General features: G+C 61.7%; 55 protein-coding genes, 1 tRNA gene and 1 pseudogene (1 of these 57 running past the window's edge). 34 read left to right on the forward strand and 23 right to left on the reverse strand.

Annotation, left to right across the window (positions count from 1 at the left end; all coding sequences use genetic code 11):
- Positions 1–48 precede the first annotated feature (48 nt).
- Both IB265_RS03295 and IB265_RS03300 read right to left on the reverse strand, forming a co-directional pair.
- Positions 49–282 (reverse strand): hypothetical protein, encoded by a 234-nt coding sequence (locus IB265_RS03295; protein WP_057250973.1) that lies wholly within the window; start codon positions 280–282, stop codon positions 49–51.
- A gap of 236 nt (positions 283–518) precedes the next feature.
- Positions 519–806 carry a hypothetical protein gene (locus IB265_RS03300; protein ID WP_057251109.1) on the reverse strand — a complete coding sequence of 96 codons (288 nt, stop codon included), beginning with the start codon at positions 804–806 and terminating at the stop codon, positions 519–521.
- A gap of 476 nt (positions 807–1,282) precedes the next feature.
- Between IB265_RS03300 and IB265_RS03305 the strand changes: the two genes are divergently transcribed.
- Together IB265_RS03305 and IB265_RS03310 are read left to right on the forward strand one after the other, a co-directional pair.
- A complete protein-coding gene (locus tag IB265_RS03305; RefSeq protein WP_057251108.1) occupies positions 1,283–1,624 on the forward strand; it encodes a hypothetical protein in 342 nt (113 codons plus the stop codon).
- A gap of 659 nt (positions 1,625–2,283) precedes the next feature.
- Entirely contained in the window at positions 2,284–4,674 is a 2,391-nt protein-coding gene (locus tag IB265_RS03310; protein WP_057250971.1) for an arylsulfatase, read from the forward strand.
- Between the two features lie 285 nt (positions 4,675–4,959).
- On the opposite strand, the gene IB265_RS03315 is transcribed toward IB265_RS03310, so the two are convergent.
- Entirely contained in the window at positions 4,960–5,841 is an 882-nt protein-coding gene (locus tag IB265_RS03315) for a LysR family transcriptional regulator (RefSeq protein ID WP_057250969.1), read from the reverse strand.
- 127 nt (positions 5,842–5,968) lie between these two features.
- On the opposite strand from IB265_RS03315, the gene IB265_RS03320 reads away from it, so the two are divergent.
- From IB265_RS03320 to IB265_RS03330, 3 genes are all read left to right on the forward strand, one after another.
- The gene (locus tag IB265_RS03320) at positions 5,969–7,465 is read left to right on the forward strand and encodes a CoA-acylating methylmalonate-semialdehyde dehydrogenase (RefSeq protein ID WP_057250967.1); all 1,497 of its coding nucleotides are present in this window, start codon (positions 5,969–5,971) and stop codon (positions 7,463–7,465) included.
- A 322-nt stretch (positions 7,466–7,787) separates the two neighbouring features.
- Positions 7,788–8,894: a YjgN family protein gene (locus tag IB265_RS03325; protein WP_082615835.1), complete on the forward strand. Its 1,107-nt coding sequence runs from the start codon at positions 7,788–7,790 to the stop codon at positions 8,892–8,894.
- Positions 8,884–9,939 carry a M48 family metallopeptidase gene (locus IB265_RS03330; RefSeq protein ID WP_057250964.1) on the forward strand — a complete coding sequence of 352 codons (1,056 nt, stop codon included), beginning with the start codon at positions 8,884–8,886 and terminating at the stop codon, positions 9,937–9,939. The genes IB265_RS03325 and IB265_RS03330 overlap by 11 nt, the downstream gene beginning before the upstream one ends.
- Positions 9,940–10,022: 83 nt before the next feature.
- Here the strand turns inward: IB265_RS03330 and IB265_RS03335 are convergent, their stop codons facing one another.
- Positions 10,023–11,042: a Fe(3+) ABC transporter substrate-binding protein gene (locus IB265_RS03335; RefSeq protein ID WP_057250963.1), complete on the reverse strand. Its 1,020-nt coding sequence runs from the start codon at positions 11,040–11,042 to the stop codon at positions 10,023–10,025.
- 215 nt (positions 11,043–11,257) lie between these two features.
- On the opposite strand from IB265_RS03335, the gene rirA reads away from it, so the two are divergent.
- Complete coding sequence (gene rirA, locus IB265_RS03340) at positions 11,258–11,722, forward strand: iron-responsive transcriptional regulator RirA (RefSeq protein ID WP_057251106.1); 465 nt, start codon at positions 11,258–11,260, stop codon at positions 11,720–11,722.
- Between the two features lie 134 nt (positions 11,723–11,856).
- On the opposite strand, the gene IB265_RS03345 is transcribed toward rirA, so the two are convergent.
- The gene (locus tag IB265_RS03345) at positions 11,857–12,246 is read right to left on the reverse strand and encodes a response regulator (protein WP_057250960.1); all 390 of its coding nucleotides are present in this window, start codon (positions 12,244–12,246) and stop codon (positions 11,857–11,859) included.
- Positions 12,247–12,319: 73 nt separating this feature from the next.
- A complete protein-coding gene (locus IB265_RS03350; RefSeq protein ID WP_057250959.1) occupies positions 12,320–13,033 on the reverse strand; it encodes a helix-turn-helix transcriptional regulator in 714 nt (237 codons plus the stop codon).
- 649 nt (positions 13,034–13,682) lie between these two features.
- Between IB265_RS03350 and IB265_RS03355 the strand changes: the two genes are divergently transcribed.
- The 8 genes from IB265_RS03355 to IB265_RS03390 all read left to right on the forward strand — a co-directional run bounded on the left by IB265_RS03355 (position 13,683) and on the right by IB265_RS03390 (position 21,234).
- Positions 13,683–15,278: an ABC transporter substrate-binding protein gene (locus IB265_RS03355; protein ID WP_057250957.1), complete on the forward strand. Its 1,596-nt coding sequence runs from the start codon at positions 13,683–13,685 to the stop codon at positions 15,276–15,278.
- Between the two features lie 203 nt (positions 15,279–15,481).
- A complete protein-coding gene (locus IB265_RS03360; RefSeq protein ID WP_057250955.1) occupies positions 15,482–16,486 on the forward strand; it encodes an ABC transporter permease subunit in 1,005 nt (334 codons plus the stop codon).
- Positions 16,487–16,496: 10 nt separating this feature from the next.
- Positions 16,497–17,405 carry an ABC transporter permease subunit gene (locus IB265_RS03365; protein ID WP_057250954.1) on the forward strand — a complete coding sequence of 303 codons (909 nt, stop codon included), beginning with the start codon at positions 16,497–16,499 and terminating at the stop codon, positions 17,403–17,405.
- Positions 17,406–17,407: 2 nt separating this feature from the next.
- On the forward strand, positions 17,408–18,250 hold the full coding sequence (locus tag IB265_RS03370) for an ABC transporter ATP-binding protein (protein WP_082615831.1): 843 nt from the start codon (positions 17,408–17,410) through the stop codon (positions 18,248–18,250).
- Complete coding sequence (locus IB265_RS03375) at positions 18,247–19,077, forward strand: ABC transporter ATP-binding protein (protein WP_057250951.1); 831 nt, start codon at positions 18,247–18,249, stop codon at positions 19,075–19,077. The genes IB265_RS03370 and IB265_RS03375 overlap by 4 nt, the downstream gene beginning before the upstream one ends.
- A 179-nt stretch (positions 19,078–19,256) precedes the next feature.
- On the forward strand, positions 19,257–19,601 hold the full coding sequence (locus IB265_RS03380) for a RidA family protein (RefSeq protein ID WP_057250950.1): 345 nt from the start codon (positions 19,257–19,259) through the stop codon (positions 19,599–19,601).
- Positions 19,602–19,777: 176 nt separating this feature from the next.
- Complete coding sequence (locus IB265_RS03385; protein ID WP_093231984.1) at positions 19,778–19,948, forward strand: hypothetical protein; 171 nt, start codon at positions 19,778–19,780, stop codon at positions 19,946–19,948.
- 155 nt (positions 19,949–20,103) lie between these two features.
- Entirely contained in the window at positions 20,104–21,234 is a 1,131-nt protein-coding gene (locus IB265_RS03390; protein ID WP_373419808.1) for an AI-2E family transporter, read from the forward strand.
- 10 nt (positions 21,235–21,244) lie between these two features.
- On the opposite strand, the gene IB265_RS03395 is transcribed toward IB265_RS03390, so the two are convergent.
- Positions 21,245–22,042 carry a response regulator gene (locus tag IB265_RS03395; RefSeq protein ID WP_057250945.1) on the reverse strand — a complete coding sequence of 266 codons (798 nt, stop codon included), beginning with the start codon at positions 22,040–22,042 and terminating at the stop codon, positions 21,245–21,247.
- A gap of 234 nt (positions 22,043–22,276) precedes the next feature.
- Here IB265_RS03395 and IB265_RS03400 point away from each other — a divergent pair, with 234 nt between their 5' ends.
- On the forward strand, positions 22,277–22,432 hold the full coding sequence (locus tag IB265_RS03400) for a NepR family anti-sigma factor (RefSeq protein ID WP_244495600.1): 156 nt from the start codon (positions 22,277–22,279) through the stop codon (positions 22,430–22,432).
- 60 nt (positions 22,433–22,492) lie between these two features.
- Here the strand turns inward: IB265_RS03400 and IB265_RS03405 are convergent, their stop codons facing one another.
- Positions 22,493–22,741: a glycine zipper domain-containing protein gene (locus IB265_RS03405; protein ID WP_034800856.1), complete on the reverse strand. Its 249-nt coding sequence runs from the start codon at positions 22,739–22,741 to the stop codon at positions 22,493–22,495.
- 461 nt (positions 22,742–23,202) lie between these two features.
- On the opposite strand from IB265_RS03405, the gene IB265_RS03410 reads away from it, so the two are divergent.
- Entirely contained in the window at positions 23,203–23,526 is a 324-nt protein-coding gene (locus IB265_RS03410; protein ID WP_057250943.1) for a hypothetical protein, read from the forward strand.
- Between the two features lie 48 nt (positions 23,527–23,574).
- Positions 23,575–23,772 carry a CsbD family protein gene (locus IB265_RS03415; protein ID WP_057250941.1) on the forward strand — a complete coding sequence of 66 codons (198 nt, stop codon included), beginning with the start codon at positions 23,575–23,577 and terminating at the stop codon, positions 23,770–23,772.
- A gap of 130 nt (positions 23,773–23,902) precedes the next feature.
- Here the strand turns inward: IB265_RS03415 and IB265_RS03420 are convergent, their stop codons facing one another.
- Positions 23,903–24,100: a hypothetical protein gene (locus IB265_RS03420; protein ID WP_057250939.1), complete on the reverse strand. Its 198-nt coding sequence runs from the start codon at positions 24,098–24,100 to the stop codon at positions 23,903–23,905.
- Positions 24,101–24,326: 226 nt separating this feature from the next.
- Between IB265_RS03420 and IB265_RS03425 the strand changes: the two genes are divergently transcribed.
- Both IB265_RS03425 and IB265_RS03430 read left to right on the forward strand, forming a co-directional pair.
- Positions 24,327–24,491: a DUF1328 domain-containing protein gene (locus IB265_RS03425; protein ID WP_065372751.1), complete on the forward strand. Its 165-nt coding sequence runs from the start codon at positions 24,327–24,329 to the stop codon at positions 24,489–24,491.
- A gap of 291 nt (positions 24,492–24,782) precedes the next feature.
- Positions 24,783–26,036 (forward strand): FAD-binding oxidoreductase, encoded by a 1,254-nt coding sequence (locus tag IB265_RS03430; RefSeq protein WP_192494626.1) that lies wholly within the window; start codon positions 24,783–24,785, stop codon positions 26,034–26,036.
- 146 nt (positions 26,037–26,182) lie between these two features.
- Here the strand turns inward: IB265_RS03430 and IB265_RS03435 are convergent, their stop codons facing one another.
- Positions 26,183–26,935, reverse strand: a complete 753-nt coding sequence (locus IB265_RS03435; protein WP_057251689.1) for an SDR family NAD(P)-dependent oxidoreductase — start codon at positions 26,933–26,935, stop codon at positions 26,183–26,185.
- Positions 26,936–27,027: 92 nt separating this feature from the next.
- Between IB265_RS03435 and IB265_RS03440 the strand changes: the two genes are divergently transcribed.
- Positions 27,028–27,648, forward strand: a complete 621-nt coding sequence (locus tag IB265_RS03440) for a TetR/AcrR family transcriptional regulator (RefSeq protein WP_057251688.1) — start codon at positions 27,028–27,030, stop codon at positions 27,646–27,648.
- A gap of 77 nt (positions 27,649–27,725) precedes the next feature.
- Here IB265_RS03440 and IB265_RS03445 read toward each other — a convergent pair whose 3' ends face one another.
- Positions 27,726–28,196 (reverse strand): hypothetical protein, encoded by a 471-nt coding sequence (locus IB265_RS03445; protein WP_057251687.1) that lies wholly within the window; start codon positions 28,194–28,196, stop codon positions 27,726–27,728.
- A 254-nt stretch (positions 28,197–28,450) separates the two neighbouring features.
- Between IB265_RS03445 and IB265_RS03450 the strand changes: the two genes are divergently transcribed.
- A complete protein-coding gene (locus IB265_RS03450) occupies positions 28,451–29,590 on the forward strand; it encodes a fumarylacetoacetate hydrolase family protein (protein ID WP_058325424.1) in 1,140 nt (379 codons plus the stop codon).
- Positions 29,591–29,636: 46 nt separating this feature from the next.
- Here IB265_RS03450 and IB265_RS03455 read toward each other — a convergent pair whose 3' ends face one another.
- Entirely contained in the window at positions 29,637–29,885 is a 249-nt protein-coding gene (locus IB265_RS03455; protein ID WP_057250937.1) for a hypothetical protein, read from the reverse strand.
- 204 nt (positions 29,886–30,089) lie between these two features.
- Between IB265_RS03455 and ggt the strand changes: the two genes are divergently transcribed.
- Positions 30,090–31,694, forward strand: coding sequence for a gamma-glutamyltransferase (gene ggt / locus IB265_RS03460; protein WP_057250935.1), 1,605 nt, complete (start codon positions 30,090–30,092; stop codon positions 31,692–31,694).
- A 104-nt stretch (positions 31,695–31,798) separates the two neighbouring features.
- Here the strand turns inward: ggt and IB265_RS03465 are convergent.
- Positions 31,799–31,872 (reverse strand) — tRNA-Gln (locus IB265_RS03465).
- Between the two features lie 372 nt (positions 31,873–32,244).
- Between IB265_RS03465 and IB265_RS03470 the strand changes: the two genes are divergently transcribed.
- Genes IB265_RS03470 through IB265_RS03480 form a run of 3 tightly spaced genes read left to right on the forward strand, consistent with a single transcriptional unit; the run spans position 32,245 to position 34,944 of the window.
- A complete protein-coding gene (locus IB265_RS03470; protein ID WP_057250933.1) occupies positions 32,245–33,828 on the forward strand; it encodes a Ppx/GppA phosphatase family protein in 1,584 nt (527 codons plus the stop codon).
- On the forward strand, positions 33,825–34,562 hold the full coding sequence (locus tag IB265_RS03475) for an RlmE family RNA methyltransferase (RefSeq protein WP_057250931.1): 738 nt from the start codon (positions 33,825–33,827) through the stop codon (positions 34,560–34,562). Before IB265_RS03470 ends, IB265_RS03475 begins: the two co-directional genes overlap by 4 nt.
- A gap of 1 nt (position 34,563) precedes the next feature.
- A complete protein-coding gene (locus tag IB265_RS03480; protein ID WP_057250929.1) occupies positions 34,564–34,944 on the forward strand; it encodes a VOC family protein in 381 nt (126 codons plus the stop codon).
- A gap of 59 nt (positions 34,945–35,003) precedes the next feature.
- On the opposite strand, the gene IB265_RS03485 is transcribed toward IB265_RS03480, so the two are convergent.
- Positions 35,004–36,413 (reverse strand): DHA2 family efflux MFS transporter permease subunit, encoded by a 1,410-nt coding sequence (locus tag IB265_RS03485; protein WP_192494627.1) that lies wholly within the window; start codon positions 36,411–36,413, stop codon positions 35,004–35,006.
- Positions 36,414–36,602: 189 nt separating this feature from the next.
- Between IB265_RS03485 and IB265_RS03490 the strand changes: the two are divergent.
- The 5 genes and pseudogenes from IB265_RS03490 to IB265_RS03510 all read left to right on the forward strand — a co-directional run.
- Positions 36,603–37,462: pseudogene (locus IB265_RS03490) on the forward strand (MBL fold metallo-hydrolase); the annotation flags it as partial.
- Between the two features lie 224 nt (positions 37,463–37,686).
- On the forward strand, positions 37,687–39,189 hold the full coding sequence (guaB, locus tag IB265_RS03495) for an IMP dehydrogenase (protein ID WP_057250925.1): 1,503 nt from the start codon (positions 37,687–37,689) through the stop codon (positions 39,187–39,189).
- Positions 39,190–39,287: 98 nt separating this feature from the next.
- Positions 39,288–39,704 carry an MAPEG family protein gene (locus tag IB265_RS03500; protein ID WP_057250923.1) on the forward strand — a complete coding sequence of 139 codons (417 nt, stop codon included), beginning with the start codon at positions 39,288–39,290 and terminating at the stop codon, positions 39,702–39,704.
- Between the two features lie 147 nt (positions 39,705–39,851).
- The gene (gene adhP / locus IB265_RS03505) at positions 39,852–40,880 is read left to right on the forward strand and encodes an alcohol dehydrogenase AdhP (RefSeq protein ID WP_057251104.1); all 1,029 of its coding nucleotides are present in this window, start codon (positions 39,852–39,854) and stop codon (positions 40,878–40,880) included.
- A 121-nt stretch (positions 40,881–41,001) separates the two neighbouring features.
- Positions 41,002–41,877, forward strand: coding sequence for a dienelactone hydrolase family protein (locus IB265_RS03510; protein WP_057250921.1), 876 nt, complete (start codon positions 41,002–41,004; stop codon positions 41,875–41,877).
- Between the two features lie 12 nt (positions 41,878–41,889).
- Here the strand turns inward: IB265_RS03510 and IB265_RS03515 are convergent, their stop codons facing one another.
- Positions 41,890–42,801, reverse strand: coding sequence for a hydrogen peroxide-inducible genes activator (locus tag IB265_RS03515; protein WP_057250919.1), 912 nt, complete (start codon positions 42,799–42,801; stop codon positions 41,890–41,892).
- Between the two features lie 189 nt (positions 42,802–42,990).
- Here IB265_RS03515 and katA point away from each other — a divergent pair, with 189 nt between their 5' ends.
- The gene (katA, locus tag IB265_RS03520) at positions 42,991–44,475 is read left to right on the forward strand and encodes a catalase KatA (RefSeq protein WP_192494628.1); all 1,485 of its coding nucleotides are present in this window, start codon (positions 42,991–42,993) and stop codon (positions 44,473–44,475) included.
- A gap of 91 nt (positions 44,476–44,566) precedes the next feature.
- Here katA and IB265_RS03525 read toward each other — a convergent pair whose 3' ends face one another.
- Positions 44,567–45,517: a LysR substrate-binding domain-containing protein gene (locus tag IB265_RS03525; RefSeq protein WP_034800917.1), complete on the reverse strand. Its 951-nt coding sequence runs from the start codon at positions 45,515–45,517 to the stop codon at positions 44,567–44,569.
- A 207-nt stretch (positions 45,518–45,724) separates the two neighbouring features.
- Between IB265_RS03525 and IB265_RS03530 the strand changes: the two genes are divergently transcribed.
- Positions 45,725–46,012 carry a DUF1127 domain-containing protein gene (locus IB265_RS03530; RefSeq protein WP_057250915.1) on the forward strand — a complete coding sequence of 96 codons (288 nt, stop codon included), beginning with the start codon at positions 45,725–45,727 and terminating at the stop codon, positions 46,010–46,012.
- A gap of 343 nt (positions 46,013–46,355) precedes the next feature.
- Here IB265_RS03530 and IB265_RS03535 read toward each other — a convergent pair whose 3' ends face one another.
- The 6 genes from IB265_RS03535 to IB265_RS03560 all read right to left on the reverse strand — a co-directional run bounded on the left by IB265_RS03535 (position 46,356) and on the right by IB265_RS03560 (position 52,821).
- Positions 46,356–47,183 carry a DUF937 domain-containing protein gene (locus IB265_RS03535; protein ID WP_057250913.1) on the reverse strand — a complete coding sequence of 276 codons (828 nt, stop codon included), beginning with the start codon at positions 47,181–47,183 and terminating at the stop codon, positions 46,356–46,358.
- 113 nt (positions 47,184–47,296) lie between these two features.
- Positions 47,297–48,670 carry a glutamate--cysteine ligase gene (locus tag IB265_RS03540; protein WP_057250911.1) on the reverse strand — a complete coding sequence of 458 codons (1,374 nt, stop codon included), beginning with the start codon at positions 48,668–48,670 and terminating at the stop codon, positions 47,297–47,299.
- 258 nt (positions 48,671–48,928) lie between these two features.
- Complete coding sequence (locus tag IB265_RS03545; protein WP_057250909.1) at positions 48,929–49,666, reverse strand: 16S rRNA (uracil(1498)-N(3))-methyltransferase; 738 nt, start codon at positions 49,664–49,666, stop codon at positions 48,929–48,931.
- Positions 49,667–49,676: 10 nt separating this feature from the next.
- Positions 49,677–51,182: an inorganic phosphate transporter gene (locus IB265_RS03550; RefSeq protein WP_057251103.1), complete on the reverse strand. Its 1,506-nt coding sequence runs from the start codon at positions 51,180–51,182 to the stop codon at positions 49,677–49,679.
- 137 nt (positions 51,183–51,319) lie between these two features.
- On the reverse strand, positions 51,320–51,826 hold the full coding sequence (locus IB265_RS03555; RefSeq protein ID WP_057251102.1) for an NUDIX hydrolase: 507 nt from the start codon (positions 51,824–51,826) through the stop codon (positions 51,320–51,322).
- 206 nt (positions 51,827–52,032) lie between these two features.
- Entirely contained in the window at positions 52,033–52,821 is a 789-nt protein-coding gene (locus tag IB265_RS03560) for a FadR/GntR family transcriptional regulator (protein ID WP_082615829.1), read from the reverse strand.
- 273 nt (positions 52,822–53,094) lie between these two features.
- On the opposite strand from IB265_RS03560, the gene IB265_RS03565 reads away from it, so the two are divergent.
- Complete coding sequence (locus IB265_RS03565; protein ID WP_057250905.1) at positions 53,095–54,369, forward strand: DUF3422 family protein; 1,275 nt, start codon at positions 53,095–53,097, stop codon at positions 54,367–54,369.
- Between the two features lie 160 nt (positions 54,370–54,529).
- On the opposite strand, the gene IB265_RS03570 is transcribed toward IB265_RS03565, so the two are convergent.
- Positions 54,530–55,426 carry a LysR family transcriptional regulator gene (locus IB265_RS03570; RefSeq protein ID WP_057250904.1) on the reverse strand — a complete coding sequence of 299 codons (897 nt, stop codon included), beginning with the start codon at positions 55,424–55,426 and terminating at the stop codon, positions 54,530–54,532.
- A 106-nt stretch (positions 55,427–55,532) separates the two neighbouring features.
- Here IB265_RS03570 and IB265_RS03575 point away from each other — a divergent pair, with 106 nt between their 5' ends.
- Positions 55,533–55,848: the 5' portion of an FAD-linked oxidase C-terminal domain-containing protein gene (locus tag IB265_RS03575; protein ID WP_057250902.1), read on the forward strand. The gene runs 1,124 nt beyond the window's last position; the window shows 316 of its 1,440 coding nt (coding positions 1–316); the start codon lies at positions 55,533–55,535; its stop codon lies beyond the right edge, outside the window.

Genomic DNA, 55,848 nt, shown 5'->3' on the forward strand with positions numbered 1-55,848 from the left:
CGCGTGTCGCTATCGCCAAACCGCTGCGCACTTTTTGCGCGACAAGCTTTAGGGCGTGTTGAGAGTACGCAGAGCCCGCGCCGCATTCTTTTGGCTGAGCCCCGTCATCGTCCATGAACCGATCTTTGCCGGCACGCCCGTGAACACATGGTAGATCGTGTACGACCTGTCGCATTCGACGCGGCGTCCGTATTGATAGAGCCTCATGGATCTGTTGGGCGCCCCGCCTTCCGATTCCCAGACACTAATGGCGAGTGCGTGTTCTTCGTCGCTATTTTTCATATCGCGTCCCTAACCTCGGTTTCGGTGTGTGTTCCAATGTTCAAAGCCGTCTGTCTCTCTGGATGGCTTCCTGAAGAAAATCGTCTGAACAGCACCGATGCATCCTTACTTCAGTGATGAGGGCGATAGGTTTGAGGGCGATAGGTTTCGGCCGCATAGGCCGACATCTTCGTTCGACTTTTGGGGCTAACTGACAAGCCAAGCGGCAAACGCCGTTACCCATCGAATTGCTGTCTCTACGATTTGGCCGAGAGGGAGATTGCGTGCCTGTCGCGATCCACTGCGATGAGGCCTTCAAGCTCCTCAGGCTCGATGGCAACAAGTCGCATTTGGTATTTGTTCTCGAGCGTCGCCGGCAGCTTGATGAAGGTCGCCACGCGGCGATAAGCCAGCCAGGAGATGCCTTCAATCGACTCCTCGTCCTCATCAACTTCGTAGTCGCCCGGGGCCACCATCTCGCAGAGGCCTGGCATCCAGAACGGTTCATCGAAATGGACGGTTCGGTATTTCGTACGGGTAAACATACTGCCCCCTTTCTTATGGCGAACGCCGTTCGCAAGGTTCAGCCAAATCGGGCTGGTCTGGCGCCAATGCAGCGCGAACAACTGCCGTCAAGGATCGATGATTGGTGAGTTTGGCGGTCTGGAGCCTCTGACGAAGCAAAAAGCCAAGCTGGCCTAAGAACGACGTTTAATCTGTATCCGATGATTGAGGCTTTACCAAGATATTTTGGGAGTATTAGACGGACTCATGAAAAAATTCTGGAGAATTCGACGTCAGTTGATATATATAAATCCAGAGAAAGATCAAGAATTATGTATTTCTATAAATATTAGTATCAATAATTAAATATCGAATATTTCACATTAACATCGATTCTTGATTGTTTACATTGACGTTTTTAAAGCGCAAACTGGAAAATCTGGATTGCCATTGGCTCATGGTCCGAGCGCGGGCCTGTAACGATCCCGATAATCACCTGATTAGAGGGAGCAAAGTCATGACACTCGATCGAATTTTTGAATGGACAAGACCCTACGCCATTGGTTTAGGCATTGGGCTTTTCGCGGCGCCGATTGTCGGTTTCAATGCTGGATGGCTTACGACCACGACTGCCAGCACGCGGGCGGCGGAAACCGCTCAGGTGGATGCATTTGCGGGCATCTGTTCAAGCGCAGCAGGACGAATGGCTACTGCCAGAAGCACGGACCTCGCTGCAATCAAAGGCTTCGACAATCGTGCGAAACGCGATGAATTCGTAGCCGCAATCATGACCGATATCCAAGTTCCGGCAGGTCTCGTAGGCAAGGTCGGTACGAATTGCAGTCGCTCATTGTCCTGAGTTGCTGTGGACGCCGTGCACTGGCATCGCAACCAAAATGAAAATTAGGAGGTCGCCGTGAGGAACTTTACTCTCGCTCGATTCTATACGTACGATTTCACCCGACTGTTCGTCGCGCTTGGGTTTACGCTCGCGATAGCCGTGATTGTCTATTCCGCGCTGTTTGGAAGCATCTTTTAGTCGTGTGGATGGCACATGGGCCTTGGTTCCGTATGGAGCCCCGACTGGCACTTCTGGTCGTCTCGTCGCTCATGTGCTACGTACGGTTTGCCTGTCGCCGCGAGGACGCCATCCTCGAGCTAAGCTGGTGCGCGCCGAGGTCTCGGCGAGCGCTAGCTGTCAGCGCAGGTGCGTGCGGTCGGCGAGCAGCGTGCGAATGATCGCGTCAGCATCGCCTTGGAGTGTTCTCATCGGCGGGCGGAGGGGGTGAGATTTTGCATAGTAGTTTGCACCGCAGATGATGCCGATGCAGCTGATAAGCGTTTGAAATCTAAAGAACCTATCGCAGTGTCGTCCCCACGCAACGTTATGCGTTTCCCTCAGATTGTCCCACGCTGACACCCAGTCCGCAGGGCATGCGAACCGGCTTCGTAACTGTTACAACCTTGCCTAATTTTAGCATTCTGTAATTCTCTTTTTTTCACCGGAGGAGAAGCGACATGCTAAGACTAGGTACGCTCTTTCTTGCCACCTTGAGTTTGACGGCAGCTTCGAATTTCAATGCCAATGCGCAGGAAACCACGGGTGAATTGGGTTCGCCCAGCGCAACAACGACGATCGACGGTCGATATCTACCGAACCCGCCGGCGGCGTTCGGTGGAGAAATCGGCCTCGACGCGAAAGCCTCAAAACCCTATTGGCCACCGCAGATCGTCCCCCGAAAGGGCGCCCCGAACATCCTTCTGATCATGACCGATGACGCTGGATACGGCGTTGCGGGCACTTTCGGAGGCGTGATCCCCACGCCGGCACTCGACCGTGTCGCAAACGCGGGGTTGCGCTTTACGCAGTTCCATTCCACCGCGCTCTGCTCGCCGTCGCGCGCCGCGCTTATCACCGGCCGCAATCACCATTCAGCGGGTTTCGGCGTCATCTCCGAGCAGGCAACCGGCTATCCCGGCTATGACTCGATCATCGGCATAGAGAACGCTACGATCGGCGAGATCCTGAAGCAGAACGGCTACGCCACGTCCTGGTTCGGAAAGAACCACAACACGCCCGCTTTTCAGTACAGCGCCGCTGGTCCGTTCGATCAATGGCCGACGGGTATGGGCTTCGACTACTTCTATGGGTTCATGGGTGGCGACACCAATCAATGGGAGCCGTACCTGTTCCAGAACACCACCCAGATTTTCCCCTGGACCGGTAAGCCCGACTACAACCTCATAACGGACACGGCCGACAACGCCATTGATCATATAAAGCAGCTAAATGCGGCAGCACCCGACAAGCCGTTCCTCGTTTACTACGTGCCCGGTGCCACTCATGCCCCCCACCATCCAACCAAGGAATGGATCGACAAGTTCAAGGGCAAGTTTGACATGGGGTGGAACGAGTTGCGCGAGCAGATTTTCGCCAATCAGAAAAAGCTCGGCGTCATTCCCGCCAACACGCAGCTAACCGAATGGCCAGAGAGCCTCCCGAAATGGGATTCTCTCGACGAAGAGAGCAAGAAGCTGTTCGCGCACCAGGCTGAGGTGTTTGCTGCCTACGTGGCCTACTCGGACCATGAGATCGGGCGGGTTATCCAGGCCGTCGATGATCTGGGTAAGCTCGACAACACCCTCGTCATCTACATTGAAGGTGACAACGGCACCAGCGCCGAAGGAAGCGTGCTCGGAACCCCGAACGAACTGATCACGATCGAAGGCATGCAGATGCCGGTCGCAGAGCAGATGGCGTTCTATGATAAATGGGGCTCCAACCAAACCTATCCGCATATGTCGGTTGCCTGGTCATGGGCGTTTGACACGCCGTTCAAATGGACGAAGCAGGTTGCTTCGCACTTCGGCGGCACGCGTCAGGGCATGGCGATGTCCTGGCCCGCACGGATCAAGGAAGCCGGTGGAGTTCGCACTCAGTTCCACCACATGATCGATATCGTTCCTACGATCCTCGAAGCAACAGGCATAACCGCCCCGGTTATGGTCGATGGCGTTGCGCAGAAACCGATCGAAGGCGTGAGCATGGCCTATACATGGGACAATGCCCAAGCCTCATCTGCCCGCAAAACGCAATACTTTGAAATGTTCGGCAATCGCGGCATCTACAGCGATGGCTGGTATGCCTGCACGACACCACCAGCAGCGCCGTGGTTGATGGGCACGACGGCGATGCCGGACGTCGTCGATGGCTATAAATGGGAACTGTACAACCTCACTGAGGACTATTCCCAGAACAACGACCTTGCTGCAAAAATGCCGGAAAAATTGCACCAGATGCAGGAACTGTTTCTGATGGAAGCGGCGAAGTACGACGTCTTCCCATTGGACAACTCGATCCTGGAACGCCTTGAGACGCCACGGCCGAGCACCACCGCCGGACGGAAGGAGTTTAGCTACGCCGGCGTAGTGTCAGGTCTTCCGACAAGCAATGCACCCAGCGTCATCAACAAATCCTACACGATCACCGCAGAGGTAACCGTTCCTGAAAACGGCGGCGAGGGTATGCTCGTCACCACAGGGGGGCGCTTCGGTGGATACGGGTTCTATCTCCTCAAGGGCAAACCCGTATTTCTGTACAACTTCGTCAATATGGAGCGCTTCCGTTGGGAGGGGCAGGACACCCTTTCATCCGGCAAGCACACGCTGGTGTTCGATTTCAAATCTGACGGACCCGGCATGGGCAAGGGCGGCACTGGCGTCCTGAAGGTGGACGGCAAGGAGGTCGCGAACGCGAAAATACCACACACGATCCCGGCGCTCATGCCTTGGGATGAGACTTTCGATGTGGGCGTCGATACTCGCACAGGTGTAGATGAAACTGATTATCAGGTCCCGTTCGCCTTTAACGGTGAAATCGCAAAGCTTACCGTCAATCTGCAGCCGTAAACCTTAATTTGCGGGCTTTGGGGATTTGCGTCCCAGAGCCCGCAGTTTCAGACTTCAGAGTTTACGATGCGATGTGACGCATGGTGGGCCCGCAGGAATTCTGAAAAGCAAGCAAACTCAGGCACTTCGAAAAATGTGGGACAAAAAAACGGCTTCTGGCAACCGTACCATTCTCCTTATTTCTTCTCTTTCTCGTTTGAAGCGCCTCGGTGCGCCGCTCCCGTTGATCGTGCTCGTGCGCCCCGCGGACGCGCCGTCTCTCGTGCATCCTGGCCCGGTCCGGTCTCAGACGAAGATCTGATGTTCCGCTGTCACCAGTTCCTGCAGGAAGGCCACCACCGTGCGCACGCGCACGAGGTCCCGGGCGCTTTCGTGATAGGTGGTCCAATAGGCGCGGCGGATCGTCGTTTCCGGCAGGATGCGTTTGAGCTCCGGCGTGTGGCGGGCGATATAGTTGTGCAGGATGCCGATGCCGGCGCTGGAGCGCACGGCTTCCGTCTGGCCGGTGGCGCTGGAGATCTCGAACGAGGCGTCCCAGCTTCGCATGATCTCGGCGGAGAAATTCAGAGATGGCGTGAAGATCAGGTCCTCGACATAGCCGATGCGGCGATGTTCCCTCAGATCGTCGATCGTCTGCGGCGTCCCGTGTTTTTCCAGGTAGTCCGATGAGGCGTAAAGACCGAGCGTGTAATCCGTAAGCTTCGAGGAGACGAGGCGGCCCTGTTCCGGTCGCTCGATGGTGATTGCGATATCGGCCTCGCGCTGCGACAGCGAAAAGGAACGCGGCACCGGCACCAGTTGCAGCTTCAGCTCCGGATAGCGGGCCGTCAGGCGCCCGAGGCGCGGCGCCAGGAACGAGACGCCGAAGCCGTCGGGCGCGCCGATGCGCACCGTGCCGGCGATTGCCGTGTCGATCCGGCCGATCTGCGATTGCGCCGCCAGCATCTCCGTCTCCATCCGCTCGGCTGCCGTCAGGAAGATTTCCCCTTCGGCGGTCAGCTCGCAGCCATTCGGCCGGCGCACCAGCAGCCGGGTCTTCAAGGTTTCCTCAAGCGCCGTCACCCGGCGGCTGAGCGTGGCATGGTTGACGCCCAGCCGCTTCGATGCCGCCAGGATCTGCCCGGTGCGCGCCACGGCTAGAAACATTCTCACATCGTCCCAATTCATAGGCAGATACCTCGTCTCAACACCATGGACTTTAGTTTTTGCACAACGGTTGCTGAATATCGGAAATTGCTTTGTTGAAATCGTAGTGCGATCATGCCGCCACAATCAAGGTCTGGAGGAACCAACCATGTACGAACTCGGTCATTTCATCGATGGCAAGCGCGTCGCCGGCAAGAGCGGTCGCGTTGCCAACATCTTCAACCCGGCAACCGGCGAAGTGCAGGGCACGGTGGCGCTCGCAAGCGACGCGGAGCTTGCGGCAGCGGTCGAAAGCGCCAAGGCGGCGCAGCCGAAATGGGCGGCCACCAACCCGCAGCGCCGTGCCCGCGTCTTCATGAAGTTCGTCGAGCTCCTGAACACGCATATGAACGAACTCGCCGAGATCCTCTCGCGCGAACACGGCAAGACCGTCGAAGACGCCAAGGGTGACCTCGTCCGCGGCCTCGAAGTCTGCGAATTCGTCATCGGCATTCCGCATCTGCAGAAGAGCGAATTTACCGAAGGTGCAGGCCCCGGCATCGACATGTATTCGATCCGCCAGGCCGTCGGCATCGGCGCCGGCATCACGCCGTTCAACTTCCCGGCGATGATCCCGATGTGGATGTTCGCCCCGGCGATCGCCTGCGGCAACGCCTTCATCCTGAAGCCGTCCGAGCGTGACCCGTCCGTTCCGATGCGCCTCGCAGAACTGATGATTGAAGCCGGCCTGCCGGCAGGTATCCTCAACGTCGTCAACGGCGACAAGGGCGCCGTCGACGCGATCCTCACCCATCCGGATATTGCCGCCGTTACCTTCGTCGGCTCGACCCCGATTGCCCGCTACGTCTATGGCACGGCAGCGATGAACGGCAAGCGCGCCCAGTGCTTCGGCGGCGCCAAGAACCATATGATCATCATGCCCGACGCCGATCTCGACCAGGCCGCCAATGCGCTGATGGGCGCCGGCTACGGCTCGGCCGGCGAGCGCTGCATGGCGATCTCGGTTGCCGTCCCGGTCGGTGAAGAAACCGCCAACCGCCTGATCCAGAAGCTGACCCCGATGGTCGAAAGCCTGCGCATCGGTCCCTACACCGACGAAAAGGCCGACATGGGTCCGGTCGTCACCAAGGAAGCCGAGCAGCGCATCAGAAGCCTGATCGACAGCGGTGTCGAGCAGGGTGCTGAGCTCGTGGTCGACGGCCGCGACTTCAAGCTGCAGGGCTATGAAAACGGCCACTTCATCGGCGGCTGCCTGTTCGACCATGTCACCCCGGACATGGACATCTACAAGACGGAAATCTTCGGACCGGTTCTCTCGGTCGTTCGCGCCAAGAACTACGAGGAAGCCCTCGACCTGCCGATGAAGCACGAATATGGCAACGGCGTCGCGATCTACACCCGTGACGGCGATGCGGCCCGCGACTTCGCCTCGCGCATCAACATCGGCATGGTTGGCGTCAACGTCCCGATCCCGGTTCCGCTCGCCTACCACTCCTTTGGCGGCTGGAAGTCCTCGTCCTTCGGCGACCTGAACCAGCATGGCCCGGACTCGATCAAGTTCTGGACCCGCACGAAGACCATCACCGAGCGCTGGCCCTCGGGCATCAAGGATGGTGCCGAGTTCGTCATGCCGACGATGAAGTAACGACGGGACAAAGATCCTCCCGCCTCCAGGGCCTCCTTCGGGAGGCCCTTTTTTGTTGCGCGCCGGGGACCTCCCTCGGGAGCTCCTTTCCTGTTGCATGCCATGCTGCGCTGCAACTAATTTGATATCCCCGAGGCGCTGAAAATTGATTCGCGCCTCGGTCGAATATTGCAGGCATTTCGATCGTTCTTTTGCATGGAAGGCTCATCCGGGGGGATAGCCACGGTTCGCTGGGTTCACAAATGACGTCATCCTGTCGCAACGCGGCGCCTGTCTGTTAGCGGGCCGCCGCAAGCTGATTTTCATTGAGAGAGGTTTTATCATGGTCGTGGCCGAAACGGCGTCGATGCAAGGGACGTCGACGCAGAGGGTACCGGACAATTTCCACCGCCTGTCGTTCAGCGGTAGCGGAAAAGAGTATTTTGGCATCTGGATCGTCAACGTGCTGCTGACGATCATCACGCTCGGCATCTATTCCGCCTGGGCAAAAGTCCGCCGCAACCGCTATTTCTATGGCAATACTGTGCTGCTCGGGCGCGCCTTCGAATATCATGCGAAGGGCAAGCAGATCCTGATCGGCCGGGTGATCGTGTTCGCCTACCTGATTTTCTACAACGTCATGCTGACCTTCGTGCCGATCGCCGGCATCATCCTTGCGCTGCTGCTGGTGGTCTTCGTGCCGTGGCTGGTCGTCAGGGGCCTGCGTTTCAGCGCCCGCGTCACCAGCTATCGCAATGTGCGGTTCGATTTCGTCGGCGGCGTCGGCGGTGCGTTCCTCGCCTTTATTGTCGGTCCGGTCATCTCGGTTCTGACGCTCGGAATCCTGGTGCCGCTCGCCAGCCGCTGGTCCTACCGCTACATCGGCAGCAACCTGCGTTACGGACAAAGGGCATTTACGACCGATCCTTCGGTCGGTGCGATCTACAAGTCCTGGTTCCTGTCGGCGGCCATCATCGTTGCCGGCCTGCTGATCATCGCCTTTATCGGTTTCCTCAACCTGGCCGTGATCATGACGCTGTTCGACGGTTCCTATGTGGCCACCCCGGAATTGCAGGTTTCGATGATTGCGTTGTTCGTCATCGGCTACCTCGCGTTCTTCTCGATCTTCGGGGTCGCGACGCTGTTCTATCGTGCTGGCGTTCGCAACGTCGCCTGGTCGGCAACGACCTTCGACGGCAAGCATCAGCTGACGAGCGATCTGTCGCGGGGCCGTTACGCCTGGATCACGATCACCAACGTGATCGTCACCCTCCTCACACTGGGCCTGATGCGTCCCTGGGCTGCGGTGCGCATGACGCGCTATGTCAATGAACATACGGGTGTACATTTCGAAGGTAATGTCGGCGAGATGTTCGACAAGATCGCCCAGGAAGGTTCGGCCGTTGGTTCGGAGTTCATGGATTTCGAAGGCTTCGACTTTGGCTTCTAGCGTCACAGAGATTGCTGTTGGCGAGTGGCATCCCGCCGGTTCCAGCCGGTCGGTGCCCTCGCGGCTGATCGAAGATGGCGGCGGCGTCAAAGCCTTGGGTGAGGACGGTGTCGAACTTGCAGGCGGCGTGCTTGCCGCCGTCGACATTTCCGCGCGTGTCGGCGCCATTCCGCGTCGTGTCGAGTTTCCCGACGGTTCGCTGTTCGAGACGACCGACAACGACGCCATGGATCGCTTCCTCAAACGGAAGGGAAAAACCAGTCTCGTCCACGAGTGGGAGCGTTTCCACCCGCGCCTGATCGCGGTCGTTTTGGCGACCGTGCTCTGCGGCGTGGCCATCTATCGTTATGCCGTGCCGGCGCTCGTCGAAGTCGCCGTGCTGGTGACGCCGCCGATCGTGCCGAAGATCATGTCGGCAAGCACCTTGGAAACAATGGATCGAACGCTGCTCGACACGTCGGCGCTTTCAGCTGAGCGGCAGAACAAGATCCGTGACGGGTTCAACGCGATCGCGCGCCAGTCCGATCGCGGCGAGGGCGGATATAGGCTCAACTTCCGCAAGGGTGGCACCATCGGCCCGAATGCCTTCGCGCTACCCGACGGCACGCTGATTGTCACCGATGAGCTGATCGAGCTTGCCGGCGACGATACCGAAATGATCATCGGTGTGCTGGCGCACGAGATCGGTCACGTCGAGCTCGAGCATAGCCTGCGGCAGATCTACCGTGCCGCCGGCGTCGCCGGGCTGATCATGATGATCGGCGGCGACATCGGGTCCGGTGCTGAAGACATTCTGGTACAGGGCGCCGGTCTTTTGACGTTGTCCTACTCACGCGGCGCGGAAAGTGCTGCGGACAGGCACTCGGTCGAGTTGATGCAGAAGGCCGGCAGGGATTCGACGGCGATCGCCCGCTTCTTTGATCTGCTCGAAGACAAGCTCGATGACCACGGCGACACCAGCATCCTGTCGACCCATCCCGGCACGCCCGAGCGTCGCAAGGCAATCCTCGACTATGCTGCCCAGTTGCGTGCCGGGGCCCAATGAGCCTGCGGTTCTTGCCGTCCAGCGACCTGAAACGAAAACAGCGGGCCGAGGCCCGCTGTCCGTAACGCGAGTTCGGTTCGCGATCAGTCCTGCGGGCCGTCGTTGTAGCCGACCTTGTCGACCAGTTCCGATGCCTTCTTGCGGTTGGCGGCGATGTCGGCGAGAGGCAATTCGTCCGGCTTGATCGTGCCGAAGGACTTCACGACGTCTGACGGCTCGGCGCCCGGAAGAACCGGATATTCGTAGACCTGCTCGGCGTAGATCTTCTGGGCTTCGCCTTCCGACAGGAATTCCATCAGCTTCAGCGCGTTGTCCTTGTTCGGGGCGTTCTTGGCGAGTGCCATGCCCGAGATGTTGACGTGCGTGCCGCGGTCCTTGGCGTTCGGGAAGAGCACCTTGATGGCGGCAGCCCAATCCTTCTGTTCCGGCTCCTTCTCGTTGGTCAGCATCAGACCGACATAGTAGGTGTTGCCGAGTGCGAGGTCGCATTCGCCGGCGAGAATCGCTTTGGCCTGGTCGCGGTCGCCGCCGTCGGGCTTTTTGGCGAGATTGTTCTTGAGGCCCGTCAGCCACTTCTCGGTTTCGGCTTCGCCATGGTGGGCGATCATCGAGGCGAACAGGCCGATGTTGTAGGAGTGCTGGCCGTCGCGGGTGCAGATCTTGCCCTTCCACTTCGGATCGGCAAGTTCTTCATAGGTGATGTCGTCCTGGGCGACGCGGTCCTTGGAAGCGTAGACGACGCGGCCGCGCGTGGTGAGGCCGAACCAGTTGCCGTCAGGATCGCGGAAATGTGCCGGGATGTCCTTGCTGATCGTCTCGTTGACGACCGGCTGGGTGACGCCTGCGTCCTTGGCTTCGGTCAGGCGGCTGATGTCGACCGTCAGGATCACGTCGGCCGGCGAGTTGGCGCCTTCGGCCTGGATGCGCTCGACGAGGCCCTTGTCGAGGAAGAGCACGTTGGTGGTGATGCCGGTTTCCTTGGTGAAGGCGTCGAGCAGCGGCTTGATCAGATCGGGCTGCCGGTAGGAATAGATATTGACCTCACCGTCGGCCCAGGCGGCGCTCGTCGTAAGCAGGGTTGCCGTCAGGGACAAAACGCCCATCGCTGCTCTTGAAACGGACATCGCTTCCTCCATTTTCTTGTTTGAGCTAAGTTAACAAAAATGCTCATCTTTCTTGACCTCAGCGCCCAGAACAGTCAATCGGGAAACGGTTAACACTCAACAAGAAGTGAATTTTCGAGCTTTTTGGAATTGTTCCAAACTACGATCCGTCCTATATGATGAACTCGTGAACCTCTCGAATGCCGGAGTGAATGATGCGTCTGACGAAACAAACGAACTACGCGGTTCGCATGTTGATGTACTGCGCCGCCAACGGAGAAAAGCTCAGCCGCATTCCCGAAATCGCCAGGGCCTATGGCGTTTCCGAGTTGTTTCTCTTCAAGATCCTGCAGCCGCTGACCAAGGCCGGCCTTGTCGAGACCGTCCGCGGCCGCAATGGCGGCGTGCGCCTGCCGAAGCCCGCATCCGCCATCACCCTGTTCGATGTCGTCAAGGTAACGGAAGACAGCTTCGCCATGGCGGAATGCTTCGAGGCCGGCGAGATCGACTGTCCGCTCGTCGATAGCTGTGGCCTCAATTCGGCGCTCCGCAAGGCGCTCAACGCCTTCTTTGAGGTGCTTCAGGGCTACACGATCGACGACCTCGTCAAGGCGCGTCCCCAGATCAACTTCCTGCTCGGTCTCGAAGAAACGAAGCGTCCGCAGACCACGGCTGCCTGACGATCCAGGGCCTACTGCATGTCACCTTAAATCGACCTCGTTTTAAGGACAAAGATATGCAGCAAATCAAAGTGCTACAGCGACCTTTGCGCGTCTGATAGAACGCGCGGCGCTGTAGCGGAGCTTCGCTGGGTTCACCCCTGCGGCAGATATTCCCGCAATATGAAATCGATCGCGGTCGGGTCGATTTCCGCCTTGTCGATGCGGAAGTCGGCACCATACTCCTCCAGATTCTGAAAGTAGGGATCGGCGAGCGACGCCGAAATCACCCCGATCGGCCCGATGTAACCCTGGTGCCGAAGCGCCGGCACGGTCTCGCGGAAATCGCGCTGCGGCTGAAGTCGGTTGTCCAGGAGGATCATCGACACCGGCTTGCCCGAGCGCAGGAACTCCAGCGCGCCCTCCATCGTCTGGCAGTAATGCAGCTCGATCTCGATATTGCTCACCTTGCGGATCAAGGCGCGCAGGATCAGGTTTTCAGTCGGATCGTCGTCAACGAGCAGGATGTGAGCTTTTCGCGTCATGACCGATACCCTTGCTGATTTGCAGGCGTCCTGTTCGTTGGGCGTGGTGTAGTGGGATACCACGCATCGGCTGTCACTGGATGATCTGTTCTCGGATCGCCTTCGCCACCATCTGGGTGCGGTTGACGACATCAAGCTTCTTCAGGATCGTTGCGGTGTGGGAATTCACGGTGTGCTCCGACACGGAAACGATGAGAGCGATCTCGCTTGCCGTCTTCCCGTGCGAGATCCACTTGAGAATTTCGGTCTCCCGCGGCGTTAGGCCCATGCCGGTCTTGTTGGCCAGCGCGATGCGATAGAAGTAGTCGAAGGCTGAGACCGCGTCATAGGCGACTTCGACATGCTCGGTGCGGCCGATGTCATCGCCATCACCGAGAAAGAGAACGGCGTAGCGCGCGCCGGTGGCAGCCGCATGCACGGGCACGCTGAGCAGCAGCTCGAAACCGAGCTGCACGAGCAAATTCTGGCTGGTGTCGCAGCCCGGGTCGTCCGTCCGCCAGACGGAGGAAATCGCCGACCGGTGCAGCGTCTTGTAGAAGAGGGAGTCACCGAAGCGGTGGCGCTTGTCGTATTCCTCGGCAAGCCCGGAGGGAAGATCATGCAGCACCAGGCGGGTGGACAGCATGCACGCGTCGTTCTCGTTGCCGAGCTGAAGAATGCCGAAATGGCTGAAGCCGAACCTGAGCGCCATCGTGTGGAAGATGCGGAAGAAGTCTACGCGGTTCAGCGCTTTCTCAAGTTCGTCGCGAAGATCGTATCGCCTGTGATTTTCCAGCAAAGCCGCCACGGAATGGCTATCCCCTTGTCGTCGCGCGGCAGTCTATCCGGCGCGCCGGAGCGATCAACCGGCAAAGATCGGCGCCGGCATTGCTGGCAGCAAGCATCATGCCCGTCCCTCGGCAAACCTGCCGAAAGACGGCAAACTGTAAAAGGCGGCTGCCGGTCCCTCCCAAGGACGTCTGGGCACGTCGATTGTCTCCCCCGAGTTTTGTATACATTCTATTGCACAATCCTGTTGGTGATTTCTACCATAGTATCTTGGGATTGACGGAAACCTGTCGGTACCGAATCTCACTCTCGTGAGGCGGATGATCGTGTATTCCGCAGGCCCGCCGTTCGCGCTAGAATAAAGGCGGGCATCCGGGGCGAGACTAGCCCCGGTGGAGGGACGAACAAGGCACGTTGTAAACCCTGCGGAAACAGCCGGGAAGCCTTGGTTCGAAGGTGTCGCGCTGCATTGATTCGTCAGTCGATTCTAAAACAGTGGACAGAGATCCCGGCTCTACCTGCGGGCGAATTTTTCGCATAGACAAATTTATGCGGCGACTTATTGCAATGCGACGCCAAATGTCGTTCCATCCGGCCTTGACCGGGGGGCAACGGCATTCCGCGTCAGGAAAACACGAGAACAAAAACAAATCTGGGAAGCAAAGCTCATGAAAAAGCTCACTACTCTGTTTGCAGCGACGGCGCTTGCCACGCTGATGGCCGGCTCTGCCTGGTCGAAGACGTTCGTCTATTGCTCGGAAGGTTCGCCTGAGGGTTTTGACCCGGGCCTGTATACCGCCGGCACGACGTTCGACGCGGCGGCACACACGGTCTACAACCGCCTGCTCGAGTTCAAGAAGGGCACGACCGAAGTCGAGCCGGGCCTTGCCGAGAGCTGGACGATTTCCGACGACGGTCTCGTATACACGTTCAAGCTGCGTCCGGGCGTCAAGTTCCAGACGACCGAGTTCTTCACGCCGACCCGCGAGCTGACCGCCGACGACGTGGTGTTCTCCTACGAGCGCCAGCTGAAGGCCGACAATCCGTGGAACAAGTACATCACCGGCGCTTCGTGGGAATACGCAGCCGGCATGGGCTTCCCGGAAGTCATCAAGTCGGTCGAAAAGGTTGACGACCTGACCGTCAAGTTCACCCTGACGCGCAAGGAAGCTCCGTTCCTCGCCAATATCGCGATGCCGTTCGCTTCGATCCTGTCGAAGGAATATGCCGACAAGCTGCAGGCTGACGGCAAGATGGAGCAGATGAACCAGATGCCGCTCGGCACCGGTCCGTTCGCCTTCGTCGCGTACCAGCAGGATGCTGTCATCCGCTACAAGGCGAACCCGGACTACTGGGGCGGCAAGCAGAAGATCGACGACCTCGTCTTCGCAATCACCACCGACGCTTCGGTTCGCTTCCAGAAGCTCCAGGCCGGCGAATGCCACCTGATGCCGTATCCGAACGCTGCCGACGTCGAAAAGATGAAGGCTGACCCGAACCTGAAGGTCATGGAACAGGCCGGCCTCAACGTCGCCTACCTCGCCTACAACACGACCCAGGCTCCGTTCGACAAGCCGGAAGTGCGCAAGGCGCTGAACAAGGCGATCAACAAGCAGGCAATCGTCGACGCCGTCTTCCAGGGCGCTGCCCAGCCGGCCGTCAACCCGATCCCGCCGACGATGTGGTCCTACAACGACAAGCTTGAAGACGACACCTACGAGCCGGAAGCAGCCAAGAAGATGCTCGAGGACGCAGGCGTCAAGGACCTGTCGATGAAGCTCTGGGCAATGCCGGTTTCGCGTCCGTACATGCTGAACGCTCGCCGCGCAGCTGAACTGATGCAGTCGGACTTCGCCAAGGTCGGCGTCAAGGTCGAGATCGTCTCTTACGAATGGGCCGAATACCTCGACAAGTCCAAGGCGAAGGATCGTGACGGTGCCGTCATCCTCGGCTGGACCGGCGACAACGGCGACCCGGACAACTTCCTCGACACGCTTCTCGGCTGCAATGCTGTCGGCGGCAACAACCGTGCGCAGTGGTGCAACCAGGAATTCGACACCCTCGTGAAGAAGGCGAAGGAAACCTCGGATATCGCCGAGCGCACCAAGCTCTACGAAGAGGCCCAGGCCGTCTTCAAGCGCGAGGCGCCGTGGGCGACGATCGACCACTCGCTCTCCGTCGTGCCGATGCGCAAGAATGTCGAGGGCTTCGTTCAGAGCCCGCTCGGCGATTTTGCCTTCGACGGCGTGGACATCACCGAGTAATTTAGTTAACTGATCCTTAAGGGGGCGTTTGCCAAGGGCAAGCGCCCCTCTTTGCATCCACTATAGCGACCCGAGTTCCTCCTGGAGCGCAAAAGGTCGCTGTGGCATTTCGACTTGCTGTATGCTTCGCCGTTAAGTGGGAAAGCATGCAGTGGTGCCAGCGGCGGGATACAATGCCGCGGCAACATGGCGCGGGGTTTAACATGTTCCGATTTCTCTTGGGGCGATTGGCTGTCCTGATACCGACCTTCGTCGGGGTCTCCATCATCGCCTTCTCCTTCATTCGCCTGCTTCCGGGCGATCCGGTGGCGCTGCTTTCGGGCGAGCGCGTCATGTCGCCGGAGCGGCATGCTGAAATTTCACATGCGCTCGGTTTCGACCGACCGATCGTGGTCCAGTACCTCGACTATCTCTGGGGCGTGCTCCACGGGGATTTCGGTACTTCGATCGTGACCAAGAAGCCGGTCATCGACCAGTTCTTCGAGCTGTTCCCGGCGACCGTCGAGCTTTCGCTCTGCGCGATCCTGTTTGCGATCATCCTCGGCATTCCGGCCGGCGTGATTGCGGCGATCAAGCGCGGCTCGGCCATCGACCAGGCGATGATGGGCACCGCACTCGTCGGCTTCTCCATGCCGATCTTCTGGTGGGGCCTGCTGCTCATCATGCTGGTCTCCGGCATGCTGCAGTGGACGCCGGTCTCGGGCCGTATCTCGCTGATGTACTTCTTCCCGCCGGTTACCGGTTTCATGCTGATCGACTCGCTGCTGTCCGGCCAGGCCGGCGCCTTCAAGTCGGCGGTCAGCCACCTGATCCTGCCGACGATCGTGCTTGGCACCATTCCGCTTGCGGTCATCGCGCGCCAGACGCGCTCGGCGATGCTTGAAGTCCTCTCTGAAGATTACGTCCGCACGGCGCGCGCCAAGGGTCTTTCGACCTTCCGCGTCGTTGGCGTCCATGCGCTGCGCAACGCGTTGATTCCGGTGGTTACCACCATCGGTCTGCAGGTGGGCGTCATGCTCGCCGGCGCGATCCTGACGGAGACGATCTTCTCGTGGCCGGGTATCGGCAAGTGGATGGTGGATTCGGTGTCGCGTCGTGACTACGCCGTCATCCAGGGGGGCCTGCTGGTCATCGCTGCGGTGATCATGGTGGTCAATCTCATCGTCGACCTGCTCTACGGTCTGATCAATCCGCGTATCCGGCACTAAGGAGGGCGTCATGTCTCAAGCTGCTGCAACAAGCGCCGTTTCGACCGATCCGTCCCGCCGGGCGCGACTGGCCGAGTTCTGGTATTATTTCTCCGAGAACCGCGGCGCCGTCATCGGCCTCGTGTTCTTCCTGCTCCTCGTTCTGCTGGCGGTCTTTGCGCCGTGGATCGCGCCCCATGATCCGGTGGCGCAGTACCGTGATGCGGTTCTGGTTCCGCCGGTCTGGCAGGAGGGCGGCCGCGCCGGCTACCTGCTCGGTACCGACGCCGTCGGCCGCGACATGCTGTCCCGTCTGATCTACGGCACGCGCTTCTCGCTGTTCGTCGGCGTCATCGTGACGACGCTGTCGCTGGTTGGGGGCATCGCTCTCGGCGTCATCGCCGGCTACTTCCGCGGCTGGGTCGATACCGTCATCATGCGCGTGATGGACATCATCCTCGCCTTCCCGTCGCTGCTGCTCGCCCTGGTGCTTGTGGCTGTTCTCGGACCGGGCCTCGTCAACGCCATGATCGCGATCGCGCTCGTCTTCCAGCCGCACTTCGTGCGCCTGACGCGCGCGGCCGTCATGAGCGAAAAGACCCGCGACTATGTCGTCGCCGCCAAGGTGGCCGGTGCCGGTCATGGTCGCCTGATGTTCAAGACGATCCTGCCCAACTGCATGGCGCCGCTGATCGTCCAGGCGACGCTCTCCTTCTCGAGCGCCATTCTCGACGCTGCGGCCCTCGGCTTTCTCGGCATGGGCGCCCAACCGCCGACACCGGAATGGGGCACGATGCTCGCCGAAGCCCGCGAGTTCATCAGCAGCCACTGGTGGGTGGTCACGCTTCCGGGTATCGCGATCCTGATCACGGTGCTGGCAATCAACCTGATGGGTGACGGCCTGCGCGATGCTCTCGATCCCAAGCTGAAGAGGTCCTGATCATGGCGCTTCTCGAAATCGAAAACCTGGTCGTCGAATTCCAGACGGCCGCCGGTCCCTTCCGCGCCGTCAACGGCGTCTCCATGAAGGTCCACGAACGCGAGGTTCTGGCGATCGTCGGCGAGAGCGGCTCGGGCAAGTCCGTGTCGATGCTGGCCGCCATGGGACTTCTGCCCTGGACGGCGAAGGTCACGGCCGACAAGCTCACCTTCAACGGCCGCGACCTCTTGGGCATGTCGGCGAACGAGCGACGCAAGATCATCGGCAAGGATATTGCCATGATCTTCCAGGAGCCGATCGCCAGCCTCAACCCGTGCTTCACCGTCGGCTTCCAGATCGAGGAAGTGCTGCGCATCCACATGGGTCTCGACAAGGCCGGCCGCCGCAAGCGCGCCATCGAACTGTTCGAGGCGGTCGGCATTCCCGATCCGGCCGAGCGGCTCGGTCACTTCCCGCATCAGATGTCGGGCGGCCAGTGCCAGCGTGTGATGATCGCGATCGCGATCGCCTGCAACCCGAAGCTTCTGATCGCCGACGAGCCGACCACCGCGCTCGACGTGACGATCCAGAAGCAGATCCTCGACCTGCTGATGAAGCTGCAGGCCGAGCACAAGATGGGCCTGATCATGATCACGCACAACATGGGCGTGGTCGCGGAGACCGCCGACCGGGTGGTCGTGCAGTACAAGGGCCGCAAGATGGAAGAGGCCGACGTGCTGACGCTCTTCGAAAATCCGAAGAGCAACTATACCCGCGCACTTCTGGCGGCTTTGCCGGACAACGCGACCGGCGATCGTCTGCCGACGATCTCCGAACTCTTCGTCGATGAAGGAGCGGCCCAATGAGCGTGATCCTTGAAGCGCGCAACCTGGTGCGCGACTACCATATCCCCGGCGGCCTTATAAAGAAGGCAAAGACCGTTCATGCCTTGAAGGGCGTGAGCTTCAGCGTCGAACAGGGCAAGACGCTGGCGATCGTCGGCGAGAGCGGCTGCGGCAAGTCCACGCTTGGCCGCATCCTCACTCTGATCGACCCGGCGACCTCGGGCGAGCTGTTGATCGAAGGCAAGAAGATCGACATCGCCAAGGGCGACATGACGCCGGAGATGCGCCGCAAGGTGCAGATCGTCTTCCAGAACCCTTACGGCTCGCTCAACCCGCGTCAGAAGATCGGCGACATCCTGATGGAGCCGCTGGTCATCAATACCGATACGCCCGCCGACGAGCGTCGCGATCGGGCGATGACGATGTTGAAGAAGGTCGGTCTCACCGACCTGCACTTCAACCGCTACCCGCACATGTTCTCCGGTGGCCAGCGCCAGCGTATCGCCATTGCGCGCGCGCTGATGCTGAACCCGAAGCTGCTGGTGCTCGACGAGCCGGTATCGGCGCTCGACCTTTCGGTTCAGGCACAGGTCTTGAACCTGCTCGCCGATCTGCAGGACGAGCTCAAGCTGACCTACGTCTTCATCAGCCATGACCTCTCGGTCGTGCGTTACATCGCCGACGACGTCATGGTGATGTATTTCGGCGAAGCCGTCGAATATGGCAGCCGTGACGAGGTCTTCGCCGATCCGAAACACAGCTATACCAGGACGCTGTTTGCCGCGACGCCGCGTGCGGACGTGGAGAGCATCAAGGCACGATTGGCGAAGAAGAAGCAGGCGGCCTGATCCATCACCGCTGATTTTCGCCGAGGAAACAAGAGAAGCCGGGCAGCCACTGCCCGGCTTCTTTGACATCAAGACACGATGGTGTAGAGGTGTCGCGCCGCCTTCACTTCTCGCCTCTGGGCGGCGGGCAGCCGCTTTTCGGCCGGACGACCGTTCGGCCCAACCTCAGGAACACGATCATGGAAATCAAGCGTTTCGAAACCGGCCCCCGTATGAGCCAGGCCGTGGTCTACAACAACACCGTTTACCTCGCCGGCCAGGTCGGTAACGCCGGTGACGATGTCGTGACGCAGACGAAGCAGGCGCTTGCCGAAGTCGACCGTCTTCTGGCGCTCGCCGGCACCGACAAGACCCGCATCCTCTCGGCCACCATCTGGCTTGCCGACATGGCCGATTTCCCGAAGATGAACTCCGTCTGGGATGCCTGGGCTCCGCAGGGCCATACCCCCGCGCGCGCTACCGGCGAAGCCAAGCTTGCGACCCCGGAATACCTCGTCGAGGTCATCGTCGTCGCTGCCGCCTAAGCCCTGCGGTACGGGCTTTTCCGCATCACGCTTTCAGCGCCGTCGGACCTCCTGTCCGGCGGCGTTTTTCGTGGCGCCGCTTGGGTCGCGCAGGGAACCAATTGGCGAGCCCGCACGTTATCGTCCGAACCAAGAATCTGGCCAAAAAACCGGGCCAACCTTTGGGAGGACTGTCTATGCTCTATTGGCTACCACGGGTCTGTGTCCTTCTTTTCGCGGGCGTCCTGATCGCTTTCGGTCTCATTCCGGACACCGCTGCGGGTGTCGCTAACACCTTGCTCGTCATCATTCTCGGCCTCGGTCTGCTCTCGCTGACCCTGCATATCTTTCCACCGGAACGTCATTGATCGAGCGCGATCCAGGCGGCGTGCCGCAATCTGAGGCGAAGCCTGCGGCTGGGCAGTTCGATGTCCTGCCCGCAAGACCGGACGGCAGTCGCGCGTCCGTGCCTGAAGGACAGCGAGGCATGCCTGAGGGACAGCGAGGCGTGATCTTGGAAACCTTGCGGCGAGCCGGTGCTTCACACGAGTACAAGCGCGCAAGACGCATTGTCGAAGAGGAGGCGGCCGTTGCGACGGCGGCGCCGTCGACCGCGCCGCGGCGTGACGGTATCGATCTGATGGTTGCCTGGAGCATCGTCGGCCTCTTCGTCATTGCCGGGTCCGCTGCCATCTACACCATGGAGACGATCCTGCTGCCCATCACGCTCGCGATCGTTGTCGGTATCGTTCTCGGGCGCACGGCTGACGCACTGGCGCGCTATGGTTTGCCGCCGATCTTCGGCGGCCTGCTGCTGGCGATGATTTTCGTGATCGGTCTGTCCTTCCTCGTCAACGCATTGCTCGGCCCGCTGACGGCACTCGCCTCCGAAGCGCCGAAGCTTGCCGAGGGCGTCGTGGCGCGCATCATGCCCTTTGTCGACCGGTTTGAGTGGTTGCGGCTGGCGGTCGCGCGGAGCGTAGGGAACGATGCGATTGCCGATACCGTTATGAAGAACGCCGGCCCGATGCTCGCTGCCACCGTCGGGGGACTGACACCGGCCCTCGTACAGACTTTGATCTTTCTCGCAGCGCTCGGTTTGTTTCTGCTTGGCCGGCTGGAACTGCGCAAAGCCATCATTCTCGCCTTTGCCGGCCGCGAGCAGCGCCTCAGCGCCATCCGCATCATGAATGCCATTGAAGATGCACTGGCGCGGTACTTCTCCATCGCCAGCCTGATCTATCTGGCACTCGGAACTGTGACGATGGTCATCGCACTCGTCGGTGGCCTCGCCATGCCGCCGCTCTGGGGCCTGTTTGCTTTTGTCTCAAGCTTCATTCCCTATCTCGGCGTGACGGTGATGACGCTGAGCCTTGTCGTCGGCGGGCTGATGACGCACGAGGTGCTGTGGCTGGCGCTGGCGCCGGCCGTGGCTTTCTTCGTCGTTCACCTGGCCATGGAAAATCTCGCCATTCCGGCCATCCTCGGCAGTGAACTCGAGGTGAATCCGTTTCTGGTGTTCATTGCGATCGTCTTCTGGACCTGGATGTGGGGCGCGGTCGGCGCCATGCTGGCGCTGCCGCTTTCTCTCATCGTCCTTGCAATCGTCGAAGAAATCCGTGAGCAGCCGCCGGAACGGCAACTGCCTGGCTGAAGGGGAAAGATCAGCGCCGAGCCGAGCGGGCGTGCTCGTCGAAGAACAACGCCTGGCTGATCAGAGCCTTCACCATGTCCGGATTGAACGGCTTGGTCACGAGGAAGGCCGGTTCCGGCCGCTTGCCAGTGAGCAGTCGCTCGGGGAAGGCGGTGATGAAGATCACCGGCACCGTCGCCTGCGTGAGGATTTCGTTGACGGCATCGATGCCCGAGCTGCCATCGGCGAGCTGGATGTCGGCGAGCACCATCCTCGGGGATGTCTTGCGATAGAGATCCAGCGCCTCCGTATGGGTGCGGGCGATGCCCGTGACCCTGTGGCCGAGGCTTGTCACCATGTCTTCGATGTCGAGCGCGATCAGCGGCTCGTCCTCGATGATCAGCACATCGGTTGCGACCTGGCGTGAGATGTCTTCCGAGGCAACCGTCAAGAGCTTCGAAAATTCGCCTTGGCTCAGACCCATGATCTCCGCCGCATCGGCGATCGAGAAGCCTTCGACCGAGACGAGCAGGAAGGCTTGGCGCGGCGCAGGCGCGATCAGCGACAGGTTCGCGGCCGCCTGTTGTTCCCAGGCAAAGGGCGAGGCGTTTTCCGTCCGATCAATCGAAATCTTCTCGAACTGCGAGCAGAATAGCTTGTAGAGGCTGATTCGATCGTTCGACGTATCCGGGAAGAGGCCGATGTCTTCGATGAGGGCTTCGAGAACGGCGGCCACATATCCGTCACCCGCGGCCTGCGAACCGGTGACGGCGCGGGCGTAGCGGCGCAGGAAGGGCAGGTGTGGCGCGATCCGGGTCGAAAGGGACATCAACGACTTCCTTAGGTGCAATACGATTCGTTTGTTTTCTGAGGATAGGGGACATCTGGCGGAATACGTGAATGGTTTTGAACACGTTTTTCGGCCTAGAGCAAATCCGGCACACTCGCCAGGCGGTCTTCTGTGCGGATGGTTGGAAAACAACGGAAAGGCCGCAAGCGGCGGTAGATGCGGAACATGGACGACGGGACCGAAAGTGGGGAAGGGCGGGGCGGAGGACCGGGTGTGGCCGCGGAAAATTCGGATGCCCACGGGCTGATCGGCGCCAGATTGAAGGCGCTCTATCAAGCGCTGGAACAGGAGCCGGTTCCTGAGCTCTTCGTCGATCTGCTTGAAAAGCTGGAGAAAGCGGAAGCGGCGGCGGCTGAGCGCGGGCCTTGAGCCTAACCCGCCTTAACGGAAGAAACGGGCCAAGGCCCGTTTCTCCATTGTTCGTGCCGATCAGCAGGCGGCCTCATAGCGGCGGCCGTAGCGGTCGCGATAGATGCAGCGGCCCGGTTCGTTGGCATTCCCGATGAGTGCACCGGCAACGCCGCCGATCGCTGCGCCCACGGCAGCACCTCTGACATTGCCCGTTGCTGCGCCGCCGACAATGGCGCCACCGGTTGCGCCGATTGCCGCACCCTTTTCTGTTTGCGTGCAGGCGGCCAGCGGGAGAATGAGGCTTGCTACGATCAGTATCTTCTTCATGACGCGTTCCTATCCGGTTGCTCTGTTGAACATAGAATCGGTTACTTGAAATTGATTTGTCGGGACTGATGACGAACAGAATGACGACAATGAGGCATCTGTCGCACCCGGTGCCGCGTCATTGGCCAGCTTTGACTTGCTCGCAATGGGCGAGCTACGTGTGGTGTGTCCTTGCCTCCCAGCATCTCCTCCATCGCTCGGCCGCAGTCGCAGCACTTGTTATCGTTGCGAAAACGACGACTGCTGCGTTTTGTTCCATAGCCGCCGGTCCGGCATAGCATCTCTCGCCGGCAGCGACGGCTGCCGGAACGGCGTCCATGCGCATCTGAAGCGCGAGGCATGGGCGCGGCGAACGCGCTACGTGGGCAAAGGTTCCAACAAAAATTAGATCTCGTCCGGTGGAACAGGAGGGCAGTCGTCCCCGTTTGCCGTTCTCAAGTTTGACGTTGGGGAGCATGCCCATGGAACACATAGCTGCCATCATGGTCCTGGTCGGCTGCATGCAGGCCACGGACGCCTGCCGCGAGGTGCCGGCGCCGACCGAGGCGTTCGAAACCGTAGACGAATGCCGCGAACTGCTTTCGCCGGCGATCAAGGCGACCGCCGGGGCCTTCAAGCACGCCTATGGTGCCTGCGCCGAGGTTGACCCGGCTCTGCTTGTCGAGGACGCGACCATCGAATGGCACGTCACTCCTGCGGGCCGCTTGCAGGTCAAGGTGCAGGTCGATGATGGCAGTTACACGGTTGCCGCGCGCCACGACAGCCATGCGAAGACCCGCAACTGAGTTCACGGGCCGCGCGTGTGGCGGCCCATCAAACCGAAAGGCAAAGCAATGAATTGGGATATCGTCGAAGGCAAATGGCATGAACTGAAAGGCAAGGTGCAGGCGCAATGGGGCAAGCTCACCAACGACGATCTCGACGTCATCGATGGTCGTCGGCAGGAGCTTGCGGGGCGTATTCAGGCCCGCTACGGGGTCGCACGCGACGAGGCGGAGCGTCAGATCGACGAGTGGATGTCACGGCGCTAGGAAAAGGGTCGACACAAGCTCGGCAACCAGAGGCGCGTAAAGTTGCAAACAGAAGAAGACAGGCGATGACATAAGAAAAACCGCCCGGCCCTGGCCGCGGCGGCTTTTCAATTGTCTTGCGGAAGCTTGGTTATTTCTTCTGTGCCATCCGTTCGCGCCGGCGAAGTTCTTCGAGAAGATGTTCGAGTTTCGCACTCTGATCTTCGCTGCTATTGACGTAAAGATCGCGCATCGTCTTACCGATGTGAAGATTGCCAGCCTGGAGATCTTTTCTCTCCCGACCCGCTGCAACCGCCGTTTTCCAGATATGTGCTATCGGCATCTTCATTTCGACCCTGCATATTCCATGGAGGAGGAACGTCAGAGTATCTCGAATGTTCCGGGCATTTCCGGTACAAACCGTCTCGATTTGGGACTCTTTTGTCTATCATGGTAAATGAATGGTTAATGTCCGTGGGAATGAAGATTTTCTCAGAGCGCATTTCATAAGATATTTGGAACAAAGTGATAGTTGTGGCGTTTGCTTTGCAGTAATCCTGGCAAGGAGAATTGCTATGTTATACTATGCGCTTGTCTTCCTCGTTGTGGCAATCATAGCGGGTGTACTTGGTTTCGGTGGCGTTGCGGGTACCTCGGCGGGTATCGCGCAGGTCCTTTTCTTCCTCTTCCTCGTCTTCCTGGTGATTTCGCTGGTCGCGGGCCTGGTGCGTCGAGGCTGACGGGAGCGGTCGCAAACGCAAGGTAGTTGGACATGGGCGGCGGCAACGTCGCCCTTCTTGCATCCGCAGGTCCGCTCCGTCGGCTCGCCTTGCTTGCCCTTGCAGGCCCGCTTGGCTATTGATGCCGATACCGCCGCTTTTGCCTTGAGGATACCGAAGATCATGAAATCGCTGGAACTGCTCGTCGAGCAGATCATCCTCTCCAGCCGCTCGCTGAAGAAGAAATGACGTTGGCGCCGTGGCTCGAGCAAAGCCGCGGCTTGTCTTGATCGGAAAACGGGGCAGCTGCAAATGAAGACTGACGTAGTGGTTCTCGGCGCCGGCATCGTCGGTATCTCCACCGCCATCCATCTGGCGCGGCGCGGCAAGTCGGTGGTGCTTCTCGACCGTCGCGGCGCCGGCGAGGAAACCTCCTACGGCAATGCGGGGCTGATCCAGCGCGAGGGTGTGTTTCCCTATGGCTTCCCGCATGATTTCGGCGCGCTCTTCCGTTACGCGCTGAACAACACGATCGACGCGTCCTATCATTTCCGGGCCTTGCCGGGGCTGGTGCCGTTCCTGGCGCGGTACTGGTGGCATTCGGGCTTTACCCAGCACCAACGCATCGCCCATCTCTATGCGCCGCTGATCGAGCATTCGATCAGCGAACATCAGGACCTGATCGCGGCGTCAGGCGCGGGCGAACTCATCCGTAAAGACGGCTGGATGAAGGTGTTCCGCACCGAGAAGCAACGGGATGCCGCCTACAAGGAGGCGGAAAAGCTTTCGGCCGGCTTCGGCGTCAATCATCAGAAACTGTCTTCAAGCGAACTGAAGACGATAGAACCGTCCATCAGGGCCGATCTCGTCGGTGGCCTGCGCTGGAGCGATCCCTGGTCGATCCGCGACCCGCACAGCCTCAACAAGGCCTATCTCGCCTATTTCCAATCGCTCGGCGGGCGCCTGGTGTCCGGCGACGCAGCCACGACCGAACATGTGCTCGAAGGTCCCGGCTGGCGCGTGGCGACACCGGAGGGCCCGCTCGAGACCCGCGAAGTCGTCGTGGCGCTCGGTCCTTGGGCCGACACGGTTACCCGCAAGCTCGGCTATCATTTCCCGCTCGCGGTCAAGCGCGGCTACCACATGCACTATGGCATGCAGGAGGGTGCTCAGCTCAACAACTGGGTGCTCGACGCCGAGAGGGGATACTTCCTGGCGCCGATGCTGCGCGGTGTGCGCCTCACCACCGGCGCTGAATTTGCCTGGCGCGACGCGCCGAAGACACCGGTGCAATTGACGCGCGCCGAGCGGGTGGCGCGCGAATTCTTCCCGCTCGCCGAACGCCGCGACGAAGAGCCGTGGATGGGTGCGCGCCCCTGCACACCGGACATGATGCCCGTCATCGGCAAGGCGCCGCGCCACGAGGGCCTGTGGTTGGCCTTCGGCCATGCGCATCACGGCATGACGCTTGGGCCGGTGACCGGACGGGCACTGGCGGAAGCGATGACCGGAGAAAAGACGGTCATCGATATCGCGCCATACCGCCCGGAGCGTTTCCTCGTCTAAAGCAAGTCCAGGAAAAGTGCGAAGCGGGTTTCTCCCGGAATTGCACCATTTCAAAGAAAACAAGCCAGGTGCGGGAGGCTGCCTGGCAATGTTTGAACAAGGCCGGAGTCATGCTTCCGGCCTTGTTTGTTTCTGACAAATCCGGCTCAGGCGTTGGTACCACCGTCAATGGTGAATTCGGCGCCGGTGACACTGCGGCCGTCGGGGCCTGCAAGCCAGGCGACGACACCTGCCACATCGCTTGCCTCGTTGAAGCGCGGGATCGCCATCAGCCCGCGTTGCGGACCGGCGAGCTCGCCATCGGCAGGGTTCATGTCCGTATCCGTCGAGCCGGGATGGACGATGTTGACGGTAATGCCCTTGGGTCCAAGGTCGCGCGCCACTGCCTTGGTGAAGCCGACGAGCGCACTCTTGCTCAGCACGTAAAGGCTCATGCCGGGCCATGGAACGCGTTGGGCGAGGTTGCTGCCGATCGAGATGACGCGTCCACCCTCGGGCATGTGCGCTGCTGCAGCACGCGTCGCAAGGAACACCGCCTTTACATTGACGTCCATCGTCCGGTCAAAGTCGTCCGCAGTCACCTCCGTCACCGTTCCGGCATCGAACACGCCGGCATTGTTGACGAGGATGTCGATGCGGCCGTGCTTCTCGGCAACCGCGCCGACAGCAGCCTCGACCGCGTCCGGATCGCGGTTGTCCGCCTGGATCGCCAGCGCCCTGCCGCCGCCCTTGGTGATCTCCGCTACCAGTGCCTCAGCCTTTGCCTTGGACTGGCTGTAGGTCACCGCGACGGCTGCGCCTTCATCCGCCAGGCGTTTTGCGATCGCCGCGCCGATGCCGCGGCTACCACCCGTCACCAGAGCCACCTTGTTTTTCAAACTCGTCACTGGTTTCTCCATATCTGTAGTGATCGATACATATATAAAGGGACGACTTGCCAGCCGCTGTCAAGCGATTTATGTATTGATCGATACAGAAAGGAATTACTCCCATGTCGAGCCGCGGCCGTCCACGCAATTTTTCCCGAGAGGAGGCGCTCGCCAGCGCCATGCGGCTCTTCTGGGACAAGGGCTACGACAACACGTCGCTAACCGATCTGACCCAGGCGATGGGGCTGAAACCGCCGAGCCTCTACGCGGCCTTCGGCAGCAAGGCACAGCTCTTCATCGAGGCGGTCGATCTCTATGGCCGGACGGACGGTGCCGGCATCTGGGATGAGCTGGAAACGGCTCCAACGGCCAAGGCGGCGGTACATGACCTTCTGAGGCGCACCGCCGAGAACTTCACCCGCGGCGGCGAACCGCGCGGCTGCATGGTCGTGCTTTCGGCGCCGCAGATGGCGGGCGGGGATCCGGAGGTCTGTGACGCGTTGAAGGTGCACCGGCTTGAAAAGCAGGTCGCACTGGAGCGGCGGTTCGAGCGTGGTGTCGCGGACGGCGATCTGCCTGAGGGCACGCCGTGCGCAGCAATCGCGGCCTATGTCGCCTCGCTCCAGCATGGAATGTCGATCGAGGCGCGCGATGGGGCAACACGGGAAACCTTGATGGCGATCGCCGACTGCGCCGCCGCCGGCTGGGACGCCATGGTCGCGGCATCGATCAAGCCGAACTGAGCGGCCGAACTGAGCGCTTGTCTTAAAGCGTCAATGGCCGGAGGGAGAGCCCTCCAGCCAAGGCCGTCGGTCAGCCGTTACTGTGCCGGCTGGGTCATGCCGGGAGTTGTGCCCGGCGTCGAGTTCGGGGTCGAACCCTGCGTTTCGGGCGTCGGGGTGCCTTGCTGCGGCGTCGCTTCGGGCGCCGGCTGGGTCGTCGTTTCACCAGAGGGCGCCGTGCTGCTATCGGCCGGCGGAGTAACCCGACCCGTCGTGCCTGGTGTCGCGGTACCCGGTGCCGTCGTGTCCGGAGTTGCCTGACCCGTTGCCGGCTGGTCCGTAGTCGGCGGCGGTGCCGCGGTATCGGCGGTATCCCGGCTCAGTTCAGCCGGCAGCCAGGCGATCAGCGCCAACACCAGACCGGCGAGCAGGATGATGACGATCGGCCAGTTGCTGCGCCCCGACCGGGCCGGAGGCACATCGCTCATCTGCGCTTGCGTCTGCGGCAGAGGCTGCCCTGTCACCGGATCGATCACCGGCTTTTCCTTGAACTCTTCGTGCTGGTTCATTGCGTTCATCCTTTTCTTGGCGTCCTCCTGGCCTCAGGCGACTGCTCCTGAACCTTCCGGGCAGCCGTAGGCAGCGGATTTCGCGCCGTCGCGAAGCGACAAGGGCGCCCGGAGGGCGCGTGGCGTAACCGTAAACGCGTGAAAATATGCAATGTTCCGGACGCTACAACCCAAGGGACGCTTGCGCGCTGCCGTCGGCTTTACATCTCCCTTCTCGGCTGCAAGAAATAGAGTGCGCACGGAGGATGGGCGGCATGACCGATACAGCGTTTGGCAAGGGCACTTTTGTCGGCCGCGTCTGGCGTCCCGATCTCGGCGGGCCGTCGCTTGTCACGATCCGCGACGGCGCTCTGTTCGACATCACCTCGAAGGCAACGCCGACGATGCGCGACCTGCTTGAGCTCCCGGATCCGGTCGCGCATGTGCGCTCCGTAGCCGGCGAGCGGCTTGCCTCGCTTGAAGAGTGTCTCGCGCGGAAAGCGGATGCATCGACCCTCCATCTCATCGCGCCCTCGGACCTGCAGGCAGTGAAGGCCTGTGGCGTCACCTTCGCGCGCTCGATGATCGAGCGCGTCATCGAGGAGAGGGCGGCGGGCGATGCGTCCCGCGCCGAAGCGATCCGCAGCCGCGTCACCGCCGTCATCGGTGACAGCCTGCGCAACCTGAAGCCCGGCTCGGCGGAAGCAGCCCGCGTCAAGGCAGCGCTCCAGGAGGAGGGCGTCTGGTCGCAATATCTGGAAGTGGGCATCGGCCCGGATGCCGAAGTCTTCACCAAGGCCCAGGTGCTCTCGGCGGTCGGCCCTGGTGCCGCTGTCGGTCTGCACCCTGCCTCGCGCTGGAACAATCCGGAGCCGGAGATCGTGCTCGCGGTCTGCTCCAGAGGCCAGGTCAAGGGCGCAACACTCGGCAACGACGTCAACCTGCGCGACATTGAGGGCCGCTCCGCGCTGCTTCTCGGCAAGGCTAAGGACAACAATGCCTCCTGCGCCATCGGCCCCTTCATTCGCCTGTTCGACGAAACCTACACGATCGACGATGTCCGCAAGGCCGAGCTCACCCTGCTTGTCGAAGGGGAGGACGGCTACCGGCTCACCGGCCGAAGCTCGATGGCGGAGATCAGCCGCGATCCGCTCGATCTCGTCGCCCAGACCATCGGTCCGCACCACCAATATCCCGATGGCGTCATGCTGTTCATGGGCACGCTCTTTGCCCCTGTCGAAGACCGCGACGAACCCGGCCAGGGTTTTACCCACAAGCTTGGCGACGTGGTGACGATTGCCAATGCCGAACTCGGCCGGCTGACCAACACCGTCAGGCTTTCGACGGAATGCGCGCCCTGGAATTTCGGTGCTGCGGCGCTGATGCGCAACCTCGCGGGACGCGGCCTGCTTTAGCGCGACCGGCCGCTTCCGTTGCCCGACCTATTCCGGTCTCGGGCGGCTATGTCATCTTCCGCATGACCCAGAGAGCGCGGCCGGGGTGGGCGATGTCGGGCACGACTTGAAGCCGCGCATCGTCCTTCAGCCGTTCTGCCTCTGCGGCGTCGAGAAACAGGATCTGCCGATCGGTTTCGTTCGCGTTTGGCGTAATCCACCAGCGCCGATCCTCGCAACAAAGACCGGCTTCCGGATTTTCCTGGATATACTCGATCGCATATTCGGCGTCCGTCTTTCTGCCAGCATCGAACATGGGCCGTCCTCCGCCTGTGATCGCTTGCAAGTGAGCTATTATGCGCCTGCTGCGGAGCTTTGGGCAGCCCGGAAGTGTTCTCCCGCCAATCGCCTCATGCGCCGCACCAGTCTCCGGCGCTTCAACGTCGGCCTTTCCATCCGCCCGGCAGGCGCATAGGCTCGCGAGCCTGAGTTGTCCCTATGTTCTTGGAGTTCCCGTTCCATGCGTGACCTGCACCTGCCTGGCCGCTCCGTCGTCATGGGCCGGCATGGCGCCGCCGCCACGTCGCACGCCCTTGCCACGCTCGCCGCCATCGAGATTCTGCGTCGGGGCGGCAATGCCGCTGACGCCGCGATTGCCGCCTGCGCCGTGCAATGCGTGGTCGAGCCGGGCTCGACCGGCATCGGCGGCGACAATTTCGTTCTCTTCGCCCCCGCCGGCACCAATCTCGCCGATGGCGGTCGGGTCTATGGCCTCAACGGTTCGGGCCGTGCGCCCGAGGGCCTTACCGCAGAACACCTGCTGAAACAGGGACTGAACGAGATCCCGCTCACCTCGGTGCACGCCGTCACCATCCCCGGCGCGGTCGATGCTTGGAGCAAGCTGAACCGGCGTTTCGGTTCCATGCCGCTCGGTGAACTGCTGCAGCCCGCCATCCGCCACGCGGAGGAGGGATTTGCGGTCACCGAAAGGGTCGCCGTCGATTGGAACCGCAACGAAGACAAGCTGAAGGCGGACCCCAACAGCGCCCGCATGTGGTTGAAGGACGGTCGCGCCCTGCGGACCGGTGAGGTCTTCCGCCAGCCCGAGCACGCGAAAGTCCTGCGGGAGATCGCCGCCAAGGGCCGCGATGGTTTCTATTCAGGCTGGGTCGCCGAGGACATGGTGGGCTACCTGCGCAGCCTCGGCGGCATGCACGCGCTCGACGATTTCGCCACGCAGGAGGCCTTCTGGGTCGATCCGATTTCTACGACCTATCGCGGCATAGAACTTCTGGAAATCCCGCCAAGCGGAGTCGGCATTACCACCTTGCTGATACTCAATATCCTGAGCGGCTTCGATCTGAAGAAATACGATCCGGTCGGCGTCGAGCGTTTCCATATCGAAGCCGAGGCGACGAGGCTGGCCTTCCAGGCGCGTGACAGGTATGTCGCCGACCCCGACTTTGCCGATGTGCCGGTACAAAAGCTGCTTTCGGCCGCCTTTGCCGACGAGCTGCGCGACCGCATCGACCTGAAGAAGGCCATGCCGGTGGTTGGTCCAGCCGGTGCCACCACCTATCGCGACACGGTCTACATCAGCGTCGTCGACGAAAAGGGCAACGCCTGTTCCTTCATCAATTCGCTGTTCTGGCCTTACGGCACGGGCATCAGCAGCCCGAAGACCGGCGTTCTGCTGCAAAACCGCGGTGTCGGCTTTCGCGTTGATCCTGCGCACCCCAATTGCGTGGGACCGCGCAAACGCCCGCTGCACACGATCATCCCGGCGATGGCGATGAAGGATGGCAAGCCGTGGCTCTCCTTCGGGGTGATGGGCGGCGGCTTCCAACCGGTTGGGCAGAGCCACGTGCTGACCAACATCGTCGATTTCGGCATGAACGTGCAGGAAGCGATCGACTGCGCCCGCGGCTTCCACCAGATGGGCCGCTTCGAGGCAGAACGCGGCATCCGCGAGGACGTGCTGAAAGGGCTCGCCGCATTCGGCCACGAGATCAAGATGGCCGAGATGCCGCACGGCGGCGGCCAGGCGATCCTGATCGATTCGGTCAACGGCGTGTTGCAGGCGGGCTCGGATCCGCGCAAGGACGGCTGCGCCCTGGCTTTCTAGGCTTGGCAGCCAGCAGTTCGGAAGATCGCGTGCGGCAAGGCGCGATGCCGCTGGGCCGCGGGCACTCGTTTCGCCGTAAATTTGGTTCAATTGCAGGAAGAGTTTGGCTGGGGAACCTGGATTCGAACCAGGACTAACGGAGTCAGAGTCCGCTGGTCTACCGTTAACCTATTCCCCAAGGTCGCTGGCGGGCGCTGCCCGTCGCGTCGGTGTGGCGGGCTTATAAACAAAAGCGCGGCCAATGCAAATACCTTTTGCCAAAAAAATGCGATCTCGATGTGGCGGCCGGATTTTTGCACCGATTTGCCGGTGCCGACGGTACGTCGTGGTGCCGCGCATTTGCGGCCGGGCGGCGGCGGTGAGTACGATTGCGAGGGGTGTAGATCGCCATCGTCGTCCGCAGTGTGGACCGTATCCGGCCTTAGCCCTTGGCGGCGCAGTCAAAAACAGTTTGGCGAATGGGGCTTGCGCTGGTACAGTCGCGCCAACGAAAAATCGAGAGAGCGCCTTGAGCGGCCCTTGGGCTTGCGCGGCGCCATGGTTGAGACAAGTGAAAGACCCCGATCACGGCGAAAAGCCGTCCGAATCCGGGGCGTCGGCAGCAGGCCGCAGTGATGGATCGAAGCTCGGTCCGCGCAACGGCAAGGGCAAGCGGAAACGACGCAAGTCGTCTGCTTCGCCGTCTGCAATTGCCAGCCAGCCCGGCACTGCCGGCATGGCAGGGCGTCCCGCAGGAGAGAACGAGGCGGAACCGGCGCGCAAGCGCAAACGGCGTCGTCGTTCGAAATCCGCAAAACAACAGGCCGCAGTCGCGTCCGCGCCGCAGGGCGGCAGCGCGCAACTCGTTGAGTCGTCGCTCGGCGAGCGCAAGGGCCACAAGCGCAGCAAGAAGGCGCGGCATCGCCGTGGGCTCCAGGGGCGTCCGCTCACGAGCGGCGAGCGCCAGCCGGCCCAGCAAAGGGCTACCGATGGCGGCAATGGGCGATCGGGGCCCTCCGCCTCCAACGGGCAGACGGCGTCACAGCAGCGGCCGGGCCAGCGCGCCGATCAACCGCGCGCGCCCTATGTTGCCGACAGCGAACCGCCGGCGCCGCTTTATGCCGCGCTTGACCTCGGCACCAACAATTGCCGGCTTTTGATCGCTCAGCCGACGCGCCCCGGCCAGTTCCGGGTGGTCGACGCCTTTTCGCGCATCGTTCGCCTGGGCGAGGGGCTCGGTGCCAGCGGCCGGTTGTCAGACGAGGCGATGGAGCGCGCGGTCGAAGCGTTGAAGATCTGCGCCTCGAAGCTCGGTGCCCGCACGATTCGCCGCAGCCGCCTGATCGCGACGGAGGCCGCGCGCGCCGCCGAAAACGGCGAAAGCTTCCTTGAGCGGGTGGCGCGGGAGACCGGCCTTGATCTCGAGATCATCAACCGCGAAACCGAAGCGCGGCTTGCCGTCTCCGGCTGCTCGTCGCTCGTCGATCGCGAGACCCGTTCGGTCGTGCTCTTCGATATCGGCGGCGGCTCGTCCGAGATCGCCGTCATCCGCATCGGCGATTCCAGGTCGAACCGGCTTGCCAATCACATCACCCACTGGACCTCGCTGCCGGTCGGCGTCGTCACGCTCTCCGAGCGCCATGGCGGCCAGCACGTGACGCCGGCAAGCTTCGAGGCGATGGTGCAGGAGGTGGAGGGCATGCTCTCCCGCTTCGACAGCCCACCGGTCGAGGCGCTGGCAAACGGCGCCTCCGGCAGCGGCTTCCACCTGATCGGCACATCCGGCACGGTCACGACACTTGCCGGCGTGCATCTCGACCTGCCGCGCTACGATCGCCGCCGCGTCGATGGCCTGTGGCTCACCGATGACGAAGTCTCCGCCATGCAGGCGCGCCTGCTCTCCTGGGATTTCAATGCGCGTGCCGCCAATCCCTGCATCGGTCCGGATCGTGCCGACCTGGTGCTGGCCGGCTGTGCGATCCTCGAAGCGATCCGCCGCCGCTGGCCGTCGACGCGCATGCGTGTCGCCGATCGCGGCCTGCGCGAAGGGCTGCTCACCGATATGATGGCGGACGACGGAGCCTGGCGCCGCTCGCGGCCGCGCCGTCACCAGCGCGGCGCCAACGCCGGCAGCCAGGAAGGAAACAAGGCATGACGAAACCCCCTGTTGGCGGCAACCGCAGCGGCCGCAAGCTTGGCCAGAAGGTCAAGAAGGGCAAGCTCAAGGCATCCTCCCGCCGCTGGCTGGAGCGCCACATCAACGATCCCTATGTGCAGCGCGCCCAGCTCGAGGGCTATCGCGCCCGTGCGGCGTTCAAGCTTTTGGAGATCGACGAGAAGCACAAGATCCTGAACGGCGCTCGCCGCATCATCGACCTCGGTGCCGCCCCCGGAAGCTGGACGCAGATCGCCGCCAAGGTCACCAATTCGACCGATGCCGATCCCCGCGTTGCGGCGATCGACTTCCTCGAAGTGGACCCGATCCCGGGCGTGCGTATTCTGCAGATGGACTTCCTCGACCCTGAAGCGCCGGAAAAGCTCAAGGAAGCGATCGGCGGTACGCCGGATCTGGTGATTTCGGACATGGCGGCACCGACGACCGGACACCGCCAGACCGACCACCTGCGCACCATGCATCTCTGCGAGGTCGCCGCCTATTTCGCCGTCGACGTGCTTGCCGAGGGCGGGCATTTCCTGGCGAAGACCTTCCAGGGCGGCACGGAGCGCGAACTGCTCAATATGCTCAAGCAGAATTTCCGTCAGGTCATCCATGTGAAGCCGGCATCGTCGCGGTCCGAATCGGTCGAAATGTTCCTGCTCGCCAAGGGCTTCAAGGGGCGCCAGAAGGCCGCCAGCGAGACGGAAGCCGAAGACGAGGCGGCGGAATAGCATGCTGCTCTACGTGACCGTTGGCACCAACGATCTCGAACGCGCCGGCGCGTTCTATGACGCGGTGCTGCCAGCGCTCGGCTATCACCGTCAGCGGCAGGACGAAACCGAAATCGGCTATGGTGCTGCGGGCGACCGCATCCGCTTCTGGGTGGTGACGCCCTTCAACCGCGCGCCCGCCACCTACGGCAACGGCGTGAGCATCGCGTTTGACGCCGAGACGCGCTCAGCCGTCGATGCCTTCCACGCGGCAGCCCTTGCCAATGGCGGCACGGACGAGGGTGCGCCGGGGCTGCGCCCGTTCCACGCGAACTTCTACGGCACGTGGGTTCGCGATCTCGACGGCAACAAGATCGCCGCCGTGTGCGAGCGCCCTGAATAAACTCGCTATGGCGCCGTCCTTTCGGACGGAAAATCGCCGCGCGTTTCCCTGAAATATCCTTACTTCCCCGCGGCCGACTCGACTTCGCGCACTGGTAGCCGGTGCCCGGAAACCGAGGCGCCGGCGTTCTTCGCCATGGTCAGGAACGGGATCGCCGCGATCAGGTTGGCGCCGGCGATGATCATGAAGGCGGTGTGGAAATCGTCGAGCTGCAGCGGGCCGCCGCTGAGTTTGGTCTCGATTTCCAGGATCGCGCCGGCAACGGCGACGCCGAGCGCCAGGCTGATCTGCTGCAGCACCGCGCTCATCGAGGTCGCCTTGCTGGCGTCCGCATCGTCGATATCGGCGAAGGAAAGCGCGTTGACGCTGGTAAAGAAGAAGGAACGGGCGAAGCCTGCAATCAGCAGGATGGTGATCATCACCAGATAGGGCGTCGCCGGCGTGAAGAAGCCATTGGCGAAGGTGGTAATCGCGGCGAGGATTGAGGCGAGGATCAGGGTCGTACGAAAGCCGGCGAAGGCAAGCACGCGCCGCGCGTAGAACTTGGTGGTAATGGCTCCGACTGCGCCGATGAAGGTGATGAGGCCGGACTGGAACGGGTTGAGCCCGAAGCCCACCTGCAGCATCAAGGGCATCAGGAAAGGCACCGCGCCGACCGAGATGCGAAAGATCGTGCCGCCGATCGAGGCGGCGCGAAAGGCGCTGTCCTTGAAGAGGTTGAGGTCGAGAACCGGTGCCGGATGGCGCCGGGCGTGACGGATGTAGAGCAGGGTCGCGACCGCGCCGACGACCACCGAAGCGATACCGACGATCGGCGGTAGGGCCGGCAGGCTGATCACCGACAGGCCGAAGACGATGCCGGAGGCGGCGATGCCGCCGAGCAGGAAACCGAGAGCGTCGACCGGTGGAGGATCGCGCGGCTCCATTTTGGGCAGATAGATGCCCGAGAGGATGTAGCCGGCGATGCCGACAGGCACGTTGATCAGGAAGATCCAGTGCCAGGAGAAATAGGTGGTGATGAAGCCGCCGAGCGGCGGTCCGGCGAGCGGCCCGACCAGAGCCGGGATCGTCAAAAGCGCCATGGCCGAGACGAGTTCGCTGCGCGGCGTGCCGCGCACCAGCACGAGGCGGGCGACCGGCGTCATCATCGCCCCGCCCATGCCCTGCAGGAAGCGCGAGAAAACGAAGGCGACAAGGCTGTTGGAGATGGCGCAGAAAATGGAACCGGCGATGAAGACGAGGATCGCCGCGCGGAAAATCTTCTTGGCGCCGAAGCGGTCCGCCATCCAGCCGCTAAGCGGAATGAAGATCGCAAGCGACACCATATAGGCGGTCAGCGCCAGCTTGAGCGTGATCGGCCCGACGCCGATGTCGCGGGCGATGGCCGGCAGCGACGTGGAAATCACGGTCGAATCCATCTGCTCCATGAAGAGAGCGACGGCAAGGATCATCGGGACGATACGGTTCATGGAATGTGCTTCGAAGACGGCCAGCGATAGTGAGAAGCTAATGCCGGTGATGGCTTTTGTCGGGGCGAAACCGGTGATTGCGGATCAAAAGCCTGTGATCCCGGCTGGCCTTCGCTGTCAAGACGCTAGTTCTGGCCCAGTTGTCCATGGGGCAACGGGATCCAACAGGGCAACGAAGTGGGATGGACCATGAGTGAGATGTCGATGAAGCGCCGGACCTTGATGGGGGCGGGAACGCTGGGGTGCTGGCTGCGCCATCGTTGATGACGGGCGTTGCGGTGGCTGAGGAAAAGGCGGAAAAGACCGACATGAACGCTAGCCATCCCCCGATCCGATCTCTCAAGCTTGGCGTTTTCAAGCTCGTCGTCGTCAATGACGGCACGCGCGTCACCGAGAAACCGCATGAGATCTATGGCACCAAACAGCCACAGCAGGCGGTTGCGGAACTGCTGCAACAGAACTTTCTGCCGACCGAAGCGCTGGTCAACAGTTTCTCGCCGGTTCTCGTCGATACCGGAACGGATGTCGTGCTCTTCGATACCGGCAGGGGTGAGGGCGGTCGCGAAGCCGGCCTGGGGCGTCTCGTCGAAGGTATCCGCGCCGCCGGCTATGCGCCGGAGCAGGTCTCGGTTGTGGTGGTCACCCATATGCATGGCGATCACATCGGCGGTCTCATGGAGGCCGGCAAGCCGGCTTTCGCCAATGCGCGCTACGTGATGGGCGAAACGGAATATGCCTTCTGGAAGGATACGGCACGCGCCGGCACGCCGGCGGAAAACGGGTACAAGGCGGTGCTGGAGAAGGTGGTGCCGCTGGCGGAGAAGACGACTTTCATCGGCGACGGCGCCGAGGTCGTACCCGGCATCTCGGCCGTCGCCGCCTTCGGTCATTCGCCGGGTCACATGGTGTTCTGCCTCGATTCCGACGGCAAGGGCATGATGCTGACGGCCGATACCGCCAATCACTATGTGCTGTCGCTGCAGCGCCCCGATTGGGAAGTGCGCTTCGACATGGACAAGGCGAAGGCGGCCGAGACGCGCCGCAGGCTCGATATCTGATCGGTATCGAGCCGGATGACGGGCCGCATCTCGCGAAATTGCTGCTCTGCAACAAATATCGGCCGAAGGCGGGACATTTCCCGGCTTTGGCTATTTTCATCCTGACATATCCGTGTTACGAGCCCTCGCCAACTTCCAAGACACGCTTTGAAGTCGCCCGGTGGACAAATCGCAGCCCGTCCCCGGGGGTTTTCGTTATTTGAAGGGAATTGGCCATGGCGCGCATCATCGAAACGGCAACTGGTCTGGAGGCTCTGACCTTCGACGACGTCCTGCTCCTGCCCGGACATTCCGAAGTCATGCCGGGTCAGACCAATATCGCCACCACCATTGCACAGGACATCGACCTCAACCTGCCGATCCTGTCTTCGGCGATGGACACGGTGACTGAAGGGCGCCTTGCAATCGCCATGGCACAGGCCGGCGGCATCGGCGTCATCCACCGCAACCTGACGCCTGCGGAGCAGGCCGAAGAGGTTCGGCAGGTCAAGAAGTTCGAAAGCGGCATGGTCGTCAATCCGGTCACGATCGGCCCCGACGCCAAGCTTGCCGATGCGCTCGGCCTCATGAAGCAGCACGGCATTTCCGGCATCCCGGTCGTCGAGAACGGTGGCGCCGGTGGCCAGAAACAGGGTCGTCTCGTCGGCATCCTCACCAACCGTGACGTCCGCTTCGCTTCCGATCCGAACCAGAAGATCCATGAGCTGATGACCCATGAGAACCTGGTCACGGTCAAGGAAAGCGTCGACCAGCAGGAAGCCAAGCGCCTCCTGCACGCGCACCGCATCGAGAAGCTTTTGGTCGTCGACGCCGACGGTCGCTGCGTCGGTCTCATAACCGTCAAGGACATCGAGAAGGCGCAGCTCAACCCGAACGCCTCGAAGGATGCACAAGGGCGCCTTCGTGCCGCCGCCGCCATCTCCGTCGGTGACGATGGTTTTGAGCGTGCGGAGCGTCTGATCGATGCCGGCGTCGACCTGATCGTCGTCGACACCGCCCACGGCCACTCGCAGCGCGTGCTCGACGCCGTCGCCCGCGTCAAGAAGCTCTCCAACTCCGTTCGCATCATGGCGGGCAACGTCGCCACTGCCGCCGGCACCAAGGCGCTGATCGATGCCGGTGCGGATGCGGTCAAGGTCGGCATCGGCCCGGGCTCGATCTGCACCACCCGCATCGTCGCCGGTGTCGGCGTTCCGCAGCTGGCCGCGATCATGAGCGCCGTCGAAGCTGCCCAGGCGGCCGGCATTCCCGTCATCGCCGACGGCGGCATCAAGTTCTCCGGCGACCTTGCCAAGGCGATCGCTGCCGGCGCTTCGGCCGTCATGATCGGCTCGCTTCTTGCCGGTACCGACGAGAGCCCGGGCGAAGTGTTCCTCTACCAGGGCCGCTCCTTCAAGGCCTATCGCGGCATGGGTTCCGTCGGCGCCATGGCCCGCGGCTCGGCGGACCGCTACTTCCAGGCGGAAGTACGCGACACGCTGAAGCTGGTTCCGGAAGGCATCGAAGGCCAGGTTCCCTACAAGGGGCCGGTTGCAGGCGTGCTCCACCAGCTCGCCGGCGGCCTCAAGGCGTCCATGGGCTATGTCGGTGGCCCGACCATCAAGGAATACCAGGAGCGCGCGCAGTTCGTACGTATCTCCGGCGCCGGCCTTCGCGAAAGCCACGCCCATGACGTGACGATCACCCGCGAAAGCCCGAACTATCCGGGCGCGCACTGATCGCGATTGCATTCGAAGGGCGCCGCGTTATCTCGCGGCGCCCTTCGCCTTTTCAGATTAAGTGTTTTTCAGAATAAGCTTTTTTCAGGGAGCAGCGCATGACGGGTTTCGAGATCTTCTGGCCGATCGTGGTCCATGTTTTTCTCGTCTTCTGCCTCTACGCTCTCCTATCCTTCCGCCGGATGAGGCTGGTGCGCGCCGGTAAGGTGCATGCGGCCCAGTTTCGGGAGAACCGTGACGAGCCGGGCGAAAGCCTGGTGGTGAAGAACAGCATCGCCAACCAGTTCGAGCTGCCCGTTCTCTTCTACGTCTGCTGCGTGCTGCTCTACATCACCGAGGCCGACAACATCGTCTCCCTCGCGCTTGCCTGGCTTTTCGTCGTCCTGCGCTACGTGCACGCCTTCGTACATGTCACGAACAACCGCATCCGCTATCGTCGCCCGCTGTTCATGGGGGGCGTCGCGACGCTTTTTGCCATGTGGGTGTGGCTTGCCGTCTGGATGGCGATGAGCTGATCCCGGTTCGCGCCCCAAGCGAATTGGCGCAAATCTGAGACAGTCTGCGCGAACGATCCACGCGCCTTGATGCGTATCAAGTACCCGATGCCGCCTTTGCGGGTAGTCTTTCCGACGTTGGACGACAACGCATCGGAGGAGGACGAGATGACCGCAACGATGAAAGCCGCCGTGGTACGCGAATTCGGCAAGCCGCTGGTAATCGAGGATGTGCCGATACCGGAGCCCGGCCCCGGCCAGGTGCTGATCAAATACGAGGCGACCGGCGTCTGCCATACGGACCTGCACGCCGCAAACGGCGATTGGCCGGTAAAGCCGAAGCCGCCGTTTATCCCCGGACACGAAGGCGTCGGCTATGTCGCCAAGCTTGGCAGCGGCGTCACACACCTGAAGGAGGGCGACCGCGTCGGCGTGCCGTGGCTGCACACGGCGTGCGGCGGATGCACGCCCTGCCGCACCGGCTGGGAAACGCTCTGCGGCAGCCAGCAGAACACCGGCTACTCCGTCAACGGCACCTTTGCCCAGTACGGCCTTGCCGATCCGGATTTTGTCGGGCGTCTGCCGGCAAAGCTGGAATTCGGACCGGCCGCACCGATCCTCTGCGCCGGCGTCACCGTCTATAAGGGCCTAAAGGAAACCGAGGTGCGTCCTGGCGAATGGGCGCTGATTTCCGGCATCGGCGGGCTCGGCCACATGGCGGTGCAATATGCCAAGGCAATGGGCATGCATGTCGCCGCCGTCGATATCTTCCCGGACAAGTTGGCGCTTGCGCGAAAACTCGGTGCCGACCTCGTCGTCGACGCGCGTGACAAGGACGCGGTCGAGCAGGTGCAGAAGGCGACCGGCGGCGTGCATGGCGCACTGGTGACGGCGGTGGCACCCAAGGCGATGGAGCAGGCCTTCAACATGCTGCGCTCCAAGGGGACCATGGCGCTCGTCGGCCTGCCGCCCGGCCAGATGTGCCTGCCGATCTTCGATACGGTGCTGAAGCGCATCACCATCCGCGGCTCGATCGTCGGCACGCGCCAGGATCTAGAAGAATCGCTGGAGTTCGCCGGCGAGGGCAAGGTCGCCTCGCACTTCACCTGGGACAGGATCGAGAACATCAACGCGATCTTCAAGCGCATGGAGGAAGGCAAGATCGACGGTCGGATCGTGCTCGATCTCAACGGCTGATCGGCCAAAACAAAACACGCAGCAGTAACGCAAGTTTGTATGTTCGCAACCGCCCGCCGACCTATTCTGTCGCGGGCGGTTCTGTCTGCCGCCGCGGGAGAACGAACCGAAGGAGGCTGATATGCAGGAACCGACAATCACACAGGCGATGATTGACGCCTATGACGAATATACGCATCTGACCCTCGATCGCCGCCGTTTCATGGAAAAGCTCACCGGACTGGCCGGTTCCGCGGCTGCGGCCGCGGCGATCGCGCCACTGCTTGCTGCCAACGGCGCCAAGGCGGAAATCGTTGCGGCGACCGATACCCGTATCACCGGCGAGGATATCTCTTACCCCGGGGCTGGCGGCGACATGAAGGGTTACCTCGTGCGCCCGGCGGAGGTGAGCGGAAAACTGCCGGCGGTGATCGTCATTCACGAAAATCGCGGGCTCAATCCGCATATCCGCGACGTTGCGCGCCGGATGGCGCTCGAAGGCTTCCTGGCGCTTGCACCGGACTTCCTGTCGCCGCCGGGTGGAACGCCGACGGACGAGGACAAGGCACGCGAGATGATCGGCGCGCTGGATGCGGCAGCAACGACGGCGAATGCAGTTGCGACCGTGGCGTTCCTGGAGGGGCACCAGCAATCGACGGGGAAGGTTGGTGCCATCGGCTTCTGCTGGGGAGGTGGCCTCGTCAACCGGCTTGCTGTCGGCTCGCCCGATCTCAGGGCCGGCGTCGCCTATTACGGCGCGCAGCCCAAGGCGGAGGATGTGCCGAAGATCAAAGCCGCCCTGCTGCTGCACTATGCCGGGCTCGACGAACGCATCAATGCCGGCATCGACGCCTATCAAAAGGCGCTGAAAGACGACGGCAAGGACGCGACGATCTATGTCTATGACGGCGTCAACCATGCCTTCAACAACGACACCTCGGCCGCGCGCTATGACAAGGCTGCCGCCGATCTCGCCTGGGGCCGGACGGTGGAATTCCTGAAGGCCAAGCTCGCCTGAGCGCGTCTTAACTCAGGCGGCCGCCGCCCGGATAATATCGTCGGCGCAGTCGCTGATTGCCGTTGCGAGCGCTTCCATGTCGCGCTCGCGCGGACTGCTGCGCCGCCAGACGAGGCCGATCTCGCGGGCCGGCTCGGGTGCGGCGAAGGGCACGATGCGGATCGAATTGCGTGCGGCCTCGGTCGCAATGGCGATTTCAGGGATCAGCGTCATGCCCATGCCATTGGCAACCATCTGCAGGAGCGTCGTCATCGAGGTCGCGCCGAACGAGACAAGGCGGCGCTTGCCGGCGGTGCTGCAGACGGCGAGCGCCTGGTCGCGCAGGCAATGGCCTTCTTCGAGCAGGAGCAACTGTTCGACATCCACCTGATCTTCGGTCAGCGGCGACATCAGGATGTTTCGCTCGTCGTCCGCCATCGCCATGTAGAAGCGGTCGGAAAAGAGCGGTTTCGTCGACAGCCCGTCGGTTTCGATCGGCAGGGCCGCGACGACGGCGTCGAGCAGGCCCTCGCCGAGATCGGCGACCAACCTTGATGTTACCGATTCCTTCAACTCGATCTCGATCGCCGGATAGACGCGGCGCAGATGCGGCACCAGCCGCGGCACGAGATAGGGCGCAAGCGTCGGGATGACGCCGATGCGGATCCGCCCTTCGAGCGTGCCGGAGCTGGCGCGTGCGCTCTGTTCCAGCATGTCCACGTCGGCGAGGATGGTGCGGGTGCGGGCCAGCACCTCTTCACCCTTGCGAGTGAGGAAAACGCCGCTGCGGCTGCGCTCCACCAGCTTCACCCCCAGGTGGTTTTCCATTTCCATGATCTGGGCGGAGAGCGCCGGCTGGCTGACATGGACCAGTTCGGCGGCCTTGCCGAAGTGGCGAGCAGAGGCAAGCGCCTCGAAATAGCGCATCTGTCGAAGTGTAAGCATGATAAGAAAATCCTATCAATATTTAATTTTTATGCAATTGGAGATTATCGAAGCCCTGTGGGAAAACCCGTCTGGCCAAGGCGTCCGGGCTTTGAGCGCCGCCGGAGTGGTGGCTGGCAGCCCCTCAGGCTGCTTTCGGGCAGATCCTGTCCGATCTCCCGGGCGCGAACCCTTTGACAGGAGGACGCGATGTCAGATCGACCCATATTGACGACGAGCGCCGGAGCGCCGGTGCCCGACAACCAGAATTCCCTGACGGCCGGTCCGCGTGGCGGCGTCATGATGCAGGACTACCAGCTTATCGAAAAGCTGTCGCATCAAAACCGCGAGCGCATTCCCGAGCGCGCGGTGCACGCCAAGGGCTGGGGCGCCTATGGGACGCTGAAGATCACAGGCGATATCTCCAAATACACCAAGGCCAAGGTTCTGCAGCCGGGCACTGAGACCCCGATGCTGGCGCGCTTCTCCACCGTTGCGGGTGAACTCGGCGCCGCCGATGCCGAACGCGACGTGCGCGGTTTCGCGCTGAAGTTCTATACGCCTGAAGGCAACTGGGACCTCGTCGGCAACAACACCCCGATCTTCTTCGTCCGCGATGCTTACAAGTTCCCGGATTTCATCCACACACAGAAGCGCCACCCGAAGACCAACCTGCGTTCGGCGACCGCCATGTGGGATTTTTGGTCGCTTTCGCCGGAAAGCCTGCACCAGGTGACGATCCTGATGTCGGACCGCGGATGTCCGGTATCGCCGTTGCACATGAACGGCTACGGTTCGCACACCTTCTCCTTCTGGAACGACGCCGGCGAGCGCTATTGGGTGAAGTTCCACTTCAAGACCCAGCACGGCCACAAGCACTACACCAATGCCGAGGCCGCAGACGTGATCGGCCGGACGTGCGAAAGCTATCAGGAAGCGCTCTATGGCGCGATCGAGAACGGCAACTATCCGCGCTGGACGCTGCAGGTGCAGATCATGCCGGAACTCGACGCGGAGAAGACCCCCTACAATCCCTTCGACGTCACCAAGGTCTGGCCGCATGCGGACTATCCGCCGATCGAGGTCGGCGTTCTGGAGCTCAACCGCAACCCGGAGAACTATTTCGCCGAGGTCGAGAACGCCGCCTTCTCGCCGTCGAACATCGTGCCCGGCATCGGCTTCTCGCCGGACAAGATGCTGCAGGCGCGGCTCTTCTCCTATGCCGATGCCCACCGCTATCGGCTCGGCACACACTACGAGCACATCCCGGTCAACCGCCCGAAATGCCCGGTGCATCACTATCACCGTGATGGCCAGATGAACACGTTCGGCGGCATCCAGACCGGCAATCCGGACGCCTATTACGAGCCGAACTCGTTCAACGGCCCGGTCGAGCAGCCGTCCGCAATGGAGCCTTCGCTGCGCATCAGCGGCGACATGGCCCGCTTCGACCACCGCGAAGGCAACGACGACCACAGCCAGCCGAGGGCGCTCTTCAACCTGTTCGATGCCGGTCAGAAGGCGCGCCTGTTTGCAAACATCGCCGCCGCGATGGGCGGCGTGCCGGGCCCGATCGTCGAGCGCCAGCTGGCGCACTTCAAGCGCGTCCACCCGGACTATGAAGCCGGCGTGCGTGCGGCGCTTCATGCGGCACACGGCTACGAAGCGGAGGCGGTCAGCACCGCTGCCGAATAGGCAGGACGAGCGCTTGACAGGCGCTGTTCTCCGGAAATGAAAAAGGCCACGTACCTGTCGGTGCGTGGCCTTTTTTGGTTTCTACCGGCTATTACCAGCCCGGCAGCATGTGGCTCTGCCGCAGGCGCGGATAGCGCGGGAAGCCCTTGATATCGGCTTCGAGGTCGTCGTTAGCGCTGATCGGAGTGATATTGTCGAGGCAGGCGGTGATGTGGTTGCTGATCGCGTTGGAGAGCGAGGGCGAAAGACCCGGCCGCTTCATGATGCCGATCTGCACCGGTGCCAGCGCCGGGAAGCCGTCGGCGAGCGTCAGCACCTTCATGCCGGGGCGAAGAGCCGACTCCGGCAGGACCGAGACGGCCATGCCGGCAAGCACGGCCGCGGCGACGACCGTCGACGACCAGCTTGTGAACAGGATCTGGTATTCGCGGCCGGTCGCGTCGAGTGCCGCGCAGGCAGCCTGCCGCCAGAGGCAGTCGCGCCGGCCGACGGCGAGCGGGATCGGCGCGTTTTCCGGGAGCGGATGGTTGATCGAGCTCACCCAGCAGAGCGGTTCGGTCCGCACGACATCCGAGGCGCGTGCACGCGGATTGTGCGTGACGAGCGCGATGTCGAGGTCGCCCTTCGCCATCTTCTCGGCGAGATCCACCGAAGGTTCGCAGATGATATAGAGCTCGACATTCGGATGCGTCTTGGCAAACCGCATGATGATCTCGGGCATGTAGCGGTCGGCGTAGTCGTCGGGCGTGCCGATGCGGAGCGTTCCTTCAAGGCGGTTGTCGTCAAAGGAGGCGATCGCTTCATTGTTGAGGCGGATCATCCGGCGGGCGAAATTGAGCAGACGGTCGCCTTCGACCGTCAGCCGGTTGCCGCGGCCATCCTTCATGAACAGCGCCTTGCCGATGCGCTCTTCCAGGCGGCGCATCTGCATCGACACGGCGGATTGAGTCTTGAAGACCCGGTCGGCCGCCTTGGTGAAACTGCCCGTGTCGGCGATCGCGACAAAGGTCTGGAGCTGGTCGATATCGAGCGGTGCGGACATGGCCGTGATGCATCCATAAAATTGTTTGATGAATATCATTAAAAACATTCGTTGGACTGATCAATAAGGATTTGCGATCAATTAGGGGCAAATTCATCGATCCCCGGCCGGCAATTTCGCCGGCGATTCCCAAACCCTTTGGCCCGCCCCTGCGTTTGACCTCCCCGCAGGGGATGGGCCTCTTCGTGCCTGAAAAGGAGAATTGTCATGCGCACGACACAGCACGTCCTCGATCTCGACTTCGTTGCAGGAAAGCAGTCCCGCGCCGTCGGCGTGACAGGCATGCTCACGTCCGCGTGGCACCAGCTCCGAAACCGATATGCGATCGGCCGTCTGAATGACATGGATGACCGCCAGCTCCTCGATATGGGGCTAAAGCGAGAAGATGTGCGCGAGGCGATCACCTCGCCCTTCTTCGACAATCCGGCGAGTTACCTGACGCGCGCTTCGCGAAACCGGGCGAGCCTCTTCTACAAGGGGACCCGCCACGACTGACCGTTGACGAGTTGGAGCGGGATGAAAGCGGGAAACCGCATCCTCGGCCCGCTTCACGGCGCATCCCGCCGCTTAGGGTGTGCCAGTCGAGCATGATCCGCGAAAGCCAGCCGCCGCCGCGGATCATGCTGCGAATTTCAGAGTTCGGCGCTGCTGATCGTTAGAGGTCGCGCGCCCAAACGTTCCCCGCAGGGTAGAGCCAATAGACCCTGCCGCTTGGCCCGGTACATGACCAAGACATGTACCGGGCCTTTTTCTTTTGAGATTTGCTCAGGCAAGCGCACACTCTGGCAGGCGCAGAAGGTTGCGCCGACCAACGGGGTATGGATAGGGAAGGGGCGTTTCAGCTCTTTGTGCCAGGCCCGGTCTTGTAGATGTCGAACAGCGACTCGACGTTCTTCTGATATTCCTTCTGCATTTCCAGCCCGGTGTCGAACATGCTGTTCATCACCTGGGAGAGCTGGGCAAGGGCCGGATTGTCCGGTGCGGGCTTCTGCGCGCCGGCGGCGCCCGCCTGCATCATGTCCTGAAATGCCTTGACGAAGGGGTTGTCGGCAAAGACGTCTGAGGTCTTGGCCTTCTCCTCTTTCTTGGCCATGCCGAAGAAGCCCTGCATCGCCTGCGTGAAGGGGTTGTCGAAGGGGTTCGGCTGCGGCTCCGGCTTCTTGGCAAAGCCGGCCGCTTCCATCCATTGGCGCATCGCCGCTGCCATTGGGTTGTTGGCGAAGGCGTCGCTTGCGGCGGCGAATTGCCCGGTCGTCTGCTTGAACAGCCCGCCCATCAGCGTATCTGCCATGACCGGCAGCATCTGCTTGTAGATCTCCTGGCTGATGCCGGTGACCTGCGCGGCCTGCGCGGCGATCGCGCGCGACATTTCCTTCGATCCGAACAGCTGTCCGAGAACACCGTTGCCGTCGACCATGCCCTGTGGCGTGAAGGCCTGGCTCATGTCTTCGAAGTATTTGGCGTAGTTGCCGCTGCCGAGCGCCGTGAGCAACGCGCCGAAATCATATGGATTGGCGGTGTTGCGCTTGAAGGCGGCCGAGAAGGCGGGCAGCAACGCTGCCGTCGCCTTCGTCATTTGCTCCTGGGCGAGGCCGAATTGTTGAGCCATCAGTTCGATGGCCTTACCATTCTGGGCCTGTGCGAACATGTCAAAAAGCGGTGCCATCCCAGTTCCCCTTCGGCATCTCGACGCGCGGCGCTGTAAGCGACGCATATCCTTGCACTATAACGGGAAATCGGGGGCTGGAAACCGCTTTTTAAGGGCGCCTGGCGGGCGCCTCAATATTGGTATTCGGCGAAAACCGGATCGACCGAGCCGTTCCAGCGACCATTGTAGAGTGCCAGCAGATCTTCGGCGAGCGTCACCTTCTTGGCGAGCACCTCGTCGAGCGGCGCGAGGAACTGGCTTTCGTCGACGCCGTCGCCGTTCAGCCGGTTGCGGCGCTTCAGGCCGCCGCGCGAAATGGCGATGACCTCACGGGCAATGTCGTAGAGGTTGCCTGTGCGGAATTTTGTCGCGAGCGCCTGTACGGGCACGGCGTCGCGCATCGCGCTCACCTCTTCGAGGGTCCAGTCGCGGGTCAGGGTCTCGGCGGCATCGAGCGCTTCGCGATCATAGAGCAGGCCGACCCAGAAGGCCGGCAGCGCACAGATCCGCCGCCACGGGCCGCCGTCGGCGCCGCGCATTTCGAGGAAGCGCTTCAGCCGAACGTCGGGGAACAGCGTCGAAAGATGGTTGGTCCAGTCGCCCATGTTCGGCTGCCAGTCGGCGATCTCGCCCTTCAGCGCGCCGCCCATGAACTGGCGGAAGGTGACGTGGGTACAGTCATGGTAGTGGCCGTCGCGCACGACGAAATACATCGGCACGTCGAGCGCCCATTCGACATAGTCGGCAAAGCCGAAATCCGGACGGAAGGCGGAGGGCAGCAGGCCGGCGCGCTGGTTGTCGGTGTCGCGCCAGATATCGCCGCGCCAGGAGAGCAGCCCGTTCGGCTTACCGTCGGTAAAGGGCGAGCTCGCAAACAGCGCCGTCGAAAGCGGCTGCAGCTTCAAGGACACCTGCATCTTGCGGCGCATGTCCTCTTCGGAGGAAAAGTCGAGATTCACCTGGATCGTGCAGGTGCGGTACATCATGTCGAGGCCCCTGGTGCCGACCTTGGGCATGTAGCGGCTCATGATGCCATAGCGCGATTTCGGCATGCGCGGTGTCTCGGCGAAGGTCCACTTCGGGCTGCCGCCGATGCCGAGGAAACGGATGCCGAGCGGTTCGGCGACTTCGCGCAGAACCGCCAAATGCTGGTTCGATTCCTTGCAGGTCTGGTGCAGGTTTTCGAGCGGCGCTCCGGAAAGCTCGAACTGGCCGCCCGGCTCCAGCGAGATCGCGCCATTGCCCGACTGCTCGGCAAGGCCGATGATGTTGCCTTGGTCGACGATCGGTTCCCAGCCGCTCTTTGCGGCCATTCCATTCAGAAGCGCCTGGATGCTGGCCTCGCCGAAATAGGGGACGGGGCTGTTGTCCGCCTTAAAGAAGGCGAACTTTTCGTGCTCCGTGCCGATCCGGAACCGCTCCTCCGGTTTCGAACCTTCTGCCAGATAGGCGGTCAGGTCAGCGACAGAGGTTACCGGCGTCTGGTCGGTGGTATCTCGGGCCATGAGCGTCTTCTTTTGTTTGGGCGGCTCCCACTGGATAGCGGGAGTTGATGAAGGCTGCTTGAACCGTATTCAGGTGCGGTGCAAGTCAATTTCTTTCAAGATCTCATCAAAAAAAGTAGGACGATTGCTTGCGCTGGAGCAAGCTCCGTGGAACTGGGTATCGTCGACCCAGCCATACCCTGTGTTGAGAGGTCCCCTTCTTCTAGGAGCCATCTTCTAGGAGAACGAGCGGCTCCCGGTTTGCTGCGGAGCGACCGGCTATCGCCAGTCGCCGACAGTCGCCTGGATGACCGCCATGGCTGCGACAGCGGCGGTGTCGGCCCTGAGGATCCGCGGTCCAAGCGGAATGCTGCTGACGAAATCGAGGCTGCGCAGCAACGTTCGCTCTGTCTCGGAGAAACCGCCTTCCGGACCGATCAGCAAAGCGAGTTTCTTCTCCTTGACGGCGGCGAGAATTGGCAACGGGTTCTGGCTGTCGCTGCCTTCGTCGCAGAAGATGATGCGTCGGTCGGTGGGCCAGGTGGCCAGCACGTCCTCCAGTCGTCGCGGCTCCTCGACATCGGGAATGCCGAGCACGCCGCATTGTTCGGCCGCCTCGATGACGTTGGCGCGCACGCGCTCGATGCTGCCGAGCTTGCCCTGCACATGCTGCGTCATGACCGGCTGCAGCACGCCTGCGCCCATTTCGACGGCCTTCTGCACGAGATAGTCGAGCCTGCCGACCTTCAGCGGCGCGAAAAGATAGACAAGATCGCAAGGTTCGGGCTGCGGGCGCGTCTGCTCGACAGCGGTCAGCACCAGCTTCTTCTTGCTGGCGAAGGAGAGTTCCGCACGCCACTCGCCGTCACGTCCGTTGAAGACGAGGATCGAGGAGCCTTCCTCATAGCGAAGAACGTTGACCAGGTAGTTGAACTGCTCCTTGGTCGCCTCGTGGGCGGAGCCCGCATTGAGGGTATGTTCGACGAACAGTCGCTGCATGCGAAAATTGGCGCGCATATCGGGGCCTTCACATGAAAATGCTGGAGAGGATGAGGTAGAGGACGGCCGATAGCGCGGCCGAGGCGGGAACGGTGATGACCCAGGCGCCGACGATCGTCAGGAAATGCGAACGGCGTACAAGGCGCCGGCGCCGGACTTCGGCGAAGTTGGTTTCTTCCGTTTCCATGAAGTCGGCCTGCCCTGTGCGCTGTCGGACATATTGTAGGCGACGCTTGGAATTGCGGATGTACCATTCACGGAAGAAGCCGACGCCGAAGACGGCACCAACGGCCGTGTGGGTCGAACTGATCGGCAGTCCGAGCGCCGATGCCAAAAGCACCGTGACCGCGGTGGCGAGCGCGACGCAGAAGGCGCGCATCGGATTGAGCTTGGTGATTTCCTGACCGACGACGCGGATAAGCTTCGGGCCATAGAGCAGAAGACCGATCGAAATGCCGAGCGCGCCGATCGCCAGTTCCCACAAGGGAGCCGGCGATTTCTCCGTGGTGATGACGCCGTCCAGGGCCGAAACGATCGCGGATAACGGGCCGATTGCGTTGGAGACGTCGTTGGCGCCATGCGCGAAGGAGAGAAGTGCTGCAGCCAGAATGAGCGGCGCGCGAAATAGTTTGCGAAGTGACTGGTTGCGGTTGTCCAGCCCCTCTGACTGTTTGTAGATCCACGGCTTGGTCAGGAAATAGACGGCAGTACCGATGATGACGCCCAGGCTGAGTCCTGTTGGCAAAGAGATTGCCGCAACCTGAACTAGGGCAATCTCCGCGAGGTATGCGGTGAAGCAGCCCGCGGTGACACTGAGAATGACCGGCATCCATCGCCTTGCGGCAGCGATCTTGTCCTCGCGGTAGATGATGAATTCCTTGAGGAAGGCGAGGAATGCGGCGGCAATTGCGCCGCCGAGAAGCGGCGAGACCGACCAGCTCAAAGTGATGCCGGCAAGCGACCACCATTGGACGCTGGAAAAACCGGCCGCGGCAATGCCGGCGCCGACGATGCCGCCGATGATCGAGTGTGTGGTGGATACAGGCGCCCCTGAATAGGTGGCGATATTGATCCAGGCCGCAGCCGAAGCGAGTGCCGACATCATGATCCAGATGATCGCTTGCGGGCCGAGCACATCTTCGCCGTAGACGATGCCTGCTTCGATCGTCAGCGCGACCTCGCGCCCGGCAAGCATCGCGCCGGCGATCTCGAAGATGGCAGCGATGATGAGCGCCGTCGCCATCGACATCGCTTTGGCGCCGACGGCCGCACCAACGTTGTTGGTCACGTCGTTGGCGCCGATGTTCATGGCCATGTAGCCGGCGATCGCTGCCGCGGCGATGATGATCGGCGCGCTCGCGGAATGGGTCACGAAACTCGCGGCAAAGGCCATGCTGAGCAGCAGAAATAGGCCGGCGAGCGCCGGCGCCGCCAGGCTGCGGCGGACATGCTGCGACGCCTCTTCGGCAAGACTGAGCTTGTCGAGGTCTTTGTCGAGCGTCTGTTTTGCGAGGCGTAAGCGCGGCTGTGCCACTGCCTGGAACTCCATTGTCACAATGGCCACTAAGGCCACTGCAACACGCTTTCAAGTGGATTTGATGGACATTGGCGTTGCGCGCGCCGGGAACCCGTATTCAGGGCATTGGATGCCCCTGAGGATCATCTCGAAGGCTAGCCGATCGCAGCCTTCGGCATCGGCGCAGACGGTGCTGCCATGCGTTCGCCGAAGGCGAGAATGAGGTCCTTCAGCGACGGCTCTGCCACCCGTGAAGCAGCCTCCTTGTAGTCGACCCATTCGAGCTGCCTGCGGCCTTCCTCGGGGAAGTGCTTGCAGAGGTCGTCGACTTCGAGGGCATGAACCTGCACCTTGACCGAGATCTTCAGGCCATGGTCCATGCGCTTCTGGTAAAGATAGTATCCGATCGTCGACTTCTGCACATGCCCTTTGACGCCGGCCTCTTCATAGGCCTCCCGCTCGGCCACCTCGTGGGCGCGCTTGCCCTGCATCGGCCATCCCTTGGGAATGACCCAGCGGCCGGTGTCACGGCTGGTGATCATGAGGATTTCGAGGGCCTTGGTCTTCTTGCGGATCCGATAGCAGAGCGCGGCATATTGCATGCGCGCCGGGCGGCGCAGCATCAATTGGACATCGGATGTGAGTCTGTTCAAGAAGTTCAAGGTCGTCAGCGCTCCTCTCAGCGAATCAGTGTTCTTGTTTTCTGTCAAAGCGAGTATGGCAGCGTCCTGTTGCGTGTAAATGTTACGGCAATTGGGCAGCCGGATATGCAGTCAGCTTTCCGCTGAACTGTGGTTCAGATACGACAGAATATGGTGTTTCCGCGTCGGTTTGCCAATCGCGGGCAAGTGGGCGTAGGCCTGCTCCGTCAGTTCGCGCGGTCGCGCTGCTGCAAGCGCAGGCGGGCGATACGGTTCCATTCGCCGGTGCGCTCCGCCTCGCGGGTTGCGGCGGCAACGAAGTCGATATGGTTCTGCGACGCGGCCTTTGCTTTCGCCGGATCCCTCGCCATGATCGCGTCGTAGATCGCCTCGTGCTGGCCAAGCAGCCGATCGCGCGCGCCCGGTGCATCGAAAACCGAGTTGCGGTGAAAGAAGATGCCCTGCTGAAGCAGCCGATAACAGGCGCGCAGCGTATGCATCAGGATGATGTTGTGGGCGCTCTCACCGATTGCCTGGTGCAGCTCGATATCGGCCTCGAGCTCCGCCTCGAAGTCGCCGGCGGCGTGCGCTGTACGCATGCGCTCGATGATCCTGGTCAGGATGTCCCGGTCGAAATCCGTGGCGCGGGTGGCGGCCAGTTCTGCGGTCAGGCCCTCCAGCTCGCGCCGGTATTCGAGATAATCCTGGGTCGCCTTGTGATGACGGGCAATCAGGTCGATCAGCGGCCTGGAGAAAATCTTCCCTACGACATCGGCGACGAAGGTGCCGCCGCCATGGTGGCTTTCGACCAGGCCGCGTCCTTCGAGTTCCTTGAGCGCCTCGCGCAGGATCGGCCTCGATACGTCGAAGCGTTTGGAAAGCTCCCTTTCGCCCGGTAAACGATCGCCGTCGCGCAGCACGCCTTCGAGGATAAGGAGCTCGATCTGATGCACGACTTCGTCCGCCGTGCGGCTGTGGCTGATGCGGGCGAAGAGGTCGATCTGGTCGTCGGTCACGTCTTGGTCTCCCGGATCACGATGAATTTCGGTCTTTTCGGCCCAAAATTGATCATGATTCTCATAGGTTAGAGCGGGAGGGGACGGAAATCCGGCCTAGGTTGCTCGCACCGCTCTGCGCCGCAATCTAGGCAGCCGGCGGCAAGTGGTCAATTTGCTTGTCCACTTTGTGCGGCTGACAAAAGTCAAACTGCGGCAATGCGTCCTTTTTCTTTTGCTCGTTCGATTGATAAGAGAGTCGTGATGAACGCGTGAGGGGGACAAGAGCGCTTCATGGCAAAGGGTAGTTTTGCATTTCCGGTGGCGCCGATGCGCGCCTTGGCCTTGGGCGAGGTTCATTCGCGCCCCTATGCGCTGGTCACCACGCCGCGGGTGATCTTTCAGCTCGCCTTCCTGACGGATGGCGGCTCGATCGTCGATCATGCCGTGTTGTCGGAGCTGTCGCGCGCACGCGGCATCGCACCGCCGGGGCGGGACGCGAACCATCATGCAATGCCCTGGGGGCAGGGCACGTTGCGTTGGGAGCGTCACACCGAGTTCTCCACCTACTTCTGGGATGCGCCGCCGCCGGAGCAGTTCGGCGGCGAGGTGCCGATCCATCCCTTCGGCGACGGCTTTTCGCCGCCGGGCTCGCTGATCTCGGGCATCCGCCTGGAGATCCGGCCGGACACGCCCGAAACCCGTGACGCGATCGGGCTCTTCGATCCGACGAGCCTCTGCTACAGCGAAACCAAGAACGGCCAGGCGGTAATCGTCACCGACTTCCGCCAGAACGGCGACGGCCTGACCCAGATACTGGTCATCGACCGTGGCATGACCGAGGCAGGCACCGGCGCGCTCATTCAGCGCCTGCTCGATATCGAGACCTACCGGACACTGGCGATGATGGGCCTGCCGCTCGCCCAGTCGCTGTCGCCGGAGATCCGCCGGACCGAGGATGGCTTGACCGGAATCACCCAGCGCATGAAGGAAAATGTGCGCGAGGAGGCCGACGACATGCTGGCCGAGATCACCCGGCTTGCCGCCGACCTCGAGGCGGGTGCCGCGCTCAGCCTCTATCGCTTCGGCGCCAGCCGCGCCTATTACGGCATCGTGCAGGAGCGCATTCGCACGCTCTCCGAGACGCCGCTTCCGGGCTACGAGACCATCGGTACCTTCCTCGAACGACGCCTCGCGCCGGCGATGCGCACCTGCCAGTCGGTCGAGGAGCGCCAGGCCAACCTGTCGCGCAAGCTCGCCCGCGCCACCGCTCTTCTCAGAAGCTGGGTCGATGTTGAGCTCGAACGGCAGAACAGCGCGCTTTTGAACTCGATGGACCGGCGCGCCAAGCTGCAGCTACGCCTGCAGCAGACCGTCGAAGGCCTGTCGGTCGCCGCCATTTCCTACTACGTCGTTGGCCTGTTCGGCTATCTCGCCAAGGCCGTCAGCCACGAGCTGCCGATCGATCCGGGCCTCTTGACTGGCCTTGCCGTTCCCTTCGCCGTTGCCGGCGTCTGGCTGATCGTGCGCCGCATCCGCCGCCATCACGAGGAAGGTGAGCACAAGTAAGCAATTCCAACAAAAGTGTGCAGCGGTTTTGCGTCGGGAATTGCGAGAAACAAGCAATTCCAGCAAAAGTGTGCAGCGGTCATACGTCCGGAATTGCGAGAAACAGGCAATTCCAGCAAAGTGTGCAGCGGTTTTGCGTCCGGAGTTGCCAGAAACAAAACTACTGCTCCCAATAGGGGATCGGCCCGTAAAGCCCGGCCAGGTAGTCGATGAAAAGGCGCACCTTGGCCGGCAGGAACTGCCGGCTCGGGTAAACGGCCGAGAGCGTCAGTTGCTTCGAACCCTCCCATTGCGGCAGCACCTGTACCAGCTGGCCGCTGCGCAATTCCGGGCCGATGTCCCAGGTGGAGCGCAGCGCAATGCCCGCGCCGGCGATGACGGCGGCGCGCACGATCTCGGAGGAATTGGTCACGAGCGGCCCCTCCGGGTGCCAGACCAGCGCGCCTTCCGGCCCTTCGAGCTTCCAGTTGTCGTTGTTGTGCGCCGGCAGGCAGAGATGGTCTGCGAGGTCGCCGATCTCCTTCGGTTCGCCATTGCGGGCGATGTATTCCGGCGAGGCGCAGAGAAGCCGCCGCACCGGCGCAAGCTTCCTTGCCACCAGGGATGAGTCTACCAATTCGCCGATCCTGACCGCCATGTCGAAGCCTTCCGCGACGATATCCGTGAATTCGTCCGTCAGCACGATGTGCAGTTTCAGGTCCGGATGGTCCTTCATGAACTTCGTCAGATGCGGCGCGATGTGCATCCGGCCGAAGGAAGTTGGCGCTGAAATTCTGAGCACGCCGAGCGCATGCGATGAGCGTCCGGAGGCATAGGCCTCGGCCTCCTCGATGCCCGAGAGAATGCCAAGTACGCGATCGTAGAACCCCTGGCCGGCTTCGGTCAGAGAGATCTGGCGTGTCGTGCGCTGCAACAGCCGCGTTCCGAGGCGATCTTCGAGCCTCTTGATGCGCTTGGAGATCACAGCTGGGGAAAACCCCAGCGCCCGCCCCGCTGCCGACATACTGCCGGTGGAAACGACCCGTGCAAAAATCTCAAGATCGCCTAAATTCGTCATCAATCGTTGCCATTATTTCCAAAACGGAAAAGCTCAATAGCATTTGCAGGGACTCTAGCCTAGTGGTAAAGAAAATAGACCAATTTACATGCGGCGGGAGAAACTGATGGCGGAGACGATCGGTTTTCTGCAACCGAAACAGGCTGTTATCGCCCGGCGCCGCGAGATCGTCGCCGACCTCGCCGACCTGTTGCCCGAGGGCTGCCTGATCAGCGACGAGCGCGGGCTGAAGCCCTTCGAGACAGATGCCTTTATCGCCTATCGTCGCATGCCGCTTGCCGTCGCGCTGCCGGAGACGACCGAGCAGGTCGCAGCCCTTCTCAAATATTGCAGCCGCTATGGCATCCCGGTCGTGCCGCGCGGCGCCGGAACCTCGCTTTCGGGCGGTGCCATCCCGCAGGAGGATGCGGTCGTCATCGGCC

This window comes from Ensifer sp. ENS10, assembly GCF_014852025.1.
Classification (GTDB): domain Bacteria; phylum Pseudomonadota; class Alphaproteobacteria; order Rhizobiales; family Rhizobiaceae; genus Ensifer.

Coding starts and splice junctions, on each gene's coding strand:
- IB265_RS03295 (WP_057250973.1), bottom strand. CDS start 282: ATGAAAAATAGCGACGAAGAACACGCACTCGCCATTAGTGTCTGGGAA.
- IB265_RS03300 (WP_057251109.1), bottom strand. CDS start 806: ATGTTTACCCGTACGAAATACCGAACCGTCCATTTCGATGAACCGTTC.
- IB265_RS03305 (WP_057251108.1), top strand. CDS start 1,283: ATGACACTCGATCGAATTTTTGAATGGACAAGACCCTACGCCATTGGT.
- IB265_RS03310 (WP_057250971.1), top strand. CDS start 2,284: ATGCTAAGACTAGGTACGCTCTTTCTTGCCACCTTGAGTTTGACGGCA.
- IB265_RS03315 (WP_057250969.1), bottom strand. CDS start 5,841: ATGAATTGGGACGATGTGAGAATGTTTCTAGCCGTGGCGCGCACCGGG.
- IB265_RS03320 (WP_057250967.1), top strand. CDS start 5,969: ATGTACGAACTCGGTCATTTCATCGATGGCAAGCGCGTCGCCGGCAAG.
- IB265_RS03325 (WP_082615835.1), top strand. CDS start 7,788: ATGGTCGTGGCCGAAACGGCGTCGATGCAAGGGACGTCGACGCAGAGG.
- IB265_RS03335 (WP_057250963.1), bottom strand. CDS start 11,042: ATGGGCGTTTTGTCCCTGACGGCAACCCTGCTTACGACGAGCGCCGCC.
- rirA (WP_057251106.1), top strand. CDS start 11,258: ATGCGTCTGACGAAACAAACGAACTACGCGGTTCGCATGTTGATGTAC.
- IB265_RS03345 (WP_057250960.1), bottom strand. CDS start 12,246: ATGACGCGAAAAGCTCACATCCTGCTCGTTGACGACGATCCGACTGAA.
- IB265_RS03355 (WP_057250957.1), top strand. CDS start 13,683: ATGAAAAAGCTCACTACTCTGTTTGCAGCGACGGCGCTTGCCACGCTG.
- IB265_RS03360 (WP_057250955.1), top strand. CDS start 15,482: ATGTTCCGATTTCTCTTGGGGCGATTGGCTGTCCTGATACCGACCTTC.
- IB265_RS03365 (WP_057250954.1), top strand. CDS start 16,497: ATGTCTCAAGCTGCTGCAACAAGCGCCGTTTCGACCGATCCGTCCCGC.
- IB265_RS03370 (WP_082615831.1), top strand. CDS start 17,408: ATGGCGCTTCTCGAAATCGAAAACCTGGTCGTCGAATTCCAGACGGCC.
- IB265_RS03375 (WP_057250951.1), top strand. CDS start 18,247: ATGAGCGTGATCCTTGAAGCGCGCAACCTGGTGCGCGACTACCATATC.
- IB265_RS03380 (WP_057250950.1), top strand. CDS start 19,257: ATGGAAATCAAGCGTTTCGAAACCGGCCCCCGTATGAGCCAGGCCGTG.
- IB265_RS03385 (WP_093231984.1), top strand. CDS start 19,778: ATGCTCTATTGGCTACCACGGGTCTGTGTCCTTCTTTTCGCGGGCGTC.
- IB265_RS03395 (WP_057250945.1), bottom strand. CDS start 22,042: ATGTCCCTTTCGACCCGGATCGCGCCACACCTGCCCTTCCTGCGCCGC.
- IB265_RS03405 (WP_034800856.1), bottom strand. CDS start 22,741: ATGAAGAAGATACTGATCGTAGCAAGCCTCATTCTCCCGCTGGCCGCC.
- IB265_RS03410 (WP_057250943.1), top strand. CDS start 23,203: ATGGAACACATAGCTGCCATCATGGTCCTGGTCGGCTGCATGCAGGCC.
- IB265_RS03415 (WP_057250941.1), top strand. CDS start 23,575: ATGAATTGGGATATCGTCGAAGGCAAATGGCATGAACTGAAAGGCAAG.
- IB265_RS03420 (WP_057250939.1), bottom strand. CDS start 24,100: ATGAAGATGCCGATAGCACATATCTGGAAAACGGCGGTTGCAGCGGGT.
- IB265_RS03425 (WP_065372751.1), top strand. CDS start 24,327: ATGTTATACTATGCGCTTGTCTTCCTCGTTGTGGCAATCATAGCGGGT.
- IB265_RS03430 (WP_192494626.1), top strand. CDS start 24,783: ATGAAGACTGACGTAGTGGTTCTCGGCGCCGGCATCGTCGGTATCTCC.
- IB265_RS03435 (WP_057251689.1), bottom strand. CDS start 26,935: ATGGAGAAACCAGTGACGAGTTTGAAAAACAAGGTGGCTCTGGTGACG.
- IB265_RS03440 (WP_057251688.1), top strand. CDS start 27,028: ATGTCGAGCCGCGGCCGTCCACGCAATTTTTCCCGAGAGGAGGCGCTC.
- IB265_RS03445 (WP_057251687.1), bottom strand. CDS start 28,196: ATGAACCAGCACGAAGAGTTCAAGGAAAAGCCGGTGATCGATCCGGTG.
- IB265_RS03450 (WP_058325424.1), top strand. CDS start 28,451: ATGACCGATACAGCGTTTGGCAAGGGCACTTTTGTCGGCCGCGTCTGG.
- IB265_RS03455 (WP_057250937.1), bottom strand. CDS start 29,885: ATGTTCGATGCTGGCAGAAAGACGGACGCCGAATATGCGATCGAGTAT.
- ggt (WP_057250935.1), top strand. CDS start 30,090: ATGCGTGACCTGCACCTGCCTGGCCGCTCCGTCGTCATGGGCCGGCAT.
- IB265_RS03475 (WP_057250931.1), top strand. CDS start 33,825: ATGACGAAACCCCCTGTTGGCGGCAACCGCAGCGGCCGCAAGCTTGGC.
- IB265_RS03480 (WP_057250929.1), top strand. CDS start 34,564: ATGCTGCTCTACGTGACCGTTGGCACCAACGATCTCGAACGCGCCGGC.
- IB265_RS03485 (WP_192494627.1), bottom strand. CDS start 36,413: ATGAACCGTATCGTCCCGATGATCCTTGCCGTCGCTCTCTTCATGGAG.
- guaB (WP_057250925.1), top strand. CDS start 37,687: ATGGCGCGCATCATCGAAACGGCAACTGGTCTGGAGGCTCTGACCTTC.
- IB265_RS03500 (WP_057250923.1), top strand. CDS start 39,288: ATGACGGGTTTCGAGATCTTCTGGCCGATCGTGGTCCATGTTTTTCTC.
- adhP (WP_057251104.1), top strand. CDS start 39,852: ATGACCGCAACGATGAAAGCCGCCGTGGTACGCGAATTCGGCAAGCCG.
- IB265_RS03510 (WP_057250921.1), top strand. CDS start 41,002: ATGCAGGAACCGACAATCACACAGGCGATGATTGACGCCTATGACGAA.
- IB265_RS03515 (WP_057250919.1), bottom strand. CDS start 42,801: ATGCTTACACTTCGACAGATGCGCTATTTCGAGGCGCTTGCCTCTGCT.
- katA (WP_192494628.1), top strand. CDS start 42,991: ATGTCAGATCGACCCATATTGACGACGAGCGCCGGAGCGCCGGTGCCC.
- IB265_RS03525 (WP_034800917.1), bottom strand. CDS start 45,517: ATGTCCGCACCGCTCGATATCGACCAGCTCCAGACCTTTGTCGCGATC.
- IB265_RS03530 (WP_057250915.1), top strand. CDS start 45,725: ATGCGCACGACACAGCACGTCCTCGATCTCGACTTCGTTGCAGGAAAG.
- IB265_RS03535 (WP_057250913.1), bottom strand. CDS start 47,183: ATGGCACCGCTTTTTGACATGTTCGCACAGGCCCAGAATGGTAAGGCC.
- IB265_RS03540 (WP_057250911.1), bottom strand. CDS start 48,670: ATGGCCCGAGATACCACCGACCAGACGCCGGTAACCTCTGTCGCTGAC.
- IB265_RS03545 (WP_057250909.1), bottom strand. CDS start 49,666: ATGCGCGCCAATTTTCGCATGCAGCGACTGTTCGTCGAACATACCCTC.
- IB265_RS03565 (WP_057250905.1), top strand. CDS start 53,095: ATGGCAAAGGGTAGTTTTGCATTTCCGGTGGCGCCGATGCGCGCCTTG.
- IB265_RS03570 (WP_057250904.1), bottom strand. CDS start 55,426: ATGACGAATTTAGGCGATCTTGAGATTTTTGCACGGGTCGTTTCCACC.